Raw genomic sequence first — 56,247 nt, forward strand, 5'->3', positions numbered from 1 at the left:
CGGACACCAATCAGGCGCTATGTGGGCAAATGCGGGTACAAAGCCTGCCAACCGTCTATGCCTTTTGGCAGGGACAGCCTGTTGACGGCTTTCAGGGTGCTGTTCCCCCCAGCCAGATCAAGGACTTTATCAATCGGTTGATTGAAATGTCGGGCGGCGCGTCCGAAGGGGATAACCAGTTGGATGCAGCGCTGGATCAGGCAGAAGAAATGACCCAGGCCGGGCACGCAGAACAGGCAGCAGGGCTATACCAGCAAATCCTGCAAGTAGACCCCGCCAACTTGCGGGCACAAATCGGCCTTGCTGAAATTGCTGTTGCCAACAATCAGGCGGAAAGCGCCGCCGCAATACTGGAAAGCCTCAAGGGTGCAGAATTAGGCGATGATGAAGCCGGAAAAGCCCTGAAAGGTCGCATAGAGCGTCTGGAAACCGCGCTTGAAATGGCCAAAGAAACAGAAGGTGCCGGTGACGTGGCCGAACTGCAGGCCAGAATCGACAAAGACCCTATGGATCTGGATGCCAGATTTGAACTGTCTATCGCGTATCAGGCAAAAGGCGACATGAACGGCGCCGCCGAATCCCTGTTGGCCATTATTATGCGGGACGGTGAATGGAACGACAAAGCAGCCAATGACCGTCTTTTGAAGCTCTTTGAACTGAAAGGGCCAACAGATCCCTTTACCCTGAAATATCGCAGGCGGCTTTCGTCCCTGCTGTTCAGCTAACTGACCATGTTTACGCCAGATACATTACCGTCTGTTATTCCGGTGTTTCCGCTGACCGGCGTCATATTGATGCCAGGCAATAGATTACCGCTGAATATCTTTGAGCCCAGATATCTGGCAATGGTCGGGGACGCAGCCAAAGGAAACCGGTTGATCGGCATGATACAGCCGAAAACCGTTGAAGACCGAGACAGCCGCCCTGACCTGCACGGTGTTGGGTGTCTGGGCTATATCGAAGAACTGGAAACAACATCAGACGGACGCTTTCTGATTGCGCTGAAAGGGCTATGCCGCTTTCAAATTCTGACAGAACTTGATGCCACAACACAGTACCGGCAGGTACAGGTTGATTATTCCGATTTCAGGCATGATCTGGCGTCTGAAAACACGGCCCCTGAGGAAGAAAGCACCATATCCGCTGACAAAAAGCGCCGACTCCTTGCAGATATTCAGGAACTGCTGATTTCAAACGGGGTGAAACCTGATCAAGACGTTCTGAAAGACAGTGATGACCTGTTACTGATCAACACGCTCGCGATGCGCAGTCCGTTTTCACCGCTTGAAAAGCAAGCGCTACTGGAAGCCAGAACAACTGCCGAGCGCGGTGACATTCTGCTATCCCTTATTGAAATGTTATTAAAGTCAGATATGGTGCTTGCCAACGACAACGGTCCGCCGTCCCCAAACAGCGGCCCTACCGTCAATTAACAAACCGTCTCCATGAAATACAGGAAACACGATGTCCACCACTGAGCAGAAAAAAAGCGCGACCGACCCCAAGCTTTTGGAAATTCTGGTTTGTCCCGTGACCAAAGACCGCCTGGATTATGACCGGGAAAAACAGGAACTGGTGAGCAAAAAAGCAGGCCTGGCCTTCCCGATCAAAGACGGCATCCCCATTCTGCTGGAAGATGAAGCAAGACAGCTTGATTAAGCAAACGCCTTATCCAGCATGGGGCCAAGGGGCCGACCTGCAAGAATATGGATATGCAGGTGTGGTACTTCCTGATGGCTATTGGGGCCAGCGTTGGCAATCGTACGATACCCGGCATCAGTGACCCCCAAATCATCTGCCACCTTGCCCACAGCACGCATAAAGCCCGCAATCAGTTCCGCTGGTGCGTTCCGGGTAAAGTCTGCCATTGAAATATATTCACCCTTCGGGATAACCAGTGCATGCACCGGGGCCTGAGGATTAATATCATGAAAGGCAAGAGAGAATTCATCTTCGTAAATCTTGTTACACGGGATTTCACCACGAAGGATTTTCGCAAAAATATTCTCTGGATCGTATGTCATGAAACGCTGCTTTCCTTATAAAATTCCTAGACTACAATCGCACCCTATTTGGTTCGGGTAGGAATTTGAAGATGAAAATGAAATACTGCTGCATCACACTGCTAGTATTGGCAAGTCTAACAACTATGCCCATTCCCCTATATGCCACGGAGGCCATCATGAAAACCGCTACCGGAAGTTTTGAAATAACGATGACCCCACAGAAGGGTGACGCCTATGATGCCGGCCGCTTTAGTTTTGACAAAAGCTTCGTTGGAGAGTTCTCCGGCACCGGTCGGGGTCAGATGCTAAGTCACAGAACCACAACAGAGGGGTCAGCTGGCTATGTGGCTATCGAGACACTGACAGGCACACTTAAGGGCAAAGAGGGCAGCTTCACCCTGCAGCATTACGGCATGATGCATAACGGCGCGCAGGAACAGACAATCAGTATTATTCCAAACTCAGGATCAGGTGACCTTGTCGGCATTGAGGGTACCCTTGCCATCAAAATTGAAAACGGTCGTCACTATTATACGCTGACATACCAGCTTCCAGACGCCCCCTGATACTGTATCCCTGACGAAAAACCCGCCAGAAAATAATCCCGGCGGGTTTTAGTATCTAATACTTGGTGAACTACCCTTACAGAATGAACTTGCTAAGGTCCGTTTCGCCAGACAATTCACCCATATTGGTTTTAACAAAGTCTGCGTCTACCTTAATGGCTTCGCCCGATCTGTCACTGGCGGTGAAGGACACTTCCTCCAGCACCTTTTCCAGAACCGTATGCAACCGGCGTGCACCAATATTTTCCACAGTTTCATTGAAAAAGGCTGAAATACGAGCAATCTCAGCGATGCCGTCCTCTGTGAATTCAAGGTTCAATCCTTCTGTTGCCATCAGGGCCACATACTGTCGAATCAGACTGTAATCCGGCTCTGTCAGAATACGCTTGAAGTCTTCTTCCGTCAGATCGCGCAGCTCCACACGGATCGGTAAACGACCCTGCAGTTCCGGCAACAAGTCAGACGGTTTCGCCAGATGAAAGGCGCCAGACGCGATAAACAGGATATGGTCCGTCTTCACAGCCCCATATTTGGTGGAGACGGTCGTCCCTTCAATCAGTGGCAGCAAGTCACGCTGCACCCCTTCCCGGGACACATCCCCACCACGGGCATCCTGACGCGCACAGATTTTGTCAACTTCATCCAGAAAAACAATGCCGCTTTCTTCAACCAGGGACAAGGCATCACGCGTGGAAGCTTCTTCATCGACAAGCTTGTCTGCCTCTTCCCCCATCAAAATATCGTAGGCATCTGCAACGGTCATTTTCTTTTTAACCGTCTTCCCGCCCATGGCTTTGCCAAACATGTCACCGATATTCAGCATACCAACGCTCGCGCCTGGCATACCGGGAATTTCAAACTGCGGAAAACCATTCGAATTGTCTTCGATCTCAATATCGATTTCTTTGTCTGCCAGCTCGCCTTCCCGCAGCATCTTACGAAACTTCTGGCGGGTTGCGTCCCCGGCACCGTCGCCGACCAAGGCATCAAGCACACGGTCTTCGGCGTTCAATTCTGCCTTTGCCTTTACCTCATTCCGGCGCTTGTCTTTGATCATCAGAATAGCGCTTTCCACAAGGTCACGGATGATTTGTTCCACATCCCGGCCAACATATCCGACTTCGGTAAATTTTGTTGCCTCAACTTTAATGAAGGGGGCTTCTGCCAACTTTGCCAGTCGGCGGGAAATTTCAGTTTTACCAACGCCGGTAGGTCCAATCATCAGGATATTCTTGGGCAGCACTTCTTCGCGCATATCGCCTTCAATCTGCTGACGCCGCCACCGGTTACGCAGCGCAACCGCTACGGCGCGTTTGGCATCTTTCTGGCCGATAATAAACCGGTCAAGTTCAGAGACAATTTCACGGGGGGAAAAAGATGTCATACTCTGGTTACTCCTTACTATCGCTCGTATCGGCGGTCATTTTATCAACAACCACATTGCCATTTGTGTAAACGCAGATATCTGCTGCAATGGCCATTGCCTTGCGTGCAATTTCCTCGGCTGTCAGATCCTGATCATAAAGGGCACGACCCGCGGCCAGGGCGTAGTTCCCACCGGATCCGATTGCCACGACACCGTGCTCTGGCTCCAGCACATCGCCATTACCAGTGACGACAAGGGTGGTGGACTTATCAGCCACTATCATCATGGCCTGCAACTGACGCAGGTACTTATCGGTTCTCCAGTCTTTCGCAAGTTCAACACAGGCACGCGCCAACTGCCCTGGATGGCGTTCCAGCTTGGCTTCCAACCGTTCAAACAAGGTAAAAGCGTCTGCTGTAGCGCCTGCAAACCCCGACAAAACCTTGCCGCCGCCCAGTTGACGCACCTTGCGGGCATTTGCTTTCATTACGGTATCGCCAACACTGACCTGACCGTCGCCGGCGATGACAATTTCATCACCCTTTCTGACACTGCAAATAGTAGTAGCGTGCCAGCTTGGAAAATCATTATTTCTGGATGTCATGGAACTTTGACCTTGCTGGTTTTTCTCCTGAATCTCTCAGGAATTTCTGGAATATGCAGTTTCATATATGAATTAGGCGCAAATGTTACAAGGCTTTGATATTGGCTTATGCTGCATGCTCTGCTATGAAGCGTCCAAATCTAGGATGGAGCCTGTCACATGCGCACTGCCTCAGTAGCACGAAAAACCAACGAAACGGATATTTCTGTTGATCTGACCCTTGATGGGTCTGGCACTTATGATGTCAAAACCGGCATCGGGTTTCTTGACCATATGCTGGAGCAACTTGCCCGCCACAGCCTTATGGATCTGAAAGTGCGCTGCGAGGGTGATTTGCATATTGACGGCCATCACACGACGGAAGACTGCGGTATTGCGATTGGGTCGGCCTTCAAAAAAGCTCTGGGCGACATGAAGGGCATCACCCGCTATGCAAGTGCCTATATCCCCATGGACGAAACACTAAGCCGGGTTGCGCTGGATATTTCCGGACGCCCCTTCCTTGTCTGGAAAGTGACTTTCCCGCGGGAAAAAATTGGCGAAATGGACACAGAACTTTTTGAAGAGTTCTTCCGGGCTTTCGCCTTTGCAGCCGGCATGACACTGCATGTGGAAAACCTGTACGGCGTCAACAGCCATCATATCATTGAAAGCTGTTTCAAGGCGTTGGCCCGCGCGGTTCGCACAGCCAGCGAAATCGACCCCAGAAAAACTGACAGTGTGCCGTCCACCAAAGGCACACTGGGCGATAGTCTTTAGGAAAACAGCATGTCAGAATCCGTTGTAATCGTTGACTATGGGTCCGGAAACCTGCGGTCAGCCGAAAAGGCTATCCAGCGTGCTTCCGGGGAAACAGACACCCCTTTTACAGTAACCGTGTCAGGTGACGCCGATACTGTACGTAAGGCAGATCGTATCGTGCTGCCTGGCGTTGGAGCATTTGGAGATTGCCGCGCAGGCCTTCTTGCTGTGCCGGGCATGAAAGAAGCTATTCAGGAAAACGTCCGGGAAAAGGGTAATCCTTTCCTGGGCATTTGTGTTGGCATGCAGCTTTTGGCACGTGAAGGACACGAACACGGCATCCACGCAGGCATGGGCTGGCTTGACGCAACCGTGGGCCCGCTGTCGCCTGCCGATACCTCTCTTAAAATTCCGCACATGGGCTGGAACACCCTTTCCCTTACCGGTGCAGGCACAGCCCACCCGGTTACCAAAGATCTGGGCACAGAGGACCATGTCTATTTTGTCCATAGCTACCATATGCATATGAATTCGACTGATGCGTTGCTGGCAACGACCGACTATGGTGAAACGGTCACAGCAATTGTCGGCCAGGACAACTTCATTGGAACCCAGTTCCACCCGGAGAAAAGCCAAGCTGTTGGCCTTCGGTTCCTGCAATCCTTTCTGGAGTGGCGGCCATGATTACTCTTTATCCTGCAATTGATCTGAAAGATGGCAACTGCGTACGCCTGTTCAAAGGCGATATGAACGCTGCCACTGTCTTTAACGATAACCCGGCAGATCAGGCTGCTGCCTTTGTAGACGCGGGCTGTAAATGGCTACATATCGTTGACCTGAACGGTGCCTTCGCAGGGGAGCCTGTCAACCACGCCGCCGTTACCGCGATTTTAAAGCGTACCAATGTGCCTATGCAGCTTGGCGGCGGTATTCGCGATATTGCAACAATGGAACGCTGGTTGGATGCCGGTGTATCCCGGCTGATCCTGGGGACGCTGGCTGTAAAAGACCCGGACCTGGTCAAAGAGGCCTGCCGTCTTTTCCCAGGCAAGATCGCCGTTGGCATTGATGCCCTGAAAGGGATGGTTGCCGTTGAAGGATGGGCAGAACAAAGCACGCTGGAAGTAACCACCCTCGCAATGAAATTTGAAGATGCTGGCGTTGCAGCCATTATTCACACCGATATCGACCGGGACGGCACACTTGAAGGCGTCAATGCCTACGCGTCCAGCCTGTTAGCTGATGCCGTCTCTATCCCTGTCATTGCCTCTGGCGGTGTAAAAGACCTTGATGACATTCAGGCCTGTGTGGACTGTGGTAATCTTGAGGGCGTTATCACTGGCCGCGCAATCTATGACGGCGGGATGGACCTGAAAGCCGCACTGCGTATCGCAGGCAAGGAGCGTGAATAATGCTGAAAGCACGTATCATTCCCTGTCTCGATGTAAAGGATGGCCGCGTTGTCAAAGGGGTCAACTTTGTTGACCTGATTGATGCCGGAGATCCAGTGGAGCAAGCCCGCGTCTATGATGCAGCCGGTGCGGACGAACTGACTTTCCTTGATATTACGGCAAGCCATGAACGGCGTGATATTCTGCTGGATGTCGTGCAGCGAACAGCAGAAGAGTGTTTCATGCCTCTGACTGTTGGTGGCGGCGTCAGCACGGCTGAGGATGTACGCAAACTATTGCTGGCGGGTGCTGACAAGGCGTCTTTGATGACCGCTGCGGTGAAAAACCCGCCAATCGTTGGGGAGCTTGCTGAAAAGTTTGGATCACAGTGCATTGTTGTTGCCATTGATGCGAAGAAAGTCGGACCAAACAGGTGGGAAGTGTTCACCCACGGAGGGCGCACCGCAACGGGCATTAATGCCGTTGAATATGCAAAAGAAATTGCCAGGCTGGGCGCGGGCGAAATCCTGCTGACCAGTATGGACCGGGACGGCACCCGCGAAGGGTTTGATCTGACATTGACCCGCACAATTGCAGATGCCGTCGATATTCCGGTTATTGCATCAGGGGGTGTTGGCACACTCGATCATCTGGCTGAGGGCATTTCCGAAGGCCACGCTTCGGCGGTGTTGGCGGCTTCCATCTTCCATTTCGGGGACTATACTATCGCTGAGGCGAAGGACCATATGGCAAAAGCCGGGATTCCGGTAAGGGAGGTTTAAGATGACTACCACACTGAAAAACACCGATTGGCTGGTTCTGGAGCGGCTTGAGGACCTTCTGGAAGAGCGCAAAAACCATTCGGCAGAAACAAGTTATGTTGCACGACTTTATGAACAGGGCCCCAGGAAGATCGCGCAAAAGGTCGGTGAAGAGGCGGTAGAAGCCGCGATTGCCGCCACAGCAGGCGACACAAAGGAACTGGTGGGCGAAGCCGCGGACCTGCTGTTTCACCTGATGATCCTGTTGCAATCGCAAGGCCTCAGCCTCACAGACGTCAAGGCAGAACTTGCCCGCCGTGAAGGCATGTCAGGCCTGATTGAAAAAGCATCGCGAACAGAAGATTAGGGCTTGCCTCCAGTTAGCCCTGAACTCCCGCTATTTGGCTTACTTAGTGTGCCCCGGTTTACCTGACGGCAGCCAGTGCCGCCTGGGGACTGATACGCCTGAAGGCCAGTGCTTCTGCAATATGGACCTTGCCTACCTGCTCTGACCCAGCCATATCAGCAATTGTACGGGCAACGCGCAACACGCGGTGATAACCTCTGGCTGTTAACCGCATAGTCTCCGCCGCCTCAAGAAGAAGTACACGCCCGGCATCATCCGGCGTTGCAACCTTTTCCAATAGTTCACCATCGGCATGGGCGTTTAAAAGAATGGTGTCTCCAGTAGAGAGTGCCTCATAGCGTTTTCTTTGAAGTGCCCTGACGTTTGCCACACGTTTTGCAATGTCGCCTGAACCCTCCCGCGGTGTTGGCAGGGACAAATCGCGCGCAGATACAGCCCCCATTTCAACATGCAGATCAATTCGGTCATAGAGAGGGCCGGAAATTTTCCCCTGATAGTCAAGCGCACATTTGGGGGCGCGGTTGCACGCCAGCCCTTCATCGTCCAGATATCCACATTTACAAGGATTCATTGCAGCAATTAACTGAAAGCGGGCAGGATAAGTAACATGGGCCTGCACACGCGCAATAACTGCCTTGCCGCTTTCCAGCGGCTGTCTTAATGCCTCTAATGTCGCACGGGTAAATTCCGGTAATTCATCCAGAAACAAAACACCACCGTGCGCCAATGACACTTCTCCCGGCTTGGCCCGTGCTCCCCCGCCAATGATCGACGGCTGGCTGGCACTGTGATGCGGACTGCGGAAAGGTCGAACTTTTGACACCTTACCTCCCTGTAGCTCACCGGCAACGGACGCAATCATACTCACTTCCAGTGCTTCGGTAGCCATTAAGGGCGGCAGGATCGACGGCATCCGGCTGGCCAGCATAGATTTACCAGCGCCCGGCGGCCCGATCATTAGTACATTGTGGCCACCTGCGGCTGCTATCTCTAACGCACGCTTGGCGCTTTCCTGCCCTTTGATATCCCGCATATCAAGATATGTGGCAGTATCCTCCGCGAGCGAAGGCTCCGGTGCATCCAGATGCTGTGACCCCCTGATATGATTAATCAGCGACAACACATCTTTCGGGGCTACAATCTCTGCCGACGCCGCCCACGCAGCCTCGGCCCCGTTTGCATACGGGCAAATAAGTCCCCGACCCATAGAACCCGCCTGAAGCGCAGCAGGCAACACCCCCGTCACTGACCTGATAGACGCATCAAGCCCCAGCTCGCCCAGGACAAAATATTCATCCAGACTGTCTTCAGGCAGGGTTTCCATTGCCAAGAGAATTCCCAGAAGAATAGGCAGATCATAATGACTTCCCTCTTTGGGAAGGTCTGCCGGTGACAGGTTGACGGTGATACGTTCAGCAGGCAGTGCCAATCCGATCGCCGAAAGTGCTGCACGTACGCGTTCGCGTGCTTCACTAACCGCCTTATCAGGCAGGCCAACAACGGTAAAAGCAGGTAAACCGCTCGAGATTTGCACCTGCACTTCAACCGTGCGCGCCTCTATGCCTTCAAAAGCAACAGTATAAACGCTGGCTACCATATCCCCCCTGACATGTTCGTGCCTATTCGGCGTGCACCCGCTAATATTGCACTATACACGTCAGCTTACGGACAGATCAGAGACAGGTCCAGCAAAGAATACTTCTGGTGTCAGCTTTTCACGACTTTCAAAAGCGCATCAAGCGTATCATCATCCATGCGACCAATACGGCGGGATAACAGGTTAACCGCCTCGGTCGCACGGGCATCAAGGCCTGATGTGTCAATTACGACCCGTGGTCGCGACAGGGAGGCAAGCCGTTCCAGTTGTTCCGCATCGTCCCAGATCAGGCCGAAATAATGAATTATCTTTTGTAGCAAAGGATATGAAGGCTGCCCCCTTTTACCGTGTTCCAGTGCAGACAGATAGGCGGGCGAGACCCCAAGGTCCGTCGCCATTTGGGACTGGCTTACCCCCTTGACCTTACGCAGGTCCCGCATTTTTTGTCCAAACGGGGTCATAGTAGGCTACCCTCTCTCAAACTTGTTACGGCGCAACAGGACATAAAGCGCACCTTCGCCGCCATGCTCCTTGGACGCAGTGCCGTAAGACTGAATGAAGGGTTTCAGTTCCGGCCCCTCAAGCCACAGGGGCACCATACGCCGCAGTACCCCGCCAAACTGTTCAAAATCTGCCCGGGTCCGAAAGGCCGCAGAGATCGAGTCTGTCTGTGAATAGCGCCGTCCCCCCTTGCCCGTCACAACAATAAGCACCTTATGACCATCACGGACACTGCGCTCAATTGTGCGCGATAAGAGATCATATGCCTGCGACTGGCTTAAGCCGTGCAGGTCAATGGATTTGTTGACAGACGTTCTACCGCTGGCGATACGGCGCTTGGATTTGCGGTCAATTCTGGGGTCTGGCGTCAGGGACTTTCCAATAAACCAGTCTGCTGGTAACGCTTTTTCGCTCGGCGCGCGCTGCACTAGTTTGGGTGCCTCTGGCTGAAACAGGTCTTTCTTATTCAGCGGTTTAACCGTTTTGGCTACTTCCTGCCATAATTCCCGGTCTTTTGATGACAGACTGTCGCGCCGTTTTTTGGTCATGTTCCATCAACCCGCGTTAGCTGTCTTCTGTGCAGCCAGGGGTTTCGGTAATAAAACCCAATAACTGCCCTGATTGGCCATACGTCCTGCAATTTCCTCGGCCCGGTCTCCAAACCCCCAGAAAACATCACCGCGTATCTCACCCGCGATTGCCCCGCCTGTATCCTGTGCAACCATCATTCGGCGCAGCGGAAGTTGCCCCGAACTATCAGCATCCTTTTTATCAGAGGGTGCAAAAGCTCTGTCCGGGTCAGGATAGGTTGCAGCCAGCCACATCGGGGTGTGCAGCGACAAATGGCTGCGATCCACTGCCAATGAATGTCCTGCCGTCAAGGGTACGTTTGCTGATCCATACGGCCCGTCGGTGCCTTCAAGAAACCGGAAAAATACATATGACCGGTTCTTGTTCATTATGTCGTGTGCACGGTCAGGGTTTGCCTGAAACCAGGACCGGATTGCCTGCATCGACATATTTTCGCGCGCAATTGCACCTGACTGGATCAAAACCCGACCAACGGATGTGTATGCATGCCCGTTTTGCGCAGCATATCCAACCATCTGGAGCCTGCCATCCGGCATACGAACCCTGCCAGAGCCCTGAATATGCAGGAAGAATGCATCTACCGGGCTGTCCACATATAATAGCGGCTGCGCCCTGTCCGCGAGCGCGCCGTCTGCAATCGTTGCACGGTCCGCATAGGGTACAAGACGCCCGTTCTGGACGCTGCCGGCAACCCGGCGCCCCTTCAGGTCGTCACGGAACTGCCCCAGATCCACCATCACAAGGTCATCCGGCTTCCCAAGAATAGGTGTAGAATACTCGTCTGTTTTGACAGGACTGCCCTTTAACAGGGGTTCATAGTAGCCCGTAAACGTCCCCGTTGACCTGTCACCAATAGACACAGCCAGTGGCTGGAAGTTATTTTCAAAATAGTGTCTTGCTGCTGCCTCTGAAACCCCATCGCCCGTGGGTAACAGATCACATACTCCGATCCAGTCACCCGCCGTACCGCCAATATCAGCACCAGGCAAAGACCGTCCGGGCGGCAGGCTGCGTAGCTTGGCACAGGTTTTCTCAAGTGCCGCCAAAGCGCCTGCCACTTCGCCGTCATTCCAACCGGGTAAGTCAGCAAACTCCCCCGGTGTAAAGGTCAGCCTGTCAGGTTTGCCCGGTACAAGAAGAAGCGCCCCCCACATGGGAAGCGCTACCAATATCAAAATACCGAGACTAAATTTCAGAGACGTTTTCAATGCCGGCCTCGTTTAACCGCTGCGGGTTGCAACCAGTATCCAGTTAGGATCACGCGATTTAACACTGCGTGCAAATGTCCAGACATCCGTCACGGTGATCGTATCAGACAAATTGCCTTCCACCGCATTACCGTCCTTATCACGGGTTACCGCAATAATCTCGGAATTGAATGTAACTGTCAGCTCCGCATCCCGGCCATTAAGTTCCGCTGTGGTAATCTCTGCCTTCTCAATATCCAGAAGACGATTATCAAGGGTCTGTTCCGCTGCTTCGCGTGCATCAACGGCGCCAGCAAACTGCGCATACACGTCATCAGACAGAAAGTCTTTCAGAGTCTCAAGGTCCCCCTGCCAAAATGCCTCAAGAATCATACGGTATGCACCTTGGGCACCTTCCAGAAATTGTGCAGGATTAAACCGGCTGTCGGCACGCTGGATTTCAGACAGTCCCTGCCGGACAGCTGGATTAGCCTCAAACGCAACAACTGTTGCAGCATCCTGACGCGTATCCGCCTGACTTGCAGCCGGTCCCTGACGGCGATTGTCCATACCGTGCGGCGGCGCAGCAGGCGGCATCGGTTCATTGCCCGTTTTATTGCCCAGCTCGGACCGCAACCGCAACAACACAAATGCGGCAATCATGCCGATAAGAATAATATCAAAAAATTCCATCGTTATACTTCAACCTGTTAATGTTTTTCCCTGCACCCATTGAAACCGGGGCCATGTCTTCCCTTATAAATAGGGCTAATAAGGAAAAAGAACAAGCGATGCCACTAATCATTTTACTATTACTTCTGGGACTACCCGTCCTTGAATTGGCTGTACTGATAGATGTTGGTGCAGAAATAGGTGCAATTTCCACCGTCTTTCTGTGTCTACTGACAGCTGCAACCGGCCTATATCTTGTCCGTTTGCAGGGCCTTAAAGTTATTCAAGACCTACAAAATGCTGCGGCAAAAGGCGGCGCAGTAGAGGCACAGCTTGTGCATGGTTTTTTCCTTCTAATAGCAGGTATTTGTCTGTTTATCCCCGGATTTCTGACGGATGCTCTTGGTGCTTTGCTACTAATACCGCCGGTACGATTGTTTCTTGGCAGGGCCGGTCTTCGGAGAGGGTCATTCACCCGCGGTGGCCGTCATGGCGGCACATACACCCGTACGATCATTATCGATGGTGAATTCACAGAGAAAACAGGGCATCACCGTTCCGACAAAACTGATAGCATTGAGACAATAATACACACTAATCCCACAAAAAACGATGAGAAGACCTAGTTAAGGGGAATTGACTGTTGTCCGCTGCCACAAAGCATGCTAGCGGTTTCGCGGATTATTCCTTTGATCGACTTCCCTGCTAACGGGAATTGTTCTTATCAAAGATATAGAATACGCGGTTTACAATAACCGCCAGACCAGAGAAGAAGAGTGTAAAATGGCTGAAAATGAAAACAACCAGGCACCAGAAGCAGGTGCTGCACAAGACGCAAGCCAGCCACAGGCGGGCATGGTAACACAGTATGTGAAAGACCTTTCTTTCGAAAATCCAAATGCACCTGCATCCCTGCAAAACAATGGTGCTGCTGCACCAGCAATTGACGTAAATGTCAATGTTGGCGTGCGCCAGATGAACGAAGAAATGTATGAAGTCGAACTGAAGATTTCCGCAAAAGCAACGACTAAGACACAGGACGATCAGTCCATGACTGCCTTTGTTGTTGAGCTGGCATACGGTGGTCTGTTTGGCGTTCGTAACGTTCCAGAAGAAGCACTGAAAACATTCCTGCTTATTCAGGCACCAATGCTGATGTTCCCGTTTGCGCGCCGCGTTATTGCTGATGCAACACGCGATGGTGGCTTCCCGCCTCTGATGCTTGATCCGATTAACTTTGAAGCTCTGTATCAGGCGCAGCAAGCGCAAGCTGGTGCTGCTTCCGAGCCAGTGGGCGGATCAGATGACGCACCACAGCCGATCAATCTGAATTAATATCAGAACCACAGAATACCAAAAGCCGGCGAGATCATCTTGCCGGCTTTTTTTATGCCCGATACAGATAGTATTATGCTGTCAGATCAATAAGACACTATGCAGTTATCGCCGCGTGCCAGAAGAACGGGCCGCCTTGGCAAGACTAAGAAGCGCCCTGCCACAGATAATGGTATCCGGGTTACCGGTTGTTTTACAGTCCAGTTCTGCATCAAGTAATATTTCCAGGCCACGATCGATCCGTGCTGGCGTCCACCGCCGCAGATCATCCTGAAACTTTGGCATATCCTTGAAAAAAATCATTGGCCCAGACCGTTTAATCGCCTGATCCTGCGGTACACCGTCCGCCACAAGGCCGTGCACCAAATGCATCCGCAACAAGCGGTTTTGCACGATGCGCAGAATAGCAATCGTACTTTCTCCTGCGGTCAGTGCCCGTTCATAATATGTTTCCAGATCGGCAATCCTGCCAGCAGTCACGGCTTCGCTGATTGACCCGATATTCAGCGCGGCCGTATCACCGACACAGTTCATGGCATCTTCAACAGTAACCTGACTATCCGACCCCCTTTTATATAAGGCCAGTTTTTCCAGCTCCCCCCGGGAAACAATTCTATTGCTGCCCAGATTGGCTACCAGATAGGACATGGCATCTTTGGTCGGGGTAAGACCGGCACCGCCAAGAACCTCCTGAATTAAACCAAAAAGGCCCTGTTCGTCATCTTCATAACACGGGATCGCTACCGCATTTTTTGCTTTTTCCGCTGCTTTCCGTAAGGCGGATGTTGGCTTCAGGTCCCCCCCCATGACAATGAGAAGGCCGTCTCCCATGGCATTATCCAGTGTCAGGGAAAATCCTTCCGCCAGACGGCTACTGTCAGTGGCATCCTTGGTCGTGCCCTGAACCAGAACGAGCCGCCTGCCCCCCATCATGGATATTGCAGATACCTCATCTGACAAAATGCCAGGCGTGTCCCGAATGTCAGACATATCAGGCTTGGCAACCTGAAAAGGGTCAGACAGGTCCGGAGCTACCTGTTTTGCAATCAGATGCGCGCGCTCCCGCACCAAGCCTTCATCACGACCATACACCAGTACAGCGCGCACAGACGGATCCAGTTTTTTCAGGGTTGCGGGAATATCACGCGGCTTCAGGGCAACCATCAGCGCTGACTTTCCTGACTATTGTCTTTCCCGGCCGCAGGGGCGAGTGTGAAAGCAATACGGCGGTGAATTCTGTCAGCCAGATCAAGAGCAAGACGACGTGCCGTATCTTCACGCTGCATAACAGTGGCAAAATCAGAGATCACGATATCATAGGTGGTGCGGGTTACATAAGTGTCTGACAGAACCTCTGCCCCGTCAGAAAGCCTCACCAGCGAGAAGTCCGCCCGCATGATCAATTGTTCCTGCGTGGCAGACGTATCCGGTTTGATACCAAATGTGTCCAGGGTCTGGGTTAACACTACCTGTACACGGTAGTCCGGCGCACCTGTGTGACCCAGCCGGTCCTGCAGATGAAACCGCATCTGCTGACCCAGGCGGTCCGGGATCGGTGCCACCTCCACCGTTGATAAAACAGCAGGGATACCAGCACCTCCGGCCCCTTCTTTGTACAAAGGCTTGAAACCGCACGCAGACGGCAAAAGCAAAAGGACCAAAAGTGCTGCTACTCTAAGCATTATCCCACCACAATATTGACGATCCGGCCAGGGACAACGATCACTTTTCTGATCGTCTTGTCTTCCAGGAACTTCTGGACCTTTTCACTGGCTTTTGCCAGCGCTTCAATCGCATCCTTATCCAGATCTTTTGCAACTTCGATCGTATCACGAACCTTGCCGTTTACCTGCACTGCCATTTTGACAGTGTTGTCAACAGTCAGAGCTTCATCAAAAGCAGGCCATTTTGTTCTGGCAACAAGAGTATCGTACCCAAGTTCGCGCCAAAGCTCCTCAGCAAGGTGAGGCATCATAGGGGCAACCATCAGCACCAGTGTCTCCAGCGCTTCACGCAACACTTCCTCAGTGCCTGGCCCCTCAAGGTCCGCACTGATAGCATTTGCAAATTCATACAAACGCGCAACCGCTTTGTTGAAATGGAGATTCTCAATGTCGCTCGTCACGCCCTTGATCGTCTTGTGTGTTGCCTTGCGCAGAGCAAGTGCACTGTCAGAAATCTCGCTTGGGATCGCAGCGCCCAGTTCGTCAGCCAGACGGTGTGCATTGCCTGTAACCAGACGGTAGACACGCTGGTTGAAACGCCACGCACCCTCAATACCAGATTCAGTCCACAACAAATCGCGTTCTGGCGGACTGTCAGACAACATAAACCAGCGCGCCGTATCTGCGCCGTACTGATCAATAATATCATCCGGGTCGACGACATTTTTCTTCGACTTGGACATTTTCTCTACGCGGCCCTCTGTAACCTCCAGGCCGGAATCACCGCGGAACATAGTGCCGTCTTCACGGGTTCTGACAAGCTCAGGGAAAACCCACTGTCCGTCAGAGTCCTTATAGGTTACGTGATTGACCATCCCTTGAGTGAAAAGCCCTTCAAACGGCTCTTTGAAATTGGTCATGCCAATTTTATTCAGAGCCCGTGTGAAGAAACGGGAATACAACAGGTGCAGGATCGCATGTTCAATGCCGCCAATATACTGATTGACCGGCAACCAGTCATTGACAACATCTTTTTCAAACGGCTCATCATGGTTCGGCGAACAGAAGCGCAGGAAATACCAGGACGAATCCACAAACGTGTCCATCGTATCTGTTTCGCGCCGGGCTGGCTTGCCGCAGCTTGGGCAATTTACATGTTTCCACTCCGGGTGGTGATCCAGCGGATTACCCGGTTTTTCAAAGGAGACATCCTCAGGCAGCTTTACCGGCAACTGATCCACAGGCACAGGTACAACGCCGCAGTCATCACAGTGAATAATCGGAATAGGCGTGCCCCAATACCGTTGGCGGGATACGCCCCAATCACGCAGGCGGTAATTGACAGTCCGTTCCCCCCAACCGTCTTCTTCCGCACGGTCAAGGATCGCCGCAAGGGCAGCATCGGTTGTCATTCCGGTCATAAAGTCAGAATTCGCGATCTTGCCGGGGCCTGTGTATGCTTCATTCTCTACAGAGAAAGTAGCAGCATCTTCCCCGTCCGGGACAACAACCACACGCACGGGCAAATCATACTTGCGGGCAAAATCCAAATCGCGCTGATCATGGGCAGGGCAGGCAAAAACCGCCCCGGTGCCATAATCCATCAAAACGAAGTTGGCCACAAAGACAGGCAGCTTCCAGTTTGGATCAAGCGGATGATCAACGGTCAAACCAGTGTTAAAGCCCTTCTTCTCAGCTTTCTCGATCGCTTCCTCGGTTGTACCCATTTCCCGGCATTCTTCACAGAAAGCAGCCAGTTCCGGGTTATCTTCTGCCAGTTTCTGCGCCAGTGGATGGTCTGCAGCGATCGCACAGAAGCTTGCACCGTACAGCGTATCCGGGCGGGTCGTGTACACCGTCAGAATGTCGTACGAATCAGTAATACTGAAATCAATCTTCAAGCCTTCTGACCGACCGATCCAGTTTTCCTGCATCAACCGAACCTTATCCGGCCAGCGGTCAAGGTCCTTCAACCCTTCAAGAAGGTCTTCGGCAAAATCCGTAATACGCAAGAACCACTGAGACAGCTTCCGGCGCTCTACCTTCGCACCAGAACGCCATCCACAGCCGTCGATAACCTGCTCGTTCGCCAGAACCGTATTGTCAACAGGGTCCCAATTAACCCAGGATTCACGGCGATAAATCAAACCGGCTTTTAAAAACTCGAGGAATATCCGCTGCTCCTGACCGTAATACTCTGGGTCACAGGTCGCAATCTCGCGACTCCAGTCAACAGCCAGGCCAACCTGTTTTAGCTGGTCGCGCATATTCGCAATATTGTCATAGGTCCAATCAGCCGGGTGCGTCTTGCGCTCCATTGCAGCATTTTCTGCCGGCATCCCAAACGCATCCCACCCCATCGGATGCAGGACTTCATAGCCGCGCGCCTTGCGGAAACGAGCAACAACGTCCCCCATCGTATAGTTACGGACATGGCCCATGTGCACCCGACCAGACGGATACGGGAACATTTCCAACACATAATATTTTGGCTTGTCGGACGACACATCAGTTTTGAAAACTTCTGTTTCCTGCCAGACTTTTTGCCATTTGGCTTCAGTTGCCTTTGCGTTATAGCGCGACATTTCTCTCTCGGGATGTTCTTAATATTATTCGTATAACAGGATCAGTTGTGCCCAAAAGCCTGTTCCCAGCAAATGGGAACCACCGGCATAGGGCACATGATCTTTTTTTTAACTGCCAACCCGCAGCATACGGGCCTTGGTCAAAATGGCTTCTTCGATCTGCAGTGCCGTTTGGGCCTGTACAGGAACGGCGATCCACTGACCCTCTTTCAGTTCCTGACGGGAAACAGCAACGCGAATACCGTCGGACCGAAGCGCCTGTGACAAAAAGCTGACAGTTACCTTAACCCGCTCGTTCGGCATGTCTGGTGTGGAGTGCCAGTCACTGACAATAACCGCCGCCCGCGGATCAGCATTCTGGATCGGTAAAAAGGAAAGTGTATCGAGCGTAGCCTGCCACAAATAACCATTCACACCCAGTGCCGTTGTCTTTGGCTCCAGTGTTGATTTTACATCGTCATCACCACCGAACATAGAACATGCGCCCAGTGTCAGTGTTAGTCCAAGTAGGGCAACCAAATGGAAAGCCTTTTGCATAGTCGATACCTCGTTCCTGAGTCTTTTTTTCGGGCAATTTTGATCAAAAATTCACATTTGCACCGATATCCACAGGCGGTTATAGCCGGGACTTGTGGCTGTGACCAGACAGAAATACGACGAATCGTGACCAAATGGCCACATTGTAGGTATTATTTTTAAATTCAAAGGATCAGATACCGATACATCGTAACAGTTTCATTGAAATGTAATCAATTGCTGGTTAAGAAGTAAGATATGAAACGTGCGCTTACAGCATTGGCCTTTTGTGTTCTGGTAACATCGGTTACCGGAACTGTTCGTGCTGAGGAAAAGACCCGTTTTGAATCTACAGGGTTTCTGCAAAGCCTTGATTTGTTCATTACCAAACAAATCGACAAACTACGCGGTAACAACACAACCCTGAAAACAGATTCAGAAAAAGACCTGAAACTAAGTCTGCGCGACACGTCCGACGAAAAGGCGTCCGGTTTTCTTTACCTGAAAGACAAGTCTTCGTCTAACAGTGTCGACACTGTTCCCCTGTCAGAGCGTCCTGACTTTTCTTCGCTTCTGTCTTCTGACGGCTCCTTCCGCAGTGGTCGGGATCTGTTTGGCACACAGAACAAGCTTGGGCTGATGCTCGGTGCCAGCAAAGAAGGCAAAAATGATGGCCTGCTGTTGGGGCTGGAAAGCAATTACCGGCTGGCACAGCCTGATTATTCGGTATCAAGTGCCTTTGCGGATATTACCAGTGACTTTAACACCCGCCATGCAAGCGTCAGTTTTCTTGTCGGCTATTCCGGTTTTAATATTGATGCTTCTTTCAACCGTGATGAAAGCCTTTTCCACGGCAACGGCAGCGGCTATGACGTCGGGCTTTCCTATAACCATAACAAATGGTCTGCGCGCTTGAGCCTGAGCGAATATAAGCGCGGCGTTGATTTGTTCGGTATCGAAAACGAAGCACGCAGCATCATTTCTGTCGAGCTTGGCGCCCGTTACCGCCTGAGCGACAATCTTGGACTGCAGGGCAGCGTCCGTGTGTATGATTATAGCCAGCGGATGATGATCAACCCTGGCCGCGGCGAATTCTCTCAGATGATTTTGCTGGGCGGTCGCCTGACCTTCTAAAGCCTCCCATTCTTAAGATACTGACAGCCTCATCAAAGAGGCTAAAATCAGCTATTGTCTGATTGTCAGCAGACCCACGCCTTGTATTTACATTTTAAAAAGGGCTTCAGCCTTTTGTCGCGCTGTTAAATGCATCAATGGCAGCAATGCCAGCTATGCCCAACCTACGTAGCGGCCGCACGGTGCGCGCATTAACACCGCCCAGCGCAATCACCCGGTCCCGTATCCCAGAAGTCAGGCGGGCAAACCGGTGAATGCCAAGCGGCTGCTTGCCTGCATGGCTGGTGGTTGCAAAAACAGGTGACACCAACACAAAAGGAATGGCCAGTTCCTGCGCCCGGCGGAGCGAACGGCGCCCATGACACGCTGCAGAAAAAACAGGCAGGCCTGACCGGGGCCTGCTGAATAACAGATGATCTGGCAAATGCACACCGTCCGCCCGTATCCGCCGGGCGAGACCATAGTCCGCCGCGACCACACAGTAGAGGCGGTGCACCCGACACAGGGCCCGAACCGACCGTGCAAACTGCTCGCGGTCGCGTGCATCATACTCGCGAATAATAACGACACTTCCAGCAGGCAATCGGCTTATCGTCAACAATGCATTCGGGTCCTTGTTTCTGTCTGTCATATATATAAGGACAGACATTCCAGGAAACTGCGTTGTTCCCCTAGAGCTGAAATGCCAGTTTTTCCCGTTTTGCATCTTGACCATTTCCCTGACCTATCACATAGGATGGGGCCAATATAGTCAAAGTGAAAAGAATGAGCCATGTCCCAGTCTATCAATGACAAGATTACAACCATCCACGATGAAATTGCATCCATGTGCAAATATGCCGATGTTGCCCTGAATACGCCAAAGCTGATTGCCGTATCCAAGGTCCAAAGCGATGAACGTATAGAAGAGGCTCTGGCGGCGGGCCTGCGTGTTTTTGGTGAAAATCGTGTTCAGGAGGCACAGGAACACTGGCTAGAACGGCGCAAATCGTATCCCGACCTTGAACTACATCTGATTGGTGGCCTGCAAACCAACAAAACTGCTGATGCCGTTGCCCTTTTTGACAGCATACAAACCATTGACCGCCCAAAGTTGGCGCGCGCAATTGCAGCCGAAATGGCGAAACAAGGGAGAACCCTATCGCTGTTCATTCAGGTAAACACCGGCGAAGAAGAACAAAAAGGCGGCTGCCTGCCTGCTGATCTGGACGCCCTTGTGACCCTATGCCGGGAGGAACTGAACCTAACCATTGATGGCCTGATGTGTATCCCGCCGGTGGACGATGACCCGTCGCTTCATTTTGCCCTGTTGAAAAAACTGGCGAAACGGCACGGTATCGAGCGTCTGTCCATGGGAATGAGCAACGATTACGCCCTTGCTGCCGCTATGGGCGCCACCGACATACGTGTTGGAACTGCGCTTTTTGGGGAACGTGATTATTCTGCCGCGTAGGAATTATGCCCGCCACGGCTACACAAAAAGTCCGACCTATGACGGCATCTCAATCACCAGAGTATCGCTTAACATCAATTGCCTGATCATGCGCGTCAGGTCGTCCTCTGATAATGCAATGCAGCCCCGTGTCGGGGTATAGCCTTCCCGTGCGATATGCATAAAAATCGCGCTGCCTTTGCCTGGAACAGTTGGGGCATCATTGTGTCCCAGAACCACTATAATGTTATAAAGATTGTCATCCCGCCACAGCTTTTCGTGACTGGCGGCAAAAGGTAACCCTACGGGCTTATTATAATATTTGCTGGCAACATCATCGCACCAGCCCATGTCAGGCCTGATCGGTTTAGTGTTATACAGACTAACTGGCTCTTCAACCATATCAGGCCGGTAATAAATCCGGCGGAACGGATAGATGCCTGCGGGTGTGGCACCGTCGCCTTCTTCTTTATCGTCCTGGGGAATTACACCGCCCGCACCAAGAGCACAAGGCGCCTCAAACAAGGGGCCTATTACGCGCCCCTTCCGGCTATCTGTCTTATCTGGCACAACTCTATATTGGCGCATGGTTCATCGTCCGCTAGCCACCTATAATAAATGGCCGGTTTTGTCTTTCTTGGTCTGCAGGTACCCAATATTATGGGGGTTGGTCGGGAAGGCATGTTTGACGCGTTCTACCACATTGATACCGCGCGCCTTCAACCCTTCGACCTTATTAGGGTTATTGGTCATCAGTTTAACCTGCTCGATACCAAGTGCCTTCAACATCTCAGCCGCAGGTCCGAAATCGCGCTCGTCTACCTCAAACCCCAATCTGGTGTTCGCATCAACTGTGTCGAAGCCTTCATCCTGCAGGGCATATGCCTTTAATTTTGAGGTCAGTCCAATACCGCGGCCTTCCTGTGCCAAATACAGCACAACGCCGCCGCCATTTTCATCAATCGCCTTGATGGCACCGCGTAATTGCTCACCGCAATCACATTTCAGTGACCCTAACAGATCACCAGTGAAACATTCAGAATGCAGGCGAACCAGTACCGGTTCATGGCGCGGGGGATCCCCGATTACAATTGCCATATGTTCAATACCGCCCGTAAGCGGCCGAAAAGAAACCAGCCGCGTATTTTCTGCACCGGCCAGGGGGACTTTCGCACTTGCCACCTGGCGGAGAGACTGCGCCTGGATTTCATCAAACCCAAGAACATCCGTAGCAGATACACTCAGCATACCGTCCGGTACTGTATCTGTCTCGAACGCGAGTACCGCGGGCAAAAGGCGGGCAATTTTAACCAGCTTCACTGCCGCTTGATCTACTGGACTTTCCTCGTGATCAATGCGGCTATAGGGCCCCTTCAGCGGCGTTGCCAAATCACGGGTTGGATCTGCCAGCGCCTCAAAGTCTACTGCCCGCATCCAGCCTTCCCGGCGTAAACGAACAACGGACCACCCTTTATGGGCGACCTTCAGGGTTTCCGCACGACGGCCTGTCACGATAATAAAAGGAGCAGCCCTGGAGGTTTCACCAAACGCATCAAACTGTGCCAACATATCACGTGCGGCAAATTCAAGCGGCATAAATACCAGGTGCGTGTCACCACTTTGCACAGCGGCAGGCCACCCCCGGCGTAAATCATCTGCCACACGGTTAATCTGAAGTAATATGCTATTCTGGTCCGACATAGTCTTCATATAGGCGAACAATTTAATTTTGTCCCTAGCCAATTTCGTTTTTCGTGCCGACAACCAGCAATATCACTACGGCTTCAAGTAATTGTGAACAGGTATTGATGCGACAGGGGATTAGCATTTACCTTAAACACACCTATATTAAATAGCACTGAAACTCTCCGGATAGGTAAAAATGGAGTCCGCCTTATGGCTGTTCGCAAAATTCTGCTCGTTGATGATGATATTGATCTCAGAGAAACACTGGCAGAACAATTGGCCCTGTATGAAGATTTTGACACGATCGAGCAGGGTACTGCCCGTGATGCGCTCGAGTTTCTGGATACAGAGAAAGTAGATATGATCATTCTGGACGTCGGCCTGCCAGACATTGACGGTCGCGAACTTTGCAAGCGTATCCGAAAAAAGGGCATCACAGTACCGATTATCATGCTTACTGGCATGGACAGCGATGCGGATACGGTAATCGGCCTAGATGCCGGCGCCAATGATTATGTTTACAAGCCTTTCAGTTTCACCGTTCTGCTGGCACGGATCAGAGCACATTTCCGCCAGTATGAACAAAGCGAAGATGCCGTGTTTGATCTTGGTCCGTACCAGTTCCAGCCATCGGCAAAAACTCTGGTCGTAAATGATAACGGCAAGAAAATTCGCCTGACGGAAAAAGAAACCTCCATCCTGAAATATCTATATAAGGCACAAGGCAGTGCCGTCAGCCGGGATGAATTGCTGGCCGAAGTATGGGGATATAATTCAGGGGTGACAACCCACACACTGGAAACACATATCTACCGTCTGCGCCAGAAGATTGAAGCAGAACAAAATATCGACAGGATATTGGTGACAGAACAAGGTGGCTACAGCCTGAAAGGCATCGCCGCATAAAAGTCTTCATACCCAGATATAAACGACACACATAAAAGGGGCATCTTCGGACGCCCCTTTATTCGTTTGGATACTTCAGACAGCGATACCGCTACAGATCAATGTCCATCAACACTGGCGCATGGTCTGACGGCTTTTCCCACCCACGGGCACTGCGAAGAACTTCTACCTTTGTTGGGGCAGATTTCAGGGACGGGCTTAACCAAATATGATCCAACCGACGACCCTTGTCCGCAGCATCCCAGTCCCGGGCACGGTAAGACCACCAGCTGTAAAGCTTTGCCGGCAAGGGTTCAAACTCCCGCATTACGTCCACCCAGTCATGGGTTTTAATCAATTCCAGCATGGTGTCTGTCTCGATCGGCGTGTGGGAGACAACTTTCAACAGTTTCTTATGGTCCCAAACATCTTCTTCGTACGGCGCAATATTCAAGTCGCCCACCAGAATACAGTCGTCTTCAAGCGCACTGGACCATTCTTTCATTTCTGCGAGAAAATCGAGCTTGTGAGCAAATTTTTCATTCACGTCCGGATTTGGTTCGTCCCCGCCTGCTGGAACATAAAAATTATGCACCACCTGACCGGTTGGCAGTTTAACCGCAATATGGCGGGCATCACCCTTGCCGCACCAATCGATTTTAAAGCTATCATCAAACGGCAGCTTTGATGCTGTCGCTACGCCGTGATGGCTTTTTTGTCCATGAATAGCCAAATGCGGATACCCCAGGTCCTCAAAAAAACCGGTCGGGAACATATGGTCCTGTACTTTGGTTTCCTGCAGACACAAAACATCCGGTGCATATTCCGTCAGCAGCTTTTCAACAATACCAAGCCGCGCGCGAACCGAATTGATGTTCCAAGTGATAATACGCATAAAAATCCCTTAATTGCCTGACGGCAGTATCTAATAAATAAGAAAACTGTTCCCAAGAATACCGATCGGCCAATATCCTGCCTCGAAAATCCTGAACCGCACGACTAGCGGATGATCTTCCCCCGCACCGGACATAACCGCAAGCACAGCCAGATAACATGCCTGTGCAGCAGCACCCATTGCCGCCAATAGAAATTCTTCATCTTCAATGCCAAGATCTTCTGCGACTTCCTGGACATGCTCTTCAATGATCGGGGACATTTCCTGATTAACATGCATGGTAACCAGTTCCAGCGTTTCTTCATCAAGCATTAGCATAAGCGTTTCTGTCAGCGATGCACGCAGCTGCTCTTCCGCTTCCCATGCCGGACTATTGAAGCCCAAGCTTTCTGCTGCTTCTGCTGCTTCTTCCCAGTCGCCCAAAAAGGCAGGCCATGCATCAGGAAAACCAAGCCGGTCCGCATATTCACGCGCTACCTTTACCACGTCCTGATCCGGGTCTTCCCCAAGGTTGGAAAACCAGTGCACTTTCTTCATTACCGCCAGAAACGGTGCAACAACTTTCAGTGACGGATACTCTTCAAGGACATCCAGCTCAAAATCTTCGTCATCATCAGGAAGCGATACTTCTTCAGTCATTATGGGTTCCGCGTCAATGAATGGGGCAGGCGGAAAACAGTCTCCGCACACGCCGATTAGCTATCTCTTTGCATACTGCCTGCAAGCATTTTCGTAAACAAAAAAGGCAGCAGAAACTGCCACCTTTTCATCCTGTACCTGCACTTTTCACGCTGTCCCTTATCGCATGCGCCGTCTTTTACTGGCACCGCGTGGGTCCTTGAATGTCCATAAGGCCGGATCAAGATCAGGGTCCGTTATCTGGTTCGACAACTCCACATAGGTCAACCCGCCCTGGGCGTCTTTGACTGTCCAGCTGATCAGTTCAAGTGCCTCATCCTTAACCCCGGAAAGGCTATGATCTTTGAAATACAGAGTAATCGCGCCACGGTCAGGGTGCTTGTCATCCACCGCGGACAGGGAAATGACGTCTTTCTCCCCTGCTGACAATATATCAACACTTGCACCTAGCCCCGTCAGATCAAGGCGTGTGTTAAGAAGGGCTCGTAACGGCGTGTCCGACACGGGCCATTTGGTGACCTGTCCGATTTCATAATCAATGAAGTTCAAAACCTCGCCATCACTAACAACCAGAAAAGGAACGTCCTCTGCATATTCAAATCTGATCCGGCCTGGTTTCGCCAGATATAGTGTCCCTTCAACGATGTTACCGTTTGGAGAGCGCTGGATAAAGTCAGCCTTCAACCGCTGCGTTTCCGCCATATAGTCCTGAATTTTTTTCAGCGCCGCAAACCGTGGGTTTTCTGCAAGTGTCTGTTCTTCAAGTGGTGGCAGATCAGCAGACGGGTCAAGCGTCGCCGGGGCAGGGTCGGGTGAGGCCACTTCCTGCGCCTGCGTTGCCACTGTAGTGTATGGCTGCATATCTGCCCACACCACCGTGTGCGCACCCAGAACACAAAAGCCACCAACCAATAGTTTGGACAAAATTGACATATTTAAATCTGCGATCCTTATAGTTGCAGGATAAAGCCTACGTTCAGCGTGTGGCAAAATTGTGGGAAAGTCTGCCGGCTTTAGAATTGTTCATTCGGGTCCGGCGCCAGGATTTCCCGCTGTCCCTTATGGTTTGGTGCACTGATCACACCCTGATCCTCCATTTCCTCGATCAGGGTTGCAGCTTTATTGTAGCCAATCTTCAAGCGGCGCTGGATATAACTGGTGCTTGCCCGGCGGTCACGAATGACAATATCCACCGCTTTATCGTAAAGGCTAGCCCCTTCATCCACACCAGAAGGCCCCGGAATAAAGTCGCTGTCAAAACCTTCAGGGGGTTCTTCGGTTACAGACGATACATAATCCGGCTCAGCCTGTTTCCGCAGATGAGTTGTAATCTCTTCCACTTCTTCATCTGAAACAAATGCACCGTGCACACGTACCGTACGGCCACCGCCCGACATAAAGAGCATATCCCCTTTACCCAGCAATTGCTCTGCACCCTGTTCGCCCAGAATGGTCCGGCTATCAATTTTCGACGTCACCTGAAATGCAATACGGGTCGGGAAGTTTGCCTTGATCGTACCCGTGATAACGTCAACGGACGGACGCTGGGTCGCCATAATAAGGTGAATACCTGCCGCCCGCGCCATCTGTGCCAATCGCTGTACCGTTGCTTCCACATCCTTACCGGCCACAAGCATAAGGTCTGCCATTTCGTCGATAATAACGACAATGTAGGGCAGCGGCTGGAAGTCAAAGACCTTTTCTTCCATAATCGGATCGCCGGTTTCACGGTCAAAGCCTGTCTGGATTTCACGGGTTATCAATTCGTTATTGGCCCGTGCTTCCCGAACGCGTTTGTTAAATGCAGCCAGATTACGCACGCCAAGGTCGGTCATATTTCTGTACCGGTCTTCCATTTCGCGCACGGCCCATTTCAAAGCAACCACAGCCTTCTTTGCATCAATCACGACCGGGGTCAGCAAATGCGGAATATCGTTATACACACTCAGTTCCAGCATTTTCGGATCAATCATGATGAAACGCAGTGTCTCCGGGCTATGCCTGTAAACGAGCGATTCAATCATGGTGTTAATACCAACCGACTTACCGGACCCTGTTGTACCCGCAACAAGCAAGTGCGGCATACCGGCCAGATCAGCAATCACCGGCGCACCGCCGATATCCTTACCCAGCGCCAGTGGCAGTTGCGCTTTTGACTGCTCATATTCTCTGGAGGCAAGCAGTTCACGCAGGAAAACCGTCTCGCGCTTTTCATTCGGCAGCTCAATACCAATCGCATTGCGCCCCGGCACCACCGCCACACGCGCGGAAATCGCACTCATGGACCGGGCAATATCATCTGCCAGACCAATCACCCGGCTACTTTTAGTGCCGCGGGACGGCTCCAGCTCATAAAGGGTGACAACCGGCCCCGGCCTGACATCTCTGATGTCGCCCTTCACACCAAAGTCGTCCAGCACACCTTCAAGCATACGGGCATTTTGTTCCAAGAGCTCTTCGCTTAGACGATCCAGTTTTTCTGGCGGAATAGGCGGTGTCAACAGATCAAGCGGCGGCAGGCGAAATCCGTTAATTTCCCCCAGATCAAGGGTTGTCTGCGCCTCAACCGCTTCGCGTTTGCCGCGCGACGGCTTGACTTTCGCCCGGACGCGCTTCTCTTTTACTTCTGCGACCTTCTCAGGTGCAGCGCCAAAAACCGGCTCCCGTCTTACGGGCGCGTCGTCTTCATAGTCTTCTTCATCGTCATAGTCGTCATAAACCGCCGTATGACGCTTCCGACCGGATACGATCCCTACCAAAAAGCGCAGTGTCGCCACAAGACCTGTCCACAATGCAAGGAAAAACCGCTTAATACTATCCAGAACAAACAGCGTAGCTGCGGTCAATGCAGCACTAATGGCGGCCCATTCTTCCCGGTTCAGGGCGAAACTGACCGCATAGGCAGGTAACCCGAGGAAAAGGAACAATCCGGTGTAAACACCGTACGGCACCACGATCGCAGCAAACAATCCGTTGATATAACCATACAATACCTGCCCAAGTGCACCGCCGTAGCCTTCTTGATTATAAAAGGATGGATCAAGTGGAAGGGCACTAAGGGCAATCGCAATCAAAATCAAACTGATCGGAATACAGGCCAGATTAACCCAGAAATACGGCAACCAGCGCAGCCGTGATAATTTATACCCCCAAACAAGTACTGGTAGCGGCAACAAATACGCGGCAAGCGCCAGCGTTTGCATCAACACGTCCGAGACGTTGGCACCAACACTGCCCAGCCAGTTGTTTGTTGTTCCCTCCCGCAGACTATTTACCGAAGGGTCCATCGGGTCATAGGAAACAAGGGCTAAAAGTACCGCAAACGCCATAATAAAAAGGCCAGCGCCCAAAAGGCGCCATGCACTGCTTTTCAAGAATACGACCAGACCCGGCGGCAAAATAGGCGGCTTTACCGATGCTGCTTTACGGGGCGCTGTCTTTTTCCTGGAAGCGGTTGTACGCACTTTGGACGCGGGTTTGCGTGTCTTGGTTTTGGTTCCTGTTGCCATAGTTTACTGTGTTCTCCACATGTTCTTGGCCCACTGTACTGCGACTACTGTGCCAAGTACAAGACTCTGATGCAATTCGTCAAAAATTTATTCCGCAGACAGCTTATGCGACAAATCATCACTGGACTTGGCCTGGGTCACAGCCTACATCTCTGATAGGAGAGAAATATGACCGGAAAAAGCCTGCGTTCAGACGTAACAGTTATTGGTGGTGGCCTTGTTGGTATGGCTACAGCCATTGGTCTTGCTCAGATTGGCCTATCTGTAACCATTATTGACATGGCCCCAAAAGGTGACTTGGTCGCACAAGAATATGACGGCAGATCAAGCGCGCTTGCCTATGCATCCTGTCGTCTTCTGGACGGCCTTGGCATTTGGGACCATATGGAGCCCTATGCCCAGCCAATATTGGAAATCAGGGTGTCGGACGGCCCTTCACTGTTTCATCTGCATTTTGACAATGAAACACTGGGTGATGGCCCTCTTGGCCATATGGTTGAAAACCGGCACACTAGAATTGCCCTGTTCAAACGGCTTGAAGACATTGATACCATCACATATCTGGCGCCTGAGAAAGTTGCCCGTATTGAACGCACGCACGGCGAAGCACGTGTTATAACAGAAAGCGGTATCGAGGTATCCTCTACCCTGCTGCTGGGCTGTGACGGCAGGAACAGTATCGTGCGCAAACATGCAGATATCGGCGTTACCCATTGGGGATACGGTCAGACAGGTATCGTCTGTTCCATCGAACACGAATTCAGCCACTGCGGCATTGCGCATGAACGTTTTCTTCCAAGCGGCCCCTTTGCCATTCTGCCCCTTACTGGAAACAGATCATCCTTGGTGTGGTCTGAAAAAGATCATCTGGTTGAAACGATTATGGCGCTTGGCCCCAAAGCATTTGAAGCTGAAGTGAAAAAACGTGCCGGTGACTTCCTTGGCGACATATCCGTCATTGGTGGCCGCTGGGCGTATCCACTGACCCTGCAGTGTGCAGACAAGTTCCACGATAACCGACTTGCGCTGGTGGGCGATGCAGCCCACGGTATGCACCCAATTGCCGGGCAGGGCCTGAACCTTGGCCTGCGGGATGTCGCTGCCCTGCTGGAGGTTATTGCAGACAGTGCCCGTGTCGGGCTGGACTATGGTGACGAAGGGACCCTGGAACGGTACAGCGCATGGCGGCATACCGACACACTAACACTGCTTAGTGTCACGGATGTGCTGACCCGCCTGTTCTCGAACGATATTGCACCCGTGCGGCACCTGCGGGATGCCGGGCTGGCAACTGTTGACAAAATAACCCCTTTGAAGAATTTCTTTATGTCGCACGCGCGGGGCACAGTAGGTGATTTGCCAAGACTGCTGCGCGGTGAACCCCTCTAGGAAAGGGGCGCAAGAAAGGACTGTAACATGACAGTCGAACAGACGACAAAAACGGGTAACGATACTAGCGCAGGCAAAGCCAGCGCAAACAGCCATGCCCCTAATGCGCCGTCACCGGCAGTTTATTCTGTCACGCTTTATCCCCACCGGTCCATGGCACCGCGATCCTTTATGGTGTTTATGATGATACTGACGGCAATCACGGCACTGGCCAGCGTGCGGTTTATTGTTGTCGGCGCATGGCCTGTCGTACCATTTCTGCTTCTGGATATTTTTTTGATCTGGCTGGCGTTTCGTCTGTGTTACCGCGCCGCACGCCTGACCGAAACAATCCAGCTTTCAGAAAAAGACCTGATTATCAGCCGGACGCAGCCTTCCGGCAAAACGGAAAGCTGGCGGTTAGAGCCGTACTGGGCCAGGGTACAGATAACAACGGACGAAATGCACCATCTAACAGTCTCCAGTCAGGGTACATCTCTAGAAATTGGGGCGTTCCTGATGCCGTATGAACGGATAAGCCTGAAAGAAGATCTGGACACCGCTATATGGCGGTGGAAACACCGCTAATTGGCCCACTTAGTCTACAAGGCAAACAATCTGCACAATCGTCAGGTCTTTACGCAGGCGTATCCCTGTTTCACCGTAGTTTTGGGGGGTGATATCAAAAAGCGTACGACGTAGGGACAGGTCATTTTCTTCAATCACACGGGAACGCGTGAAAACGGACGGGTTTGTTGTATATATTCTGCCGCGCCTCATGGAACTTGCCACCGCTGTGCCAATCACATGCCCTTTGCCGTCCAGAACAGGGCCACCCGACAGCCCGCCGATCGTGCCTGAAAACTCTGGCAGACGTTCCGTCTCCAGCCAAACCGTGACCCGTTCACGGGTGTCATACCGGCCACGGCTGCGCATGGTACTATGGCCAATTACACGGGCAGACAAATCAGCGGGCTTGCCTTGCGGGTAGCCCATCATATAGCCAACGTCACCTTTCATTGACACGGTAGTATCCAGATCAAGGGTTGCTGTATGCAGCGACGGAACCCGCAACGTGGCAAAGTCCACCCCGCGGTAAGATTGCACGTCTTCAGCCTCAAAATACCGGTTCTTGGTTTCGCGCACAAAAACCCGCTGACATCCATCAACCACATGCCGGGCGGTTATTATGCGCCCGGTATCGCTGACCACAAAACCAGTCCCAACGCTGGTTCCTTTTTTCGAATCTACGTCTACATTAATTTCCGGTAACGGGCTGGGACTGCGCACGATACCGCGCGTATCCGGCAACAAGGCCACAGGCGGTAGTCCAGTATTTTCTTTCTGCGGTGCAGAAGGAAGTTGAGGACGTCGTTCACCGCCGCCGCCCTCTGACACAGCATTAATGAGGATCGACCCGATGATAAAAACCGCATAAAAAATAAATTCCAGACGGCGGCGCATCATTTATCCCGAAATAGCCGCTGCGTTTACCGCTGCGGTCGCCAATTTGATGGACACAAGAAAAACAGCCGTTGCGACCTCACCAGCCTCGATGCGGTCTGACACGCCCTTCAGAACCAAATCAACGATGCGAAAGGCAATGATCTGCAGCACAAGTGCTACCACGCCCCAAAAAACAAGATCCCAGAGCGTGATGCTGGCCGCCAGTGAAAAGGCAAGCGGCAGTGCAAGCCCCACAATCGCGCCGCCAAGCGACAAAGCCGCAGCCGTGTTGCCTTCGCGGATCAATGCCATTTCATCATGGCGGGTCATTTTCAGATACACGATCACACCAACAAGCAGGATCAGCAAACTAACCGCAGAGTGTGCCATAAAAACGGGCAGGCCCTTCAATAGCGTCCCAAATGCATCTTCCACAATCGTTCCCCTTCTTTATAAATCGAGCCCAAGTACATCCAGCATTGTATATCGGCCTGCCGGTTTGCCTTGTGCCCACACGGCAGCGCGAACCGCGCCCCCGGCAAATAGTCCCCGGTTTTCCGCCCGGTGGGACAGGGTGATACGCTCGCTATCACTGGCGAAAACTACTTCATGTTCCCCGATTACCGACCCACCCCGCAACGTGGCAAACCCAATTTCCCCACTGGGTCGCGCCCCGATAATACCTTCCCGTGACCGGCATGCGACATCTTCCAGATTTACCTGACGTCCACTCGCCGCCGCCTCACCCAGCATTTCAGCAGTGCCAGACGGTGCATCAACCTTGTTTCGGTGGTGCATTTCCAAAATTTCAATATCCCAGTCATCGCCCAATATGCTGGCTGCTTTTTGCGTCAGTGCGGTCAATAGATTCACACCAAGGGAGAAGTTACCAGCCTGCACGATAACAGTACTGGCTGCCGCGTCATCAAGAGCTGCATGGTCCGCTGCCTTCAAGCCGGTTGTGCCCACTATCAGTGGTTTGCCGGTCTGAGCTGCAATCCCGGCATGATGGGCGGTGCTTCCCGGAGGAGTGAAATCAATGACCACGTCCGATGACCGAAACAAGTCTTCAATGCTACCGCCTAGTGTGACATCCGCAAACGGATACGGCTTCCCGACCATATCATGGGTAGGGCGGTCAGCGGCCCCGCCAATGGTGGCACCTTCTGTTGCGGAAATGGTAGCAGCAATTGCTTGCCCCATCCGGCCCATCGCCCCCAATATTCCTATTTGACAGGTCGTCATGCTTTCTTCTCCTTGCAGCGTGCCTGTTTACCTATCAGGCAAATCCGCAAAAGAAAAGGGCCCACAACACGGAGCCCTTTCCAATTAGATCGTCTGACGCCTGTCAGCCTAGAATTTGGCTTTCAGCTCAATACCCCATGTCCAGGGTTCGTCAATCGAACTGGAAGCAGCCCCCAGTAGATCTTTACCGTCACCCGCGGCTCCGCCCGGATATATGTTGCTGAAGATATTCCGGCCAAAGACAGATAGACCGTACGCGCCGCTTTCATTTTCCCAGCCAATGCGGGCATTGGTGTAGTTTTTAGCACCGCCCGTGTACCACATCACATCGCCGACAACCTGCAATCCACAGGTGCCTTCTACCTGACAGCGGCCATTATCCCGTCTGGCAGAGGAATAACTATGATCAATATGGAACAGAAGGGACCCACTGTTGCCCAGATCGAACCTGTAATCACCCCCGACAGATACACGTTTTGACGGCACACCGGTTGGCTGCCCCTGGAATGGATCAGGATTGTCTGGCTGGTCTTCATCCGTGCCACAGTTACGGGTACAGGTAACATCCTGATACCCGGCATTGGCAAACAGACGCAACCCGTCTACCGGTGCCCACAGAATTTCAACATCAACGCCTTTACCGCTAGCATCCTCGGTCCGGGTTGTGTAGCGCTTCAGTTCACTACCTGGTACATTTTCAAGACGGATAGACTGTTTGTCTTCATACTTATATTTCCAGACAGACAGGTTGAAACGCAGGGTCCGGTCAAACCATTCTGACTTCAAACCCGCTTCGAAGTTCCAGACATCCTCGTTATCGAAATAACTGCCAACTTCCTGTGTGTTATAGCCGCCTGCTTTATACCCAAGCGCATAGGATGCATAGACCATCAGGTCATCACTTACGACATAGTCAACAACCACACGCGGGCTGATATTGGTCCAGGTATCCGAACAGGTGAAGGCCGTTCCTTCAAGCGAATTGCTGCCCAGGTCTGTATAGTTTTCACAGCCAATGTTCCCCGCCCGGATCACCGCTTCCAGATCCGCAAGGTTATAGACAATGTCACCCGTACCGCCGACAAAACTTGGCATAATCTGGCCGGTGAAAATATCAGCCAGATTGCCAACCCCTGGCACATCCAGTTCACTGCGTCCTTCGATGGTTGCAGGACCATTTAGCCAGGTCCAGGACTTCTTATCCTGTGTCCAGCGTATACCGCCTGTCAGGTTAAGTCGGTCAGTTACCTTGTACGTAGCGTCGGCATAAAAGGCGAGGGCCTTAAACTTGCCGCCCTGTCCCATGCTTTCCTGATAAATCCGGCCGCCCATGGTGGTGCCAATCAGATTAGCAAGGTTTTCAAGGCCCAGCCCACCCGTAGGGACACCAAGACAGTCAAGCGGCATATCATAGAAATTATAGAAACCACCCATAGTATCAAGCGCAATCGCCTCGCATGCGTTTATACCGTCAAGTGGGTCAAAGCCGCCCGCAAGAGCGCCACCCGTCGTTGCCCCAAGATTATACAGCATCCGCGCGACAGAGTCGGTAGACAGGTCTACATACGTGGTTTGTTCCGCTTTTTCCCAATAATAAGAACCACCAAGCGTCCATGTCAGGCGGTCCGTCTGACCATTCAAACGCACTTCCTGATAAAAGCTTTGGTTCCGTTCGGTATTGTCCGTTGTGAAATACGCAAACGGATCTGCCGAGCTATCGTTGTCTTCAAGGTTATTGGTTGTAAATTTCTTATAACTGGAAATAGAGGTCAGCGTGGCCCAGTCAAAATCATGGGTAATCGTCAGATTAAGCCCGTCAAGATCACGGCGTTCCTGCCCATTTCCAATATCACTGTCTGTCGGACCAAACGGATCGGCACCGCCAGCGGAGTTGACGTCCTGAAAAAACCGCCACGATGCATTTGGATTAGCCGGAGAATAGCCAAAGGGCGCCAGTGCCGCATAAAATGAAGACAGCGGCAGGAACCCGTTAAGTGCAGACGCCGGTGTATCAGGCGTAAGCGGCAGCCCCAAGGCTGGTGCAAGACCAAGCAGCACCTGGCCCTGTACACTATCCAACAGCGTTTCATCGCCTTTTGTACCAAATTGCCACTGTCCATTACTGACACTCAGCTTGGGTGGCTGCTCGTCCTGATTGGTCCTGTCAAACTCATACGCCAGATTGAAAGACGTTTTTTCCGATGGTTCCCAGCGGAACTGCAGACGGCCAGTATCATTATTCAAACGCCCATATTTTTCACCAGTGAGCGCGTCCGGTTGATATCCGTCACGCTCATTGGTCAAAAGATTGACGCGGAATGCCATTGTGTCCGTCATTGGGAAGTTCAACATCGCATTCAAAAGGCGGTGGTCGAAACGGCCATACCGCAGTTTTACTTCACCTTCAAATTCTTCAATATTTGGCTTCTTGGTAATGACCGAGATCGCACCCGCCGCGGTATTTCTACCAAACAGTGTCCCTTGTGGGCCCTTTAGAACTTCAACCCGTTCAATATCTGCAAATTGAATAATTGCAGCACCTGACCGTGCCGCATAAATACCGTCAACATACACACCCACTGCCGGGTCCGTACCGACACCAAAGTCACTGGTTTCCACACCGCGCACTTCATACCGGGCCTGGGTAACACCGCCGATCTCCAGACCGGGCGTGTAGGCAACGATGTCCCTCAGGTCGTCTGCTGCTACAACATCCAGAAAATCGCCAGAGAAAGCATTCAGCGCGATTGGAACATCCTGCGCGGATTGTTCCCTTTTCTGCGCCGTAACCGTAATTTCTTCCAGTGATAAAGTATTATTTGAATCCTGCGCGGTCACTGGTGCAACCACCATAAGCGACGACAGGCTTACTCCGGCCAGAAGTGACCGGGCTAGTCTAGACGGGACCATACAATTCCCTCCCCATGTTTTTTCGATCAATGGCACAATCCAAACCCCAGAACTGTGCGCTGATAAATCACCCTTTTTTTGCCGGGTATCGGGAGCCAATTACACAGGCTTTTCCGCCGGCAAATCCCACGCTGCAGCAGCCATAAAAGACTATACATCGCTGCAGTACGGTTTATGTTGACGGGTGAAGCCGCTATCGTCAACAATAAATGAATGATATTCATTTTTAGGGCGTGCGTTTTATCTGTTGCGTGACCAAAAGGACATCCATGACGAAAAAACAACTATCAAAACGGACGCCGCGACAAGCACGGGCACTAGCCCGCAGGCAAAAGATACTGGATACAACAGAATCTCTGGCGTCTGCCGTCGATCCGGATGCAATCACCACCACATCCATCGCGCGCGGTGCTGATATCCCGGTAGGGTCGGTGTACCAGTATTTTGAAAACCGGGAAGACATTCTCGGTATCGTGTATAAAAAGTCCTACGATGAGGTCATGGCAACCGTCATGCAGTCGTTTCAGGACATGCCGGATGATATATCCTGGGAAGATGAATTTCATTATATCCTGACAGTTTTCTGGAGCACGGCCAAGGATCACCCCACATTCCGCACCATGACCCGCTGGCACAACAACCATAACACTCTGTGGGCAGCAACACCGGATATCGACAGCGATTTCGGCCTATTGGTACAGGAGGCGATTAAGCGCGCCGGTATCCTTCTTCCTGAAGACAGGCGTATTGCCATCCTGCAAACGACCGTAACTACTATTTCCATGCTGATTGACCAGATATTAGAACAGGACGAGGAAGAAAGCGCCGAACAGTTAGTTCGGGAGCTAAACACACTGATCGTGACCTATATCAGTAATTTGTCGTCGTGAAGGCGCCCCCTCTGAGGTGCTGTTTTGCATCTGAAGTTTTTCTTTGAACGTCATATCTCCAGACACAAAAAAGGGGCCATATGGCCCCTGATTGCATAGGTTTAGTGTTAGGAAACAGTCCTAATCGGTTAAATCATCCCAAAGTTCTTTCACCTTGGTAAAGAACCCTTCAGACCGCGGAGAGACTGAATCGCCGCCTTCTGCCGCAAACTCTTCAAGAATTTCTTTTTGTCGTTTGGACATATTAACCGGTGTTTCCACGGCAGCTTCCAAAATCATGTCGCCAACATACCCACCATTCAGTTCAGGCATACCTTTGCCTTTCAGGCGGAATTGACGGCCTGACTGCGTGCCCGCCGGGATTTTAATCCGCGCCCGAACACCGGCAATGGTCGGCACCTCAATTTGCCCACCAAGTGCAGCCGTTGTCATTGGAATAGGTACCTGGAAGAAAAGGTGCGTTCCGTCCCGTTTGAATATCTGGTGTGGTTTCACGCTGATGAAAATATACAGATCACCGGGCATTGCACCGCGCACACCGGCTTCACCCTTACCGGACAGGCGAATACGTGTGCCATCTTCAACACCTGCCGGAATTTTAACTTCCAGCTTGCGGTTTTTCTTCACACGCCCCGCACCGTTACAGGATTTACACGGTGACTTGATAATCCGTCCAGTAGCCTGACAGGTAGGACACGGACGCTCCACCATGAAAAAGCCCTGCGATGTTCTGACTTTACCGTGTCCGCCACAAGTGTCACAGACCTCAGGCGTGGAACCGGCTTCTGCGCCAGATCCGTCACAGCCGCCACATACTTCAGATGCAGGAACCGTGATAGTCTCTTCCTTGCCCGCAAAGGCGTCTTCCAAAGTGATTTCAAGATTATACTGAAGGTCAGCACCCCGTGCCGCACCGCCGCCACCGCGTCTGCGCTGGCCGCCCCCCATGAAATCTCCAAAAAATTCCTCGAAAACATCCGAGAAATCAAAACCGCCAGCACCACCACCGTGGCCACCACCGCCCATACCACCTTCAAAGGCAGCATGGCCGTACCGATCGTAAGCCGCACGCTTGTTAGCATCCTTCAGGACATCATACGCTTCGTTGGCTTCTTTGAATTTCTGCTCAGCTTCTTTGTCACCCTGATTTCTGTCAGGGTGGTACGCCATGGCTTTTTTTCGGTAGGCTTTTTTCAAGGTTGCTTCATCAGCATCCTTTGAAACCTCCAGAACCTCGTAGTAATCACGCTTTGACACCGAAAACTCCTACTGCTCGATACGCTGATATTAGCCCGATATCCCACCATCCTTCTGAATGGCAACGCCGCCCCCACGAATGGAAGCGGCGAATAGGGTCAGACAATCGACATTGTCGCCTTACTTCTTGTCGTTTTCGTCAACTTCTTCAAAGTCAACATCCACTACATCATCTGCGTCGTCTGCAGCCTTGGCAGCAGCGTCAGCCTGAGCAGCGTCAGAAGCAGAAGCACCTTCCTGACTGGCTTTGTAAATTTCTTCACCAAGCTTCATAGCAGCCTGCGCAAGAGCCTCTGACTTCTGGCGAATTGCGTCTGCATCATCGCCTTCAAGAGCTGTTTTCAGGTCTGCAACTGCATCTTCGACAGCTTTTTTGTCTTCGGCACTAATCTTGTCACCGTGCTCAGCGAGATTCTTCTCAGTCGAATGAACAAGCGCTTCTGCCTGGTTCCTAACTTCGACCATTTCCTTACGCTTGGCATCAGCATCTTTATTTGCCTCAGCATCCTTAACCATCTTCTCGATCTCGTCATCGCTAAGACCACCAGATGCCTGAATGCGGATTTGCTGCTCTTTGCCAGTGCCCTTATCCTTGGCGGACACATTCACAAGACCGTTCGCGTCAATATCAAAGGTTACTTCCACTTGCGGTACACCGCGTGGGGCTGGCGGGATGCCAACCAGATCAAACTGACCAAGTAGCTTGTTATCCACAGCCATTTCACGCTCACCCTGGAAAACCCGGATGGTAACCGCGCTTTGGTTATCTTCTGCGGTAGAGAAAACCTGACTTTTCTTAGTCGGGATTGTTGTATTGCGTTCGATCAGACGTGTGAACACACCGCCCAGCGTTTCAATACCCAGTGACAAAGGCGTCACATCAAGCAGCAGAACGTCTTTCACATCACCCTGCAGAACACCTGCCTGAATAGCCGCACCCATCGCAACCACTTCATCAGGGTTCACACCCTTGTGCGGCTCACGACCAAAGAAATCTTTCACGATTTCCTGGATTTTCGGCATACGCGTCATACCACCTACGAGAATGACATCATCAATCTCGCCAGCGGCCAGACCGGCATCTTTCAGGGCCTTGCGGCATGGCTCAAGTGTGCGCTGAACCAAATCATCAACCAGGCTTTCAAGCTTGGACCGTGTCAGCTTCAGCTGCAGGTGCTTTGGACCAGATGCGTCAGCTGTGATGAACGGCAGGTTGATCTCTGTCTGCTGAGAAGAAGACAGCTCAATCTTCGCTTTTTCTGCTGCTTCTTTCAGACGCTGCAGTGCCATTTTATCATTACGCAGATCAATGCTTTGCTCTTTTTTGAATTCGTCCGCCAGATAATCAACAAGACGCATATCAAAGTCTTCACCACCAAGGAATGTATCACCGTTTGTGGATTTCACTTCAAAGACACCGTCACCGATTTCCAGAACAGAAACGTCAAACGTACCACCACCAAGGTCAAACACTGCAATAGTGTGGCCGTCTTCTTTTTCCAGGCCGTAGGAAAGCGCCGCCGCTGTTGGCTCGTTGATGATCCGCAGAACTTCAAGGCCCGCAATCTTACCGGCATCTTTTGTTGCCTGACGCTGTGCATCATTGAAGTATGCAGGGACTGTGATAACAGCCTGATCAACAGTTTCGCCCAGATAATCTTCTGCTGTTTCCTTCATTTTCTGAAGGATCATTGCGGAAATCTGGCTTGGAGAATATTTCTCGCCTTTGGCTTCTACCCACGCATCGCCACTGTCTGACTTGACGATATTGTAAGGAACCATTTCCAGATCTTTTTGTGTTGTCGGGTCATCAAATGTCCGGCCGATCAAACGCTTGATCGCAAAAAGCGTATCAGTCGGGTTCGTTACAGCCTGACGCTTTGCAGCCTGACCAACAAGACGCTCGTCATCGGTGAAACCAACCATGGAAGGGGTCGTACGGCCACCTTCTGAGTTTTCGATAACTTTTGGCTTGGAGCCATCCATGATAGATACACAAGAGTTTGTTGTACCTAAGTCAATACCAATTACTTTACCCATATTATCCTATTCCCTTGTTTAGCCGATCGGTCTGGCCCTAGTGGCGCCTTTGACCAACCTCCTGGGGTTTACAAAATTTTCCTGATGCTTGTTAAAACCACTCTTATTTAAATAGCAAAACAATCAGGTTCTTCAGCGCCTATATAGGTAGGGGACCAGAAGGCCGCAAGGGCTTAAAACCATAAAAATCAAATAAAAAGGCTTTCACAAAACAGTCTCTTCCCCCATATATGGGGCGTAGTGGTATTTTTTAAGGACACTTTCTCCCATGGATAAGGAACCGCGCTCTGTTACAGGCGATTTGATAACAACGCTTAAAGACTTGGCAGTCATTGCTTTCTTTTACGTGGTTTTCACAACAGTCGGTTGGGCCAGTTTCCATATTCCCAGCGGCAGCATGGAGCCGACACTGGAAGTAGGTGACCGAATTTTTGTCTCTAAATTTTCCTACGGCTATAACCGCTTTTCCTTTTATTTTGATCCGCCGATTTTCGAAGAAAAAATCTTTGAAAGCAAACCAGAACGCGGTGATGTTGCTGTCTTTACATTGCCTTACAAAGATTACACGGATTACATCAAGCGCGTGATCGGGCTGCCCGGCGACCGTATTCAAATGAAAGCAGGCAGGCTTTATATCAATGGCAAGGTCGTCAAACGCACCTATGTTCGCGACGTGGAATATACCAGCTACAACGGATTTGAGCTGCGTGTAAAAGAATATATCGAAGAGTTACCAGGCGGAGTGAAACACCGGATTTATGAGCGCACTGACCGTGGTCGCGCCGATGATACCCCGCTGTATGTCGTACCAGAAGGCCATTATTTCATGATGGGCGACAATCGTGACGGCTCTGCCGACAGTCGGGAAATGGACGGTATCGGATTTGTAGCCAGCAAATATATTGTTGGCCGCGCTGACATCACAACATTCAGCCTGTATGACTGTGATCAGGGCAAGGATGTTTACTGCCCTGCAGGTATTCCGCTAGGACGTTTCTTCAAAGGCCTTTAAGCCGCGGTCCCTGCCTGTAAAACCCAAAAATCACAGCCCGTCCGGATTATGTTAGCCAGATCGGATTTTCGAGCTTTTTGATAAAGTCTTCGTGGGCTGCTTTCTCATTCTCGGGAACATCAAATGTCCGGTAGGCACGTTCTTTTTTCTGACGCGCAGAATTAGCCGGACCGGCATTTACAGCCAGATCAAAACCGGCCTGCCGTCCCCCGGTCAATTCGATATATACATCTGCCAGGATTTCACTATCCAGCAAGGCTCCGTGCAAGGTACGGTGCCCATTTTCAATACCAAAACGCTTACACAGGGCATCAAGGCTATTGGGGGATCCCGGAAATTTGTTGCGCGCAATTGCTAGTGTATCCAGAAACCGTTCCTGGGGGATAATAGGCTTGCCCAGGTTTTCCAGCTCCCAATTGATAAACCGCATATCAAAGTCAGCGTTGTGGGCAACGAGCACACTGTCAGATCCGACAAAGTCAATAAACCCGTCTATCACCTCGGCAATAACAGGCTTGTCTGATAAAAACTCGGTCGTCAGTCCGTGCACCTTAACCGCAGATTCAGGTACATCCCGTTCTGGATTAATATAGACGTGATAATGTTCCCCGGTCAGCACTTTGCCCACCATTTCGACGCAACCGATTTCAATAACCCGGTCACCTTTCATGGGGTCAAAGCCCGTTGTTTCCGTATCAAACAATATTTCCCGCATTAGTCTTCCCTGATTTTCTCTACAATCTGCTTAACCTGCATTTCAGCATGGTCAAAACCCTTACCGGTATCCACAATAAAGTCCGCTTTCGACCGTTTTTCAGCATCCGGCATTTGTTTTGCCAGAATGTTCTCGAATTTCTCTGGTGTCATGTTTGGACGTGCAAGCACCCGTGTACGCTGCTCAGACGCAGGTGCAGAGACAACAACCACATAATCGCATGCCTTATCACCGCCCATCTCAAATAAAATGGGTTCGTCAAAAAGAATAATATCTTTGCCTGCACTTTCGGCACTATGCACAAACGCCTGTCTTTCCTCGGCGACCAGCGGATGCATAATGGCTTCCAGACGTTTCAACGCTGCTGCATCGCCAAACACCATTGCCCCCAGTGCCGGACGGTCAAGAACCCCGTCCGCGACGCTGCCTGGAAATTCCTTTTCAATCAGGGGAAGGGCCCGCCCACCGATACCCTGTAACGCATGCACAGCCGCATCCGCATCAAAAACAGGAACGCCGTTCGCTTCAAACATTTTCGCGGTAGCGGACTTTCCCATCCCAATAGACCCGGTCAGACCGATAACTTTCATAGTAACTGCCCTTCCAGTTTTGTCCGTAGTTCAGGGTCAAACGCAACCTCTTCCCCGAACCAGATCTTAAAGGCTGCGGCCGCCTGATAGACCAGCATTCCCAAACCGTCCACTGTTTGCAGGCCCCTGCTTTTTGCAGCCCTTAGCAGCGCCGTTTCGAGAGGCTTATAGACAATATCATACACCACAGTATCTTTTCCTGCTGATGCCAGATCAAGATCAAGGTCGGGAAACCCTGTCATGCCTAGCGTTGTGGTATTAATTATTACGCCAGCCGCGGAAACGCAGTCATTCCGGTCCTGCCAATCCGCAACTGCAATCCGGTCGCGTCCCAATTCTGCTGCAATAACATCAGCTTTGGCGCGGGTACGGTTTACCAACATCACGAACGGCACTTGCTCGCCCAAAAGGCCCATAACAGCCGCGCGGGCTGCGCCGCCAGCACCTATTACAAGTGCGGGTTTATCCTTTGGGTATGCAGGGGCTGACTTTTTTAAATGAGTGATCAGGCCAATGGCATCGGTATTGAAGCCGGTCAGACCGCCATCAGGACCGACTTTCACCGTATTAACAGCGCCCATTTGCCGGGCCAGAGGTGCGACTTTGTCCAGAAAAGGCAATATTGCCGTCTTATGCGGCACCGTAACATTATAGCCAACAAGCCCTGCTGTCCGCGATGCTGTCACAAACGCCTGCAGCTCATCAGAGTTGACCGCAAGTTTACCGTACTGACCGTGAATATCACATGCTTCCATCCAGTGAGTATGGATCACTGGTGACAGACTTTGCCCAATGGGGTCGCCAATAACCAGCGCCCGCAGTGTATCTGGAATATTCAGAGTAAAATCAGTGGCCATTATTTAAATACACCCTACACCGAAATTAAGAGGAAACAGCTTGTCAGACGATATACCGATTAAACAGCCAAAACACCATAGCGGCGCAAAAAATCCAGAACAGGAAGCAGAGGCATCCCAAGAATAGTATAATAATCCCCCTCTACCGCTGAAAATAACTGAGCACCCAATCCTTCATAATGATAACAGCCGACCGAGGAGAGAATAGCCTCGCCTGCCTCGGCTACATATCCTACTATGAAAGTATCAGACAGTGGACGCACCGTCAGCTTTGCTGCGTCCAGAGAGCGCCAAACAGGCCGACCATCCAGGGATATTACAGCCGCAGACATCAAAGTGTGCATACTGTCCGACAGTGTAGACAAAGTTTGTCTGGCTTCATCAAGACTTGAACATTTCGAGAGTATTTTCCCATCATGCACCAGAATTTGGTCTGAGCCGATCACCAGCGCCCCCGGATTGAGCCGGGACACTGACAGGGATTTCAATTCCGCGAGGGCATCCACTGTTTCCCGCGGTGCTGCCCCTTCCTGACATAGAGCAATTTTCACCGCTTCTTCATCAATGGCAGCTGGCATACTATCTAGTTTAACGCCAGCGTTTTGCAGCATTTTCAAGCGGGTGCTGCTACCGGACGCAAGAATAACTGGCGGTGTAACATTCAGGGTCATACGTTAGTAATCCTGCTTATTTATAATGTAAGGTGAGTTGATAGGGAGCAGACGTCTACTGCAAATCAACCGGTAACCGCGCCGTTTTGCCATTTTCGTTTAACCAGGTATTATATTTATTGAGCACAGCCGCCGCCGTTTCTTCGATCGACCGACGCGTGACATCAATTGTCGACCAACCACGCTCTGCACAGTAACGCCTGCACTGTTTCACTTCATCCTGAATTAAATCAAGATCTGTATAATCACCGCTTTCATCCTGATTGATAGACCGTAGGCGATTTGTCCTGATCTGCACTAACCGGTCAGGGCTGGTCGTCAGCCCAACAACAAATTTACCCTCCATATGATCCAGTTCCGCAGGCATAGGACAATTGGGGACAAAAGGGACATTGGCGGTTTTCAGCCCCTTGTTTGCCAGATAAATACTAGTTGGTGTTTTTGACGAACGGGATACGCCAACAAGGACAATATCAGCCTGGGGCAAATCCATAGCCAGTTGGCCATCATCATGGGCCATGGTGAAATGAAGAGCATCAATGCGCTGGAAATAATGCGCATCCATCATGTGCTGACGCCCAGGTTCATGACTAGCTTTTTGGTTAAAGTAACTGCCAAGAAGATTGATAACCGGGTCCAGAATAGACAGGCTCGGGATATTCTCCTCTAAACACCTTTGTTCGAGAACATCGCGAATTTCAGGGTTCACAAGTGTATAAAGAACAAGACCCGGCGCATCCAGAATATCCCCCATCAGCCGGTCCATTTGCAGGGCTGACCGTATCAGCGGCCAAAAGTGTTTCTGAACGTTTACGCCTTCAAACTGCACTAGGGCCGCAGAGACAATTGCCTCAAGTGTTTCACCTGTTGCATCCGATACCAGATGCAGATGATAGCTTTTTGAATGTCGTTCTTTCATGCGCTGTATAGCCTTGTGGATAACTTGTGTAGAAAAATGACAAAAACACGTTCCGGGGTTTTTACTAACTCTGTCCAAAACCTATACCAAGAACAATTGTTTTTTTCCAAAGGCACGGCAAAACAGGAATAACTTCTATACTGCACCAAGTTATCCCCATTATCCAAAAACATGTTTTACACGGGAGAATCCTTGTTTTTTTGGGTACTACGCCAAATTCATACAGAAGTTATCCACATATCTTTCCTGAAAGACCAATCTATGTTGAATATTGGTACAAATCTGTGGATAAACAGTTTTCCCCATAGTTCACAGCTATCAACAACCACTACTATCCTTTATATTTAAATATATATGTATTAGTAAGCCTGTGAATATATCGATCTAACTGAAAGATTTCCGTCTTATGACCAAGATACTTCTAAAGACTCTCAAGGGAAACACCGGTGACCGCGTTCCATTTTGGTTTATGCGCCAGGCTGGCCGATATTTGAGCGAATACCGCGAAGTTCGCGCCACCGCAAAAAACTTTATGCATTTCTGCTATAGTCCTGATCTGGCCACAGAAGTTACACTACAGCCAATCAGACGGTTTGGCATGGACGGGGCTATCCTGTTTGCAGATATACTTGTTGTTCCGGACGGTCTTGGCCAAAAGGTCTGGTTTGAAGCAGGTCTTGGGCCACAGTTGGAGCCTGTACAGAATGAAACAGCTTTCGACAAGCTGTCACTGGATGGTTTTCATGACAAGGTTGGCAATGTTTATGAGACACTAAGACGGCTTTCCCGTGAATTACCAAAAGACGTTACACTGCTTGGTTTTGCTGGCGCACCCTGGACAGTGGCGACCTACATGGTTGAAGGCAAAGGCAGCAAGGATCACGGCGCCGCAAGACAGCTCGGATACGGTAATCCTGCCTTGTTTGACCGCATGCTATCCATTCTTGTTGATGCAACGTCAGAATATCTCATCAAACAAATTGAAAATGGTGCAGATGCCGTACAAATTTTTGATAGCTGGGCTGCAGCAATCCCAGAGCCGTATTTTAGAAAATGGATCATTGAACCAACACGGGAAATTGTCTCCAGAGTAAAGGCAAAGTTCCCGGAAACGCCTGTAATTGGTTTTCCGAGATTGAGCGGTACCCTGCTTGAAACCTACGTCCGGGAAACGGGCATTAATGCTGTTTCCCTTGATACAGGGGTTTCGCTTGACTGGGCTGCCCAGCATATCCAGCCGCTTATGCCCGTGCAGGGTAACCTGGACCCCCATCTTGTTGTTGCAGGCGGGGACGCTATGGAAAAAGAAGCCTTGCGCATTCTGGACGGCTTAAAAGGCGGTGGTCATATCTTTAATCTTGGACACGGCTTCGTTCCTGAAACGCCGGTCGAGCATGTGGCAAGATTATCTGAAATCGTGAAGAATTACCGGCGATAGGATTGTACTTATGGACTTTTTATCCGATAACTATCTGATAATAAAAGGACTTCACATAATCCTTGTGATTTTCTGGATGGCGGGACTGTTTATGATGCCGCGCTATCTTGCCTATCATATGCAATCTGATATTGGATCAGATACGGACAAGGTGTGGCAACAGCGCGAGCGGGCTTTACTGCGGATCATTATGAACCCTTCCATGATCGGTGCGTGGGTACTGGGCATCCTTCTTCTTGTTCCTCAAATGTCTGATATTGGGGCCTGGTTCCACGTGAAAGCGACCTTACTGATCGTGCTGACAGTGTTTCATATGATGCTGGCACGGTGGCGGCGTCTTGCTGCTGACGGGGTTCGGCCACGTACTGAAAAATTCTTTCGCATGGTCAATGAAATCCCGGCGATTGCGATTATCATTATTGTCATGCTTGCAGTTACCAAACCCTTCTAAACGGTTGCTATATTGAAACTGTTTCAATTTTCTTGACACTGTAGGCAGACATGGTAGCCTTTTAGACGGTATCAACACTGGGTGGTACCGTCACATCATCTTTTCGTCCCAACGGTCTTCTTAATCAGAAACACATGAAGAATTTCAGGGGTAAACTTCAATTTCAGGTTTCGACCATTCATCAACGGTCAACCTTTTCCAGATAGCGGAACAGTCCATGCATCTACAGGACCTAAAACTAAAATCACCAGCAGATCTCCTTTCACTTGCCGAAGAAGTAGGCGTCGAAAACGCAAGCAGTATGCGCAAACAGGATATGATGTTTGCAATTCTTAAACAGCTTGCCGACGATGATGTGGAAATTTCAGGCGGCGGCGTTATTGAAATTCTGAGTGACGGCTTTGGTTTTCTCAGAAGCCCGGAAGCAAATTATCTACCAGGCCCGGATGATATTTACGTAAGCCCCAGCCAGATCAGACGATTTGCGTTGCGCACAGGCGATACAGTTGATGGCCAGATCCGTGCGCCGAAAGACGGGGAACGGTATTTCGCGCTGTTGAAGGTTTCAAAGATCAATTTTGAAGAGCCAGAAGCAACGCGGCATAAGGTGCATTTCGATAACCTGACTCCGCTGTATCCGGACGAGCGTCTGAAACTTGATCCTGATGATCCAACGGTTAAAGATAAATCGCCTCGCGTGATTGATCTGGTGGCACCAATTGGTAAAGGCCAGCGTGCTTTGATTGTGGCACCGCCCAGAACCGGTAAAACTGTTCTGTTGCAGAATATTGCCAAAAGTATCACCCGCAATCACCCTGAATGTTATGTGATTGTTCTGTTGATTGATGAACGTCCGGAAGAAGTGACCGATATGCAGCGTAGCGTGGAAGGGGAGGTCGTATCCTCAACTTTTGACGAGCCAGCCAGCCGTCACGTACAGGTTTCAGAGATGGTTATCGAGAAGGCCAAGCGCCTTGTCGAACACGGCAAGGATGTGGTTATCCTTCTCGACAGTATTACGCGTCTTGCGCGGGCATATAACACGGTTGTGCCATCGTCAGGTAAGGTTCTGACAGGTGGTGTTGATGCCAACGCCCTGCAGCGTCCAAAGCGTTTCTTTGGTGCGGCACGAAATATCGAGGAAGGTGGTTCTCTGTCGATCATTGCAACGGCTCTGATTGAAACCGGTAGCCGCATGGATGAAGTGATCTTTGAGGAATTCAAAGGTACTGGTAACTCTGAAGTTATTCTGGACCGCAAGGTGGCAGACAAGCGCGTATTCCCTGCAATTGATATTCTTAAATCCGGTACCCGGAAAGAAGAATTGCTGGTTGACCCTGCGACACTGTCGAAAATGTGGGTTCTGCGCCGTATCCTTACACCAATGGGTACTGTGGATGCGATGGAATTCCTGCTGTCGAAACTGAAAGACAGCCCAAACAATGATGATTTCTTCGCACAAATGAATAACTAATTTCTTGCCGCTCGTAAGCAGCGACAGGATATTTTTCCAATCAAACGAGCCTGTGCGAGACATTGTACCGCATGGGCTTTTCATCAATGGAAACCGACAACATGCATCTTACTATTTTCGATATTGATGGTACTTTGATCAATTCCTCAGCCTTCGAGGATCGTCTTTATAGTCAGGCGGTGAAGGACTGCCTGCAACTGGACTGTCCGACAAACTGGGAAGGATATACGCATGTAACCGATGCGGGTATTTTGGCGGAGCTCATATTCAAACAGCTGAACCGGGAAATGACTGATAAAGAACTGGCCATGGTTCGGGATCGGTTCATTGAACTCATGATGGATGAACTGGACAGTAATCCGGATGTTTGTCAGCCAATCGCCGGTGCCCATGAATTGTTGGAAAAACTTCATAACAGCGACAATCATATGGTTGCCATTGCAACGGGTGGTTGGGGGACAACAGCCTGTTTCAAGCTGGCGACGGCCGGGTTTTCTATTGACCGGTTAATCATTGCAAGCAGCGATGATCATTTTGACCGTATGGAGATTATGACACTTGCCCGTGAACGCGCAGAGGAGCGTGTCGGAGAAAAGGGATTTGAAACAATCACCTATGTTGGTGACGCACCTTGGGACGAGCTGGCGAGTGAAGGACTGGGTTGGAGATTTATCGGCATTGGCGAGATGCTCCCTCATGCAGACATAAAAATAGAAGACTATCTGGAAAAAGACGATTTGTTTTTTCTATAGTTTCGCGATAGCTTTTCCCTGTTAATAAAAATTATCAGGGGAATTTTGTCATGAAGAAGACACTGACCGGTCTGTTCGCAGCGGGGCTTTTACTTTCATCCAGTTTGACTATGGCTGTGGACACGGATCTTAGTGCAGCGGTAAAAGCTGACTATGACAGCCATTTAAAAGATTTATTTATCCATTTTCACCAAAATCCTGAGTTGAGTTTCCAGGAGCATGAAACAGCAAAACGTATGGCAGAAGAATTACGTGCTGCTGGTTTTGAAGTAACCGAAGGTATCGGTAAAACCGGTGTTGTTGCTATTATGAAAAATGGTGATGGCCCGCTTATCGCCATGCGCGCTGATATGGACGGTCTGCCGGTAGAAGAGAAATCCGGCCTATCTTATGCATCCAAGGCTACACAGGAAGATATGTTCTCTGATAATGCGCTTGTCCCTGTGATGCATGCCTGTGGTCATGATGTGCATATTACTAGTCTGGTAGGCACCGCACGCCGCATGGCTGAAATGAAGGATAAATGGGCAGGTACCCTGATGTTGATCGTGCAGCCGGCAGAAGAACGAGTTCTGGGTGCCAAGGCTATGATGGACGACGGCATTTGGGAGAAATTCGGTAAGCCTGATATGGCGCTGGCGTTCCATGTTTCATCCGGCGATGAAGCAGGGGTAGTGAACGTTGTACCAAGCAGCCCGTACGCAGGCGTTGATACGGTTGATATTATTGTGCACGGCATCGGGGCGCACGGTGCAAGCCCGCATACAGGTAAAGATCCTGTCCTGATTGGATCCCAGATTGTTGTTGCCTTGCAGACACTGGTATCAAGAGAATTGGCACCGCGCGAACCTGGTGTTGTAACCGTTGGATCATTCCATGCAGGGTTGAAGCATAATATTATTTCTGACAAAGCTGTGCTGCAGTTGACTGTAAGAAATACCAGCCTGGAGACACGGAAACTACTCTTGGACGGTATCAAGCGTATCGCAGTAAACATTGGACGGGCAAACGGTCTGCCAGATCATTTGTTGCCAGAAGTGAATGTACTTGATGAAAGTTCACCGCCAACAATCAATACGCCGGAACTGGCAAATCGCCTGAAGGCTGTATGGATTGAAAAAATGGGTGACGACAAGGTAACTAGCATTATGCCAACTGGCATGGGTGCAGAAGATTTTCCATTCTTCACAACGGATCCTCATATTCCGTCTGTTTACTGGGCCATTGGTGGTACACCGAAAAAAGATATGGATGCGGCCAAAGCAGGAACTGGTCCGGCAATTCCAAGCCACCATTCACCGATCTTCAAGATCACACCAGAGCCAGCTGTTCGTTCAGGTGTAGAATCTACAGTGCATGCACTATTGGAATTGATGCCAAAATAATAAATCGACTGGTACGATTGAAAGGCGGCTTTTTGCCGCCTTTTTTGATTGATAAGGAAAAAATATAAGTAAAACAGTGTCTTATATGTCACTTGATTTAAAGACTCTGTGGAGTCTTTCTTGGGGTTTTACATACCGATATAGCCGAGACGGGAAAGATGCGCTTCAGCGGGCTTTAAAATGGCAAATATTGCGATTTTGATGGCTAGGGTATCTATATGTGGCATTTATGGTAGTAAAATAGTCTGCCCACTGGTTTTTCTGGCTTCCAGGTCTTTATGCGCTTGAACAGCATCCTTTAAAGCATACCGCTGGCGAATATCGGACTTGATACTGCCGTCTTTGATAGCACTGAATACACGGCCTGTGCATAGTTCCAGATCTTCACGGGTTGCGACATAATCCATCAGGGTAGGGCGGGTTAAGAAAAGCGATCCCTTGACAGCCAGTAACCCGGGTGGAATTGGATCGACGGGGCCGGTAGCGTTACCGTAGGTAACCATGGTGCCGCGGCGCTGCAGGCAATCAAGCGATCCCATAAATGTATCTTTGCCGACACTATCATAGACAACAGGCACGCCTTCACCGTTGGTAATTTCCATGACCTTATCGGTGAAATTCTCTTTGGAATAATTGATTGTATGGTGGCAACCGTTAGCTTTTGCAAGCTCTGCCTTGGCGTCAGTACCAACCGTTCCAATAACTGTCACTCCGCGTGCAGAAAGCCACTGACAGGCGATCAGACCAACACCCCCGGCAGCTGCGTGAAATAATACTGTATCGCCTTCTTTCACTGGATATGTTCGGTAAGTCAGATATTCAACCGTACAGCCCTTTAGCATCAGGGCAGCAGCATCTTCATCGCTAACACCTTCGGGGATCTTAACGATATTGGCTGCGGGTATCAGGCGTTCACTTGCATAGGCACCCAAGGGGCCAGCAGGATACGTAACTCTATCCCCAACTTGAAAGCCGGTAACGTCTGCACCAATTTCCGTAATAATACCTGCTGCCTCCAGACCAGGAGTAAAAGGGAAGGGAACAGGGTAAAGACCAGTCCGGTGGTACGTATCAATATAATTCAGACCGATGGCAGTTTGCTGTATTTTGACCATTCCTGCGGACGGCGTTTCAAGTGTGACATCCTTTGCAGCCAGAACATCAGGACCACCAGCTTTTGTTGCTTCGATAATATAGGTCATCGTTTTATCTCCTCCCCACTATTTTTTTATACACAAGTAGAAAGAAACAGATACCTGTGTAGTGCTTTCTTCTTTGGTCAATCAGTTGTTATTTAAGATGTGCAGCAAAGAAATCTGCCGTGCGCTTATTCGCCAGTGTCGCGCAGTCACTATCATAATGATTACCGTTTGGCCGGGCGAAGGCATGATCAGCATCATAACTGTAGAGAGAGACAAATTTATTAGTGCCTAGCCCTGTATGGATTTTTTCCTGTGCTTCCGGGCTTACAAATTGATCTTTTTTTGCGATATGCAGCATCAAGGGTGAGGCGATATTGTCGGCTTCCTGCAGGGTACTTTCGATGGATACCCCATAGTATGAAACTGTTGCATCCGCCAACTGGTTACAAGCAACCATATAGGCAAGAAACCCGCCCAGGCAGTATCCAACGGCGCCAACACGTCCGGTGCTGCCTGGTAAAGTTTTTGCCGTCTCATAGGTGGCTTTCAGGTCTTCAATACCTTTTGCCATATCAAAACTGCCAAAAAGGTCGAAAGCCTGCTGTAGTTCAGCATCTGTTTTATCCGTAAGTTCAATGCCGGGTTTATGGCGCCAGAACAGGTCAGGACATATCGCGATATATCCCTGGTCTGCCAACGTATCGCAAATTTCGCGCATACCAGCATTCACCCCAAAAATTTCCTGAATGGCAATGATAACAGGCGCATTTGCATCCGTTTTGGGTCTGGCAACATACGCCCCAAAAGAGCCGGTACCGTCTTGTGCCTCTATTGAAATATCAAAAGCCATTATACTCTCCCATACTGGTTTTGCGGTCTGGAATACATTTATCAGACAGATAAAAATCTAGTAAATCTACTAGGTCAAAACACTATACTGTGAGGATTGAAGGGTTCAACAATTCCTTATAAATCCAACTCGTATGAAACCGGCAATGCCCCTTCCAGGACAAGAAGAGCCCGCTTGGTAATAGGCCCACCATCGCCGCTATAGCCACCAAGCTTGCCACTGGCTGCGACAATTCGGTGGCACGGTATCAGAATCGGCAGAGGATTAGCACCGCAGGCATTCCCAATCGCCTGCGCGGCAGATTTTAACTCAGCAGATATATCTCCGTAGGTCATTGTCTCGCCGTAGGGTATCTCCAGCATGCGCTGCCAGACTTTTTTCTGATGGGCAGTTCCGTCAGCATCCATTGGCAGATCAAAAGTTTTACGGTCACCATCAAAATATTCATCCAGCTGTCTTTTTGCCTCTAGTAAAAGGTCATTTGGTTCCTGAAAAGGAGACCAGCCCCAGTCAACAGAGACGATAACACCGTCAATCTCTGTCAAGGTCAGGTCTGCCATTGGTGTGTGCATGGACAATTGCGGCATGGTTGGTAGCTCTTTATCTTGGATACAATCTGGTTTACATATAGCGCAAAGATGTATCATAGCCAGGAGAGACATCCCATGAAAATAACCATCAATGTTGACTGCACGCCTGAAGAAGTTCGGAAAACTATGGGACTGCCTGATGTGACCGAATTGAATGACCAATTGATCGAGGCGATGAAAGACCGCATGGCAAATGGTTTCTCGCCAGAGGAAATGGACAAACTGATGCGGACTTGGATTGCGGGTACTGGTACCTCTATTGGCGAGATGCAAAAAGCCTTTTTCTCGATGATGGGATCTGGCAGTAAAGACTAATATAATGGTTCAGGATACAATTTATGCCTTGTCCAGCGGGCAGGGGACTGCTGGTGTTGCCGTTGTTCGTATCAGTGGCGATCATGCTTTTTCTGCCTTGGATAGTCTGGTGCAGGGAAAAGATATTAAACCCCGCTATGCGACCCTGGTCACGCTAAAAGACCCAGTATCAGGTATGAGACTGGATCAGGCACTGGTACTTACATTTCCGGGGCCGAATAGTTTTACTGGTGAAAATGTTGTTGAACTTCACCTCCATGGGGGCAAGGCAGTTGTAACCGGTGTACTGGATTGTTTGTCTTCAATGTCAGGACTTAGACTTGCAGAACGGGGTGAGTTTACCCGGCGCGCCTTTGAAAATGGCAAGCTTGATCTGACAGAAGCAGAAGGTCTGAACGATTTAATTCATGCAGACACTGCCATGCAGCGGGAACAGGCGCTGCGCCAAATGGGGGGGGAACTTCGACACCTGTACGAAGACTGGCGGTCACGGTTATTATCGCACCTTGCTCATTTGGAAGCCGATATTGATTTCCCAGATGAGGACCTTCCCGAAGGGGTGGCGGGCGCAGTGCGGCCTGTGATTAGAAGCCTTCTGTCAGAGATTGAAACTCATCTGTCCGACGGAAAACGGGGGCAGGCGCTACGGGATGGGCTTCGTATTGTGATCCTGGGCGAACCGAACGCAGGAAAGTCAACGCTGCTGAATTTTCTGGCGAAGTCGGATGTTGCGATTGTGTCGGATGAAGCAGGCACCACACGGGATGTTCTTGAAGTTCAGTTGGATTTGGGGGGCTTTCCGGTGCGCCTGATTGATACCGCAGGTATCCGCGAAAGCTCAGGTAGTGTCGAGAAAGAAGGCATTAGACGAGCAAAGGCGCGGGCGGAAGAAGCTGATCTGAAGCTGATATTGATACCAGCCCCCACATGGCCGAAAATCCCAGAAGACATGAAGCCTTTCCTTGACGATACGGCAATCATACTTGTCTCTCAGTGTGACAAAGCAGAAATGTTCCACGTGGAACAATCAGACACATCTGTCTTGCCTTTGTCTGTGAAAACTGGGTTTGGTATGGAGGCATTTTTAGCTCACCTGACACATCTGGTGGAAGATAAAATCAGTCTGACAGAAGCACCAAGTCTGACCCGATTACGCCACCGGTTGGCACTTGAAGATGTAGTGGGACATCTTAACAGGTTTCAGGAAAATGCCGGATTCGATGCTGTCCTTGCGGCAGAGGATGTTCGAATGGCATGTCGGTCTCTGGGTAAAATCACCGGCAGGGTCGGCGTAGAAGTTATGCTGGATATCGTTTTCTCTGATTTCTGTATCGGTAAATAACACATCACCAGCAAATATCTGATCTGAATGTTCCACGTGAAACATTGATCATCTGGGTATTTCCAATCAGGCTACTTGTCTGATGGCTTTTGCGGCTTTACTTTGACTTAAGAGAGATTTGCTACTATAGCCTCTCGCTTAAAGTCAGCTGGAATAAATGGGCCTGTTTGACAGGCTAATGCAGGGTCAAACCAAACCATGTCTTCATATGATGTTATTGTTATCGGTGGTGGTCATGCCGGCTGTGAAGCCGCTGCAGCCAGTGCACGTGCTGGTGCCAACACATTATTGGTCACCCACAAGTTAAAAACTGTTGGTGAAATGTCCTGTAATCCAGCGATCGGCGGATTGGGAAAAGGACACCTTGTTCGGGAAATTGACGCGCTGGACGGTATAATGGGCAAGGTAGCCGATGCATCCGGTATTCAGTTTCGTTTGCTGAATCGCCGCAAAGGTCCAGCCGTTCAAGGGCCGCGATGTCAGTCTGATCGCAAACTATACCGCGAAGCCATGCAGGATATTCTCTTTTCCTATCCTAATCTGTCAGTTCTTGAAGGTTCCGTAGAAGATCTAATTGTTTCACGTGGAACATCTGAGGGTGAGGTAGACGCATTGTCGCCAAGTGTGACCGTCAGCGGCGTGATTTTGGAAAACGGTACAAGACTGGAAGCACAGTCAGTTATCCTGACAACCGGAACATTCCTGCGTGGTTTAATCCATTTGGGACAGAAAAAAATTCCGGCAGGCCGTGTCGGTGAAAAGCCGTCACTGGGTCTATCTGATACGTTGATGTCGATTGGTTTTGATCTGGGCCGGTTAAAAACAGGTACGCCTGCACGCCTTGACGGCAAAACCATAGATTGGTCAAGGTGTGAAGAACAACCGGGTGATGACCCCGCAGTACCTTTTTCTTTCTTGACCGATACAATAACGGTGCCACAGATCAGTTGTTATATGACCCGCACCACAACTGAGACACATAAAATTCTGCACGAGAATATTCATCTGTCCCCAATGTACAGCGGTCAGATTGAAAGCAAAGGCCCACGGTATTGCCCGTCTATTGAGGATAAAATCGTTCGGTTTGCAGATAAGGAGAGTCATCAGATATTCCTTGAGCCAGAGGGGCTTGATGATGACACCGTTTATCCAAACGGTATTTCAACCAGTCTGCCTGAAGAAATCCAGGAAGCATTTATACGCACGATCCCGGGGTTAGAAAATGTTAAAATCCTGCAGCCAGGCTATGCTATTGAATATGATTTTATTGACCCGCGCGAATTAAAGCCAACCCTTGAAACACACCGTGCCACAGGCCTGTATCTGGCGGGGCAAATCAATGGTACCACCGGATATGAGGAAGCCGCCGCACAAGGTCTGGTTGCCGGAGTGAATGCAGCAAAAGCCGCACAATCGGATGACCATCCTTTCATACTGGACCGTGCAGACGCCTATATAGGGGTCATGATTGATGATCTGGTCACGCAAGGCACGCGGGAGCCGTACCGAATGTTCACGTCCCGTGCAGAGTACCGTTTGATTTTGCGTGCGGATAATGCAGACCAGCGACTTACACCGATTGGTATTGCCCACGGTATTGTCGGGGTTGAGCGCAGGGAAGTTTTTACAGCAAAAGAGACCGCCTTACAGGCAGCCAAAGAAACGCTTACAAGTCTTTCTATGACACCCAGTGAAGCACTGAAAAAAGGTATCAAGCTTAATCAGGATGGTATTCGCCGAAACGGGATGACCCTCCTGGGGATTAATAGTATTTCCTTTGATGATTTGCGCGGTGTATGGCCGGATGAATTGGCGGATATATCGCCAGAGGTAGCGGAACAGTTATCCATTGATGCGCTATATGCAGGATACGTTGACCGCCAGAGAAATGATGTAGAAGCCTTCCGTAAGGATGAAAATATTCGTATTCCAGAGGGAATGAATTTTGACGGCATTTC

59 protein-coding genes (2 of these 59 running past the window's edge) are annotated in these 56,247 nt (G+C 50.6%); 26 read left to right on the plus strand and 33 right to left on the minus strand.

The features are described from left to right. The 3 genes in view from IE181_RS03310 to IE181_RS03320 are tightly spaced (at most 31 nt apart) and all read left to right on the plus strand, a layout consistent with a single transcriptional unit that may run on beyond the window. Positions 1-725, plus strand: partial view of a tetratricopeptide repeat protein gene (locus tag IE181_RS03310; protein WP_191250120.1) — the 3' portion only. 196 nt of this gene lie to the left of the window's left edge; only the last 725 of its 921 coding nucleotides appear in the window; its start codon lies off the left edge, out of view; its stop codon occupies positions 723-725. 6 nt (positions 726-731) lie between these two features. After that, positions 732-1,433, plus strand: coding sequence for an LON peptidase substrate-binding domain-containing protein (locus tag IE181_RS03315; RefSeq protein ID WP_191250121.1), 702 nt, complete (start codon positions 732-734; stop codon positions 1,431-1,433). A gap of 31 nt (positions 1,434-1,464) precedes the next feature. Continuing rightward, complete coding sequence (locus IE181_RS03320) at positions 1,465-1,659, plus strand: Trm112 family protein (RefSeq protein ID WP_191250122.1); 195 nt, start codon at positions 1,465-1,467, stop codon at positions 1,657-1,659. On the opposite strand, the gene IE181_RS03325 is transcribed toward IE181_RS03320, so the two are convergent. Continuing rightward, complete coding sequence (locus IE181_RS03325; protein ID WP_191250123.1) at positions 1,656-2,024, minus strand: histidine triad nucleotide-binding protein; 369 nt, start codon at positions 2,022-2,024, stop codon at positions 1,656-1,658. The genes IE181_RS03320 and IE181_RS03325 overlap by 4 nt on opposite strands. A 158-nt stretch (positions 2,025-2,182) precedes the next feature. Here IE181_RS03325 and IE181_RS03330 point away from each other — a divergent pair, with 158 nt between their 5' ends. Continuing rightward, positions 2,183-2,572: a DUF3224 domain-containing protein gene (locus tag IE181_RS03330; protein WP_191250124.1), complete on the plus strand. Its 390-nt coding sequence runs from the start codon at positions 2,183-2,185 to the stop codon at positions 2,570-2,572. A 76-nt stretch (positions 2,573-2,648) separates the two neighbouring features. Here IE181_RS03330 and hslU read toward each other — a convergent pair whose 3' ends face one another. Together hslU and hslV are read right to left on the minus strand one after the other, a co-directional pair. Further along, positions 2,649-3,956 (minus strand): ATP-dependent protease ATPase subunit HslU, encoded by a 1,308-nt coding sequence (gene hslU, locus IE181_RS03335; RefSeq protein WP_191250125.1) that lies wholly within the window; start codon positions 3,954-3,956, stop codon positions 2,649-2,651. A gap of 7 nt (positions 3,957-3,963) precedes the next feature. Then, positions 3,964-4,542, minus strand: a complete 579-nt coding sequence (gene hslV, locus IE181_RS03340; RefSeq protein ID WP_191250126.1) for an ATP-dependent protease subunit HslV — start codon at positions 4,540-4,542, stop codon at positions 3,964-3,966. 159 nt (positions 4,543-4,701) lie between these two features. Here hslV and hisB point away from each other — a divergent pair, with 159 nt between their 5' ends. From hisB to IE181_RS03365, 5 genes are read left to right on the plus strand one after another with little or no spacing between them, the layout of a single operon-like run. Then, positions 4,702-5,301, plus strand: a complete 600-nt coding sequence (gene hisB / locus IE181_RS03345) for an imidazoleglycerol-phosphate dehydratase HisB (RefSeq protein WP_191250127.1) — start codon at positions 4,702-4,704, stop codon at positions 5,299-5,301. A gap of 9 nt (positions 5,302-5,310) precedes the next feature. Next, positions 5,311-5,967 (plus strand): imidazole glycerol phosphate synthase subunit HisH, encoded by a 657-nt coding sequence (gene hisH, locus IE181_RS03350; RefSeq protein ID WP_191250128.1) that lies wholly within the window; start codon positions 5,311-5,313, stop codon positions 5,965-5,967. Continuing rightward, a complete protein-coding gene (hisA, locus tag IE181_RS03355; RefSeq protein ID WP_191251530.1) occupies positions 5,967-6,695 on the plus strand; it encodes a 1-(5-phosphoribosyl)-5-[(5-phosphoribosylamino)methylideneamino]imidazole-4-carboxamide isomerase in 729 nt (242 codons plus the stop codon). Before hisH ends, hisA begins: the two co-directional genes overlap by 1 nt. Next, on the plus strand, positions 6,695-7,456 hold the full coding sequence (hisF, locus tag IE181_RS03360; protein ID WP_191250129.1) for an imidazole glycerol phosphate synthase subunit HisF: 762 nt from the start codon (positions 6,695-6,697) through the stop codon (positions 7,454-7,456). Before hisA ends, hisF begins: the two co-directional genes overlap by 1 nt. 1 nt (position 7,457) lies before the next feature. After that, positions 7,458-7,802 (plus strand): phosphoribosyl-ATP diphosphatase, encoded by a 345-nt coding sequence (locus IE181_RS03365; RefSeq protein ID WP_191250130.1) that lies wholly within the window; start codon positions 7,458-7,460, stop codon positions 7,800-7,802. Between the two features lie 58 nt (positions 7,803-7,860). On the opposite strand, the gene IE181_RS03370 is transcribed toward IE181_RS03365, so the two are convergent. From IE181_RS03370 to IE181_RS03390, 5 genes are all read right to left on the minus strand, one after another. Then, on the minus strand, positions 7,861-9,399 hold the full coding sequence (locus IE181_RS03370; RefSeq protein ID WP_191250131.1) for a YifB family Mg chelatase-like AAA ATPase: 1,539 nt from the start codon (positions 9,397-9,399) through the stop codon (positions 7,861-7,863). A 110-nt stretch (positions 9,400-9,509) separates the two neighbouring features. After that, entirely contained in the window at positions 9,510-9,860 is a 351-nt protein-coding gene (locus IE181_RS03375; protein ID WP_191250132.1) for a helix-turn-helix domain-containing protein, read from the minus strand. A 6-nt stretch (positions 9,861-9,866) separates the two neighbouring features. Then, positions 9,867-10,448 carry a Smr/MutS family protein gene (locus tag IE181_RS03380; protein WP_191250133.1) on the minus strand — a complete coding sequence of 194 codons (582 nt, stop codon included), beginning with the start codon at positions 10,446-10,448 and terminating at the stop codon, positions 9,867-9,869. 6 nt (positions 10,449-10,454) lie between these two features. Next, entirely contained in the window at positions 10,455-11,699 is a 1,245-nt protein-coding gene (gene mltA / locus IE181_RS03385) for a murein transglycosylase A (protein WP_229819123.1), read from the minus strand. A gap of 12 nt (positions 11,700-11,711) precedes the next feature. Continuing rightward, positions 11,712-12,371 (minus strand): Tim44/TimA family putative adaptor protein, encoded by a 660-nt coding sequence (locus tag IE181_RS03390; protein ID WP_191250134.1) that lies wholly within the window; start codon positions 12,369-12,371, stop codon positions 11,712-11,714. Positions 12,372-12,469: 98 nt separating this feature from the next. Here IE181_RS03390 and IE181_RS03395 point away from each other — a divergent pair, with 98 nt between their 5' ends. Then, positions 12,470-12,976: an FxsA family protein gene (locus tag IE181_RS03395; RefSeq protein WP_191250135.1), complete on the plus strand. Its 507-nt coding sequence runs from the start codon at positions 12,470-12,472 to the stop codon at positions 12,974-12,976. Between the two features lie 157 nt (positions 12,977-13,133). After that, a complete protein-coding gene (gene secB / locus IE181_RS03400) occupies positions 13,134-13,685 on the plus strand; it encodes a protein-export chaperone SecB (protein ID WP_191250136.1) in 552 nt (183 codons plus the stop codon). Positions 13,686-13,790: 105 nt separating this feature from the next. Here secB and holA read toward each other — a convergent pair whose 3' ends face one another. The 4 genes from holA to IE181_RS03420 form a co-directional block, all read right to left on the minus strand. Further along, positions 13,791-14,849, minus strand: coding sequence for a DNA polymerase III subunit delta (holA, locus tag IE181_RS03405; protein WP_191250137.1), 1,059 nt, complete (start codon positions 14,847-14,849; stop codon positions 13,791-13,793). Further along, positions 14,849-15,367: an LPS assembly lipoprotein LptE gene (gene lptE / locus IE181_RS03410; RefSeq protein ID WP_191250138.1), complete on the minus strand. Its 519-nt coding sequence runs from the start codon at positions 15,365-15,367 to the stop codon at positions 14,849-14,851. Before lptE ends, holA begins: the two co-directional genes overlap by 1 nt. Further along, on the minus strand, positions 15,367-17,934 hold the full coding sequence (gene leuS / locus IE181_RS03415; protein WP_191250139.1) for a leucine--tRNA ligase: 2,568 nt from the start codon (positions 17,932-17,934) through the stop codon (positions 15,367-15,369). The genes lptE and leuS overlap by 1 nt, the downstream gene beginning before the upstream one ends. A 108-nt stretch (positions 17,935-18,042) precedes the next feature. Continuing rightward, positions 18,043-18,471 (minus strand): DUF3576 domain-containing protein, encoded by a 429-nt coding sequence (locus IE181_RS03420; protein ID WP_191250140.1) that lies wholly within the window; start codon positions 18,469-18,471, stop codon positions 18,043-18,045. 237 nt (positions 18,472-18,708) lie between these two features. Between IE181_RS03420 and IE181_RS03425 the strand changes: the two genes are divergently transcribed. Beyond that, positions 18,709-19,584 carry a porin gene (locus tag IE181_RS03425; protein ID WP_191250141.1) on the plus strand — a complete coding sequence of 292 codons (876 nt, stop codon included), beginning with the start codon at positions 18,709-18,711 and terminating at the stop codon, positions 19,582-19,584. Positions 19,585-19,690: 106 nt separating this feature from the next. On the opposite strand, the gene IE181_RS03430 is transcribed toward IE181_RS03425, so the two are convergent. Beyond that, positions 19,691-20,233, minus strand: coding sequence for a thiamine phosphate synthase (locus IE181_RS03430; protein WP_191250142.1), 543 nt, complete (start codon positions 20,231-20,233; stop codon positions 19,691-19,693). A gap of 123 nt (positions 20,234-20,356) precedes the next feature. On the opposite strand from IE181_RS03430, the gene IE181_RS03435 reads away from it, so the two are divergent. After that, a complete protein-coding gene (locus IE181_RS03435) occupies positions 20,357-21,037 on the plus strand; it encodes a YggS family pyridoxal phosphate-dependent enzyme (protein WP_191250143.1) in 681 nt (226 codons plus the stop codon). A 36-nt stretch (positions 21,038-21,073) separates the two neighbouring features. Here the strand turns inward: IE181_RS03435 and IE181_RS03440 are convergent, their stop codons facing one another. Together IE181_RS03440 and ribA are read right to left on the minus strand one after the other, a co-directional pair. Continuing rightward, positions 21,074-21,604 (minus strand): L,D-transpeptidase family protein, encoded by a 531-nt coding sequence (locus IE181_RS03440; protein ID WP_191250144.1) that lies wholly within the window; start codon positions 21,602-21,604, stop codon positions 21,074-21,076. A 21-nt stretch (positions 21,605-21,625) separates the two neighbouring features. After that, positions 21,626-22,678, minus strand: coding sequence for a GTP cyclohydrolase II (gene ribA / locus IE181_RS03445; RefSeq protein WP_229819125.1), 1,053 nt, complete (start codon positions 22,676-22,678; stop codon positions 21,626-21,628). Between the two features lie 234 nt (positions 22,679-22,912). Between ribA and IE181_RS03450 the strand changes: the two genes are divergently transcribed. Then, positions 22,913-23,608, plus strand: a complete 696-nt coding sequence (locus tag IE181_RS03450) for a response regulator transcription factor (protein ID WP_191250145.1) — start codon at positions 22,913-22,915, stop codon at positions 23,606-23,608. Positions 23,609-23,699: 91 nt separating this feature from the next. Here the strand turns inward: IE181_RS03450 and xth are convergent, their stop codons facing one another. The 4 genes from xth to IE181_RS03470 form a co-directional block, all read right to left on the minus strand. Then, a complete protein-coding gene (gene xth / locus IE181_RS03455) occupies positions 23,700-24,482 on the minus strand; it encodes an exodeoxyribonuclease III (protein WP_191250146.1) in 783 nt (260 codons plus the stop codon). A gap of 30 nt (positions 24,483-24,512) precedes the next feature. Further along, positions 24,513-25,121, minus strand: coding sequence for a hypothetical protein (locus tag IE181_RS03460; protein ID WP_191250147.1), 609 nt, complete (start codon positions 25,119-25,121; stop codon positions 24,513-24,515). A gap of 159 nt (positions 25,122-25,280) precedes the next feature. Then, on the minus strand, positions 25,281-26,054 hold the full coding sequence (locus IE181_RS03465; protein ID WP_191250148.1) for a LolA family protein: 774 nt from the start codon (positions 26,052-26,054) through the stop codon (positions 25,281-25,283). An 80-nt stretch (positions 26,055-26,134) separates the two neighbouring features. Then, entirely contained in the window at positions 26,135-28,630 is a 2,496-nt protein-coding gene (locus tag IE181_RS03470; protein WP_191250149.1) for an FtsK/SpoIIIE family DNA translocase, read from the minus strand. 168 nt (positions 28,631-28,798) lie between these two features. Here IE181_RS03470 and IE181_RS03475 point away from each other — a divergent pair, with 168 nt between their 5' ends. After that, positions 28,799-30,019, plus strand: coding sequence for a UbiH/UbiF/VisC/COQ6 family ubiquinone biosynthesis hydroxylase (locus tag IE181_RS03475; protein ID WP_191250150.1), 1,221 nt, complete (start codon positions 28,799-28,801; stop codon positions 30,017-30,019). Between the two features lie 27 nt (positions 30,020-30,046). Continuing rightward, positions 30,047-30,586 (plus strand): DUF2244 domain-containing protein, encoded by a 540-nt coding sequence (locus IE181_RS03480; protein ID WP_191250151.1) that lies wholly within the window; start codon positions 30,047-30,049, stop codon positions 30,584-30,586. 9 nt (positions 30,587-30,595) lie between these two features. Here IE181_RS03480 and IE181_RS03485 read toward each other — a convergent pair whose 3' ends face one another. From IE181_RS03485 to IE181_RS03500, 4 genes are all read right to left on the minus strand, one after another. Then, complete coding sequence (locus IE181_RS03485) at positions 30,596-31,465, minus strand: S1 family peptidase (protein ID WP_191250152.1); 870 nt, start codon at positions 31,463-31,465, stop codon at positions 30,596-30,598. Beyond that, positions 31,466-31,879, minus strand: coding sequence for a DUF350 domain-containing protein (locus tag IE181_RS03490; protein WP_229819128.1), 414 nt, complete (start codon positions 31,877-31,879; stop codon positions 31,466-31,468). A 15-nt stretch (positions 31,880-31,894) separates the two neighbouring features. Beyond that, entirely contained in the window at positions 31,895-32,689 is a 795-nt protein-coding gene (gene dapB, locus IE181_RS03495; RefSeq protein WP_191250153.1) for a 4-hydroxy-tetrahydrodipicolinate reductase, read from the minus strand. 108 nt (positions 32,690-32,797) lie between these two features. Further along, complete coding sequence (locus IE181_RS03500) at positions 32,798-35,599, minus strand: TonB-dependent receptor (protein WP_191250154.1); 2,802 nt, start codon at positions 35,597-35,599, stop codon at positions 32,798-32,800. 269 nt (positions 35,600-35,868) lie between these two features. Here IE181_RS03500 and IE181_RS03505 point away from each other — a divergent pair, with 269 nt between their 5' ends. Then, positions 35,869-36,489 (plus strand): TetR/AcrR family transcriptional regulator, encoded by a 621-nt coding sequence (locus IE181_RS03505; protein ID WP_191250155.1) that lies wholly within the window; start codon positions 35,869-35,871, stop codon positions 36,487-36,489. Between the two features lie 120 nt (positions 36,490-36,609). Here IE181_RS03505 and dnaJ read toward each other — a convergent pair whose 3' ends face one another. Together dnaJ and dnaK are read right to left on the minus strand one after the other, a co-directional pair. Further along, positions 36,610-37,746, minus strand: coding sequence for a molecular chaperone DnaJ (dnaJ, locus tag IE181_RS03510; RefSeq protein ID WP_191250156.1), 1,137 nt, complete (start codon positions 37,744-37,746; stop codon positions 36,610-36,612). A 120-nt stretch (positions 37,747-37,866) separates the two neighbouring features. After that, positions 37,867-39,786, minus strand: a complete 1,920-nt coding sequence (gene dnaK, locus IE181_RS03515; RefSeq protein ID WP_191250157.1) for a molecular chaperone DnaK — start codon at positions 39,784-39,786, stop codon at positions 37,867-37,869. A 268-nt stretch (positions 39,787-40,054) separates the two neighbouring features. Here dnaK and lepB point away from each other — a divergent pair, with 268 nt between their 5' ends. Then, complete coding sequence (lepB, locus tag IE181_RS03520; RefSeq protein WP_191250158.1) at positions 40,055-40,798, plus strand: signal peptidase I; 744 nt, start codon at positions 40,055-40,057, stop codon at positions 40,796-40,798. A gap of 46 nt (positions 40,799-40,844) precedes the next feature. Here the strand turns inward: lepB and dnaQ are convergent, their stop codons facing one another. The 5 genes from dnaQ to IE181_RS03545 all read right to left on the minus strand — a co-directional run bounded on the left by dnaQ (position 40,845) and on the right by IE181_RS03545 (position 44,550). Next, entirely contained in the window at positions 40,845-41,513 is a 669-nt protein-coding gene (dnaQ, locus tag IE181_RS03525) for a DNA polymerase III subunit epsilon (protein ID WP_191250159.1), read from the minus strand. After that, positions 41,513-42,103, minus strand: a complete 591-nt coding sequence (gene coaE, locus IE181_RS03530; protein WP_191250160.1) for a dephospho-CoA kinase — start codon at positions 42,101-42,103, stop codon at positions 41,513-41,515. Before coaE ends, dnaQ begins: the two co-directional genes overlap by 1 nt. Then, positions 42,100-42,960 carry a shikimate dehydrogenase gene (aroE, locus tag IE181_RS03535; protein WP_191250161.1) on the minus strand — a complete coding sequence of 287 codons (861 nt, stop codon included), beginning with the start codon at positions 42,958-42,960 and terminating at the stop codon, positions 42,100-42,102. Before aroE ends, coaE begins: the two co-directional genes overlap by 4 nt. A gap of 59 nt (positions 42,961-43,019) precedes the next feature. Further along, on the minus strand, positions 43,020-43,625 hold the full coding sequence (locus IE181_RS03540; RefSeq protein WP_373308357.1) for a Maf family protein: 606 nt from the start codon (positions 43,623-43,625) through the stop codon (positions 43,020-43,022). A gap of 61 nt (positions 43,626-43,686) precedes the next feature. Then, positions 43,687-44,550, minus strand: coding sequence for a pyruvate, water dikinase regulatory protein (locus IE181_RS03545; RefSeq protein ID WP_191250163.1), 864 nt, complete (start codon positions 44,548-44,550; stop codon positions 43,687-43,689). Between the two features lie 406 nt (positions 44,551-44,956). On the opposite strand from IE181_RS03545, the gene hemE reads away from it, so the two are divergent. The 5 genes from hemE (at position 44,957) to IE181_RS03570 (ending at position 50,050) form a co-directional block, all read left to right on the plus strand. Beyond that, positions 44,957-45,988, plus strand: a complete 1,032-nt coding sequence (hemE, locus tag IE181_RS03550) for a uroporphyrinogen decarboxylase (protein ID WP_191250164.1) — start codon at positions 44,957-44,959, stop codon at positions 45,986-45,988. A 10-nt stretch (positions 45,989-45,998) separates the two neighbouring features. Then, positions 45,999-46,439, plus strand: a complete 441-nt coding sequence (locus IE181_RS03555; RefSeq protein ID WP_191250165.1) for a CopD family protein — start codon at positions 45,999-46,001, stop codon at positions 46,437-46,439. A gap of 217 nt (positions 46,440-46,656) precedes the next feature. Beyond that, complete coding sequence (rho, locus tag IE181_RS03560; RefSeq protein WP_191250166.1) at positions 46,657-47,913, plus strand: transcription termination factor Rho; 1,257 nt, start codon at positions 46,657-46,659, stop codon at positions 47,911-47,913. Between the two features lie 101 nt (positions 47,914-48,014). Then, the gene (locus IE181_RS03565) at positions 48,015-48,665 is read left to right on the plus strand and encodes an HAD family hydrolase (RefSeq protein WP_191250167.1); all 651 of its coding nucleotides are present in this window, start codon (positions 48,015-48,017) and stop codon (positions 48,663-48,665) included. Between the two features lie 50 nt (positions 48,666-48,715). Then, complete coding sequence (locus IE181_RS03570; protein ID WP_191250168.1) at positions 48,716-50,050, plus strand: amidohydrolase; 1,335 nt, start codon at positions 48,716-48,718, stop codon at positions 50,048-50,050. A gap of 227 nt (positions 50,051-50,277) precedes the next feature. Here IE181_RS03570 and IE181_RS03575 read toward each other — a convergent pair whose 3' ends face one another. The 3 genes from IE181_RS03575 to IE181_RS03585 all read right to left on the minus strand — a co-directional run bounded on the left by IE181_RS03575 (position 50,278) and on the right by IE181_RS03585 (position 52,629). After that, a complete protein-coding gene (locus IE181_RS03575; protein ID WP_191250169.1) occupies positions 50,278-51,252 on the minus strand; it encodes a quinone oxidoreductase family protein in 975 nt (324 codons plus the stop codon). Between the two features lie 88 nt (positions 51,253-51,340). After that, a complete protein-coding gene (locus tag IE181_RS03580) occupies positions 51,341-52,042 on the minus strand; it encodes a dienelactone hydrolase family protein (RefSeq protein WP_191250170.1) in 702 nt (233 codons plus the stop codon). Between the two features lie 116 nt (positions 52,043-52,158). Next, on the minus strand, positions 52,159-52,629 hold the full coding sequence (locus tag IE181_RS03585) for a methylated-DNA--[protein]-cysteine S-methyltransferase (RefSeq protein WP_191250171.1): 471 nt from the start codon (positions 52,627-52,629) through the stop codon (positions 52,159-52,161). 78 nt (positions 52,630-52,707) lie between these two features. Here IE181_RS03585 and IE181_RS03590 point away from each other — a divergent pair, with 78 nt between their 5' ends. The 3 genes from IE181_RS03590 to mnmG all read left to right on the plus strand — a co-directional run. Further along, positions 52,708-52,947: a DUF6489 family protein gene (locus IE181_RS03590; RefSeq protein WP_191250172.1), complete on the plus strand. Its 240-nt coding sequence runs from the start codon at positions 52,708-52,710 to the stop codon at positions 52,945-52,947. A 4-nt stretch (positions 52,948-52,951) separates the two neighbouring features. Next, entirely contained in the window at positions 52,952-54,289 is a 1,338-nt protein-coding gene (mnmE, locus tag IE181_RS03595) for a tRNA uridine-5-carboxymethylaminomethyl(34) synthesis GTPase MnmE (RefSeq protein ID WP_191250173.1), read from the plus strand. Positions 54,290-54,487: 198 nt separating this feature from the next. Beyond that, positions 54,488-56,247 carry the 5' portion of a tRNA uridine-5-carboxymethylaminomethyl(34) synthesis enzyme MnmG gene (gene mnmG, locus IE181_RS03600; protein WP_191250174.1) on the plus strand. 139 nt of this gene lie beyond the right edge of the window, so 1,760 of the gene's 1,899 nt are visible here — the first part of the coding sequence; it begins with the start codon at positions 54,488-54,490; the stop codon falls past the right edge of the window.

Origin of the sequence: Kordiimonas sediminis (genome assembly GCF_014656395.1) — a bacterium.
Lineage (GTDB): Bacteria > Pseudomonadota > Alphaproteobacteria > Sphingomonadales > Kordiimonadaceae > Kordiimonas_A > Kordiimonas_A sediminis.

What these genes read in the sequence shown, in the direction of transcription:
- IE181_RS03465 (WP_191250148.1), bottom strand. Translation starts at nt 26,054, where the DNA reads ATGTCAATTTTGTCCAAACTATTGGTTGGTGGCTTTTGTGTTCTGGGT.
- leuS (WP_191250139.1), bottom strand. Translation starts at nt 17,934, where the DNA reads ATGTCGCGCTATAACGCAAAGGCAACTGAAGCCAAATGGCAAAAAGTC.
- IE181_RS03450 (WP_191250145.1), top strand. Translation starts at nt 22,913, where the DNA reads ATGGCTGTTCGCAAAATTCTGCTCGTTGATGATGATATTGATCTCAGA.
- IE181_RS03470 (WP_191250149.1), bottom strand. Translation starts at nt 28,630, where the DNA reads ATGGCAACAGGAACCAAAACCAAGACACGCAAACCCGCGTCCAAAGTG.
- holA (WP_191250137.1), bottom strand. Translation starts at nt 14,849, where the DNA reads ATGGTTGCCCTGAAGCCGCGTGATATTCCCGCAACCCTGAAAAAACTG.
- IE181_RS03395 (WP_191250135.1), top strand. Translation starts at nt 12,470, where the DNA reads ATGCCACTAATCATTTTACTATTACTTCTGGGACTACCCGTCCTTGAA.
- IE181_RS03425 (WP_191250141.1), top strand. Translation starts at nt 18,709, where the DNA reads ATGAAACGTGCGCTTACAGCATTGGCCTTTTGTGTTCTGGTAACATCG.
- hslV (WP_191250126.1), bottom strand. Translation starts at nt 4,542, where the DNA reads ATGACATCCAGAAATAATGATTTTCCAAGCTGGCACGCTACTACTATT.
- lepB (WP_191250158.1), top strand. Translation starts at nt 40,055, where the DNA reads ATGGATAAGGAACCGCGCTCTGTTACAGGCGATTTGATAACAACGCTT.
- IE181_RS03570 (WP_191250168.1), top strand. Translation starts at nt 48,716, where the DNA reads ATGAAGAAGACACTGACCGGTCTGTTCGCAGCGGGGCTTTTACTTTCA.
- IE181_RS03565 (WP_191250167.1), top strand. Translation starts at nt 48,015, where the DNA reads ATGCATCTTACTATTTTCGATATTGATGGTACTTTGATCAATTCCTCA.
- hisF (WP_191250129.1), top strand. Translation starts at nt 6,695, where the DNA reads ATGCTGAAAGCACGTATCATTCCCTGTCTCGATGTAAAGGATGGCCGC.
- IE181_RS03590 (WP_191250172.1), top strand. Translation starts at nt 52,708, where the DNA reads ATGAAAATAACCATCAATGTTGACTGCACGCCTGAAGAAGTTCGGAAA.
- hisB (WP_191250127.1), top strand. Translation starts at nt 4,702, where the DNA reads ATGCGCACTGCCTCAGTAGCACGAAAAACCAACGAAACGGATATTTCT.
- IE181_RS03505 (WP_191250155.1), top strand. Translation starts at nt 35,869, where the DNA reads ATGACGAAAAAACAACTATCAAAACGGACGCCGCGACAAGCACGGGCA.
- IE181_RS03330 (WP_191250124.1), top strand. Translation starts at nt 2,183, where the DNA reads ATGAAAACCGCTACCGGAAGTTTTGAAATAACGATGACCCCACAGAAG.
- IE181_RS03485 (WP_191250152.1), bottom strand. Translation starts at nt 31,465, where the DNA reads ATGATGCGCCGCCGTCTGGAATTTATTTTTTATGCGGTTTTTATCATC.
- IE181_RS03555 (WP_191250165.1), top strand. Translation starts at nt 45,999, where the DNA reads ATGGACTTTTTATCCGATAACTATCTGATAATAAAAGGACTTCACATA.
- IE181_RS03420 (WP_191250140.1), bottom strand. Translation starts at nt 18,471, where the DNA reads ATGCAAAAGGCTTTCCATTTGGTTGCCCTACTTGGACTAACACTGACA.
- hemE (WP_191250164.1), top strand. Translation starts at nt 44,957, where the DNA reads ATGACCAAGATACTTCTAAAGACTCTCAAGGGAAACACCGGTGACCGC.
- IE181_RS03480 (WP_191250151.1), top strand. Translation starts at nt 30,047, where the DNA reads ATGACAGTCGAACAGACGACAAAAACGGGTAACGATACTAGCGCAGGC.
- dnaQ (WP_191250159.1), bottom strand. Translation starts at nt 41,513, where the DNA reads ATGCGGGAAATATTGTTTGATACGGAAACAACGGGCTTTGACCCCATG.
- hslU (WP_191250125.1), bottom strand. Translation starts at nt 3,956, where the DNA reads ATGACATCTTTTTCCCCCCGTGAAATTGTCTCTGAACTTGACCGGTTT.
- mnmE (WP_191250173.1), top strand. Translation starts at nt 52,952, where the DNA reads ATGGTTCAGGATACAATTTATGCCTTGTCCAGCGGGCAGGGGACTGCT.
- xth (WP_191250146.1), bottom strand. Translation starts at nt 24,482, where the DNA reads ATGCGTATTATCACTTGGAACATCAATTCGGTTCGCGCGCGGCTTGGT.
- IE181_RS03435 (WP_191250143.1), top strand. Translation starts at nt 20,357, where the DNA reads ATGTCCCAGTCTATCAATGACAAGATTACAACCATCCACGATGAAATT.
- IE181_RS03580 (WP_191250170.1), bottom strand. Translation starts at nt 52,042, where the DNA reads ATGGCTTTTGATATTTCAATAGAGGCACAAGACGGTACCGGCTCTTTT.
- IE181_RS03365 (WP_191250130.1), top strand. Translation starts at nt 7,458, where the DNA reads ATGACTACCACACTGAAAAACACCGATTGGCTGGTTCTGGAGCGGCTT.
- IE181_RS03320 (WP_191250122.1), top strand. Translation starts at nt 1,465, where the DNA reads ATGTCCACCACTGAGCAGAAAAAAAGCGCGACCGACCCCAAGCTTTTG.
- rho (WP_191250166.1), top strand. Translation starts at nt 46,657, where the DNA reads ATGCATCTACAGGACCTAAAACTAAAATCACCAGCAGATCTCCTTTCA.
- dapB (WP_191250153.1), bottom strand. Translation starts at nt 32,689, where the DNA reads ATGACGACCTGTCAAATAGGAATATTGGGGGCGATGGGCCGGATGGGG.
- IE181_RS03475 (WP_191250150.1), top strand. Translation starts at nt 28,799, where the DNA reads ATGACCGGAAAAAGCCTGCGTTCAGACGTAACAGTTATTGGTGGTGGC.
- IE181_RS03500 (WP_191250154.1), bottom strand. Translation starts at nt 35,599, where the DNA reads ATGGTCCCGTCTAGACTAGCCCGGTCACTTCTGGCCGGAGTAAGCCTG.
- IE181_RS03440 (WP_191250144.1), bottom strand. Translation starts at nt 21,604, where the DNA reads ATGCGCCAATATAGAGTTGTGCCAGATAAGACAGATAGCCGGAAGGGG.
- IE181_RS03370 (WP_191250131.1), bottom strand. Translation starts at nt 9,399, where the DNA reads ATGGTAGCCAGCGTTTATACTGTTGCTTTTGAAGGCATAGAGGCGCGC.
- lptE (WP_191250138.1), bottom strand. Translation starts at nt 15,367, where the DNA reads ATGCTTAGAGTAGCAGCACTTTTGGTCCTTTTGCTTTTGCCGTCTGCG.
- secB (WP_191250136.1), top strand. Translation starts at nt 13,134, where the DNA reads ATGGCTGAAAATGAAAACAACCAGGCACCAGAAGCAGGTGCTGCACAA.
- hisH (WP_191250128.1), top strand. Translation starts at nt 5,311, where the DNA reads ATGTCAGAATCCGTTGTAATCGTTGACTATGGGTCCGGAAACCTGCGG.
- IE181_RS03390 (WP_191250134.1), bottom strand. Translation starts at nt 12,371, where the DNA reads ATGGAATTTTTTGATATTATTCTTATCGGCATGATTGCCGCATTTGTG.
- IE181_RS03460 (WP_191250147.1), bottom strand. Translation starts at nt 25,121, where the DNA reads ATGACTGAAGAAGTATCGCTTCCTGATGATGACGAAGATTTTGAGCTG.
- IE181_RS03380 (WP_191250133.1), bottom strand. Translation starts at nt 10,448, where the DNA reads ATGACCAAAAAACGGCGCGACAGTCTGTCATCAAAAGACCGGGAATTA.
- IE181_RS03545 (WP_191250163.1), bottom strand. Translation starts at nt 44,550, where the DNA reads ATGAAAGAACGACATTCAAAAAGCTATCATCTGCATCTGGTATCGGAT.
- IE181_RS03430 (WP_191250142.1), bottom strand. Translation starts at nt 20,233, where the DNA reads ATGTCTGTCCTTATATATATGACAGACAGAAACAAGGACCCGAATGCA.
- IE181_RS03325 (WP_191250123.1), bottom strand. Translation starts at nt 2,024, where the DNA reads ATGACATACGATCCAGAGAATATTTTTGCGAAAATCCTTCGTGGTGAA.
- IE181_RS03575 (WP_191250169.1), bottom strand. Translation starts at nt 51,252, where the DNA reads ATGACCTATATTATCGAAGCAACAAAAGCTGGTGGTCCTGATGTTCTG.
- IE181_RS03315 (WP_191250121.1), top strand. Translation starts at nt 732, where the DNA reads ATGTTTACGCCAGATACATTACCGTCTGTTATTCCGGTGTTTCCGCTG.
- IE181_RS03375 (WP_191250132.1), bottom strand. Translation starts at nt 9,860, where the DNA reads ATGACCCCGTTTGGACAAAAAATGCGGGACCTGCGTAAGGTCAAGGGG.
- dnaK (WP_191250157.1), bottom strand. Translation starts at nt 39,786, where the DNA reads ATGGGTAAAGTAATTGGTATTGACTTAGGTACAACAAACTCTTGTGTA.
- IE181_RS03585 (WP_191250171.1), bottom strand. Translation starts at nt 52,629, where the DNA reads ATGCCGCAATTGTCCATGCACACACCAATGGCAGACCTGACCTTGACA.
- coaE (WP_191250160.1), bottom strand. Translation starts at nt 42,103, where the DNA reads ATGAAAGTTATCGGTCTGACCGGGTCTATTGGGATGGGAAAGTCCGCT.
- aroE (WP_191250161.1), bottom strand. Translation starts at nt 42,960, where the DNA reads ATGGCCACTGATTTTACTCTGAATATTCCAGATACACTGCGGGCGCTG.